Annotated in this window: 49 protein-coding genes and 8 tRNA genes (1 of these 57 running past the window's edge); 17 read left to right on the forward strand and 40 right to left on the reverse strand. The window is 66.1% G+C overall.

Features of this window, described 5'->3' with window-relative positions:
* Positions 1–48 precede the first annotated feature (48 nt).
* Entirely contained in the window at positions 49–462 is a 414-nt protein-coding gene (locus ACV22W_RS28660; RefSeq protein ID WP_448022834.1) for a gamma-glutamylcyclotransferase family protein, read from the reverse strand.
* A 308-nt stretch (positions 463–770) separates the two neighbouring features.
* On the opposite strand from ACV22W_RS28660, the gene ACV22W_RS28665 reads away from it, so the two are divergent.
* On the forward strand, positions 771–1637 hold the full coding sequence (locus ACV22W_RS28665; protein ID WP_448022835.1) for an AraC family transcriptional regulator: 867 nt from the start codon (positions 771–773) through the stop codon (positions 1635–1637).
* Between the two features lie 39 nt (positions 1638–1676).
* Here the strand turns inward: ACV22W_RS28665 and ACV22W_RS28670 are convergent, their stop codons facing one another.
* The 9 genes from ACV22W_RS28670 to gltX all read right to left on the reverse strand — a co-directional run bounded on the left by ACV22W_RS28670 (position 1677) and on the right by gltX (position 5034).
* Positions 1677–2141 (reverse strand): GNAT family N-acetyltransferase, encoded by a 465-nt coding sequence (locus ACV22W_RS28670; RefSeq protein ID WP_059681897.1) that lies wholly within the window; start codon positions 2139–2141, stop codon positions 1677–1679.
* 317 nt (positions 2142–2458) lie between these two features.
* Positions 2459–2535, reverse strand: a tRNA-Asp gene (locus ACV22W_RS28675).
* 73 nt (positions 2536–2608) lie between these two features.
* Positions 2609–2684 (reverse strand) — tRNA-Glu (locus ACV22W_RS28680).
* Positions 2685–2749: 65 nt separating this feature from the next.
* A tRNA-Asp gene (locus tag ACV22W_RS28685) sits at positions 2750–2826 on the reverse strand.
* Between the two features lie 82 nt (positions 2827–2908).
* A tRNA-Glu gene (locus ACV22W_RS28690) sits at positions 2909–2984 on the reverse strand.
* A gap of 63 nt (positions 2985–3047) precedes the next feature.
* Positions 3048–3124: transfer RNA gene (locus tag ACV22W_RS28695), tRNA-Asp, on the reverse strand.
* An 83-nt stretch (positions 3125–3207) separates the two neighbouring features.
* Positions 3208–3283, reverse strand: a tRNA-Glu gene (locus ACV22W_RS28700).
* 140 nt (positions 3284–3423) lie between these two features.
* Positions 3424–3499: transfer RNA gene (locus ACV22W_RS28705), tRNA-Ala, on the reverse strand.
* Between the two features lie 125 nt (positions 3500–3624).
* Positions 3625–5034, reverse strand: coding sequence for a glutamate--tRNA ligase (gene gltX / locus ACV22W_RS28710; protein WP_448022836.1), 1410 nt, complete (start codon positions 5032–5034; stop codon positions 3625–3627).
* A 280-nt stretch (positions 5035–5314) separates the two neighbouring features.
* On the opposite strand from gltX, the gene ACV22W_RS28715 reads away from it, so the two are divergent.
* Positions 5315–6241, forward strand: a complete 927-nt coding sequence (locus tag ACV22W_RS28715) for a patatin-like phospholipase family protein (protein WP_448022837.1) — start codon at positions 5315–5317, stop codon at positions 6239–6241.
* A 129-nt stretch (positions 6242–6370) separates the two neighbouring features.
* Here the strand turns inward: ACV22W_RS28715 and ACV22W_RS28720 are convergent, their stop codons facing one another.
* The 6 genes from ACV22W_RS28720 to ACV22W_RS28745 form a co-directional block, all read right to left on the reverse strand.
* Positions 6371–7045, reverse strand: a complete 675-nt coding sequence (locus ACV22W_RS28720; RefSeq protein WP_448022838.1) for a C40 family peptidase — start codon at positions 7043–7045, stop codon at positions 6371–6373.
* A gap of 128 nt (positions 7046–7173) precedes the next feature.
* On the reverse strand, positions 7174–8796 hold the full coding sequence (locus ACV22W_RS28725) for an ABC transporter ATP-binding protein (RefSeq protein WP_448022839.1): 1623 nt from the start codon (positions 8794–8796) through the stop codon (positions 7174–7176).
* A complete protein-coding gene (locus ACV22W_RS28730; RefSeq protein ID WP_059464142.1) occupies positions 8793–9890 on the reverse strand; it encodes an ABC transporter permease in 1098 nt (365 codons plus the stop codon). The genes ACV22W_RS28725 and ACV22W_RS28730 overlap by 4 nt, the downstream gene beginning before the upstream one ends.
* A gap of 75 nt (positions 9891–9965) precedes the next feature.
* Positions 9966–11009: a microcin C ABC transporter permease YejB gene (locus tag ACV22W_RS28735; protein WP_448013136.1), complete on the reverse strand. Its 1044-nt coding sequence runs from the start codon at positions 11007–11009 to the stop codon at positions 9966–9968.
* 52 nt (positions 11010–11061) lie between these two features.
* Complete coding sequence (locus ACV22W_RS28740; protein WP_448022840.1) at positions 11062–12945, reverse strand: extracellular solute-binding protein; 1884 nt, start codon at positions 12943–12945, stop codon at positions 11062–11064.
* A 200-nt stretch (positions 12946–13145) separates the two neighbouring features.
* Positions 13146–13508: a hypothetical protein gene (locus tag ACV22W_RS28745; RefSeq protein WP_448022872.1), complete on the reverse strand. Its 363-nt coding sequence runs from the start codon at positions 13506–13508 to the stop codon at positions 13146–13148.
* Between the two features lie 345 nt (positions 13509–13853).
* Between ACV22W_RS28745 and ACV22W_RS28750 the strand changes: the two genes are divergently transcribed.
* Genes ACV22W_RS28750 through ACV22W_RS28760 form a run of 3 tightly spaced genes read left to right on the forward strand, consistent with a single transcriptional unit; the run spans position 13854 to position 19642 of the window.
* Positions 13854–17072: an efflux RND transporter permease subunit gene (locus ACV22W_RS28750; protein ID WP_448022841.1), complete on the forward strand. Its 3219-nt coding sequence runs from the start codon at positions 13854–13856 to the stop codon at positions 17070–17072.
* Entirely contained in the window at positions 17062–18237 is a 1176-nt protein-coding gene (locus ACV22W_RS28755) for an efflux RND transporter periplasmic adaptor subunit (RefSeq protein WP_448022842.1), read from the forward strand. Before ACV22W_RS28750 ends, ACV22W_RS28755 begins: the two co-directional genes overlap by 11 nt.
* Positions 18230–19642, forward strand: coding sequence for an efflux transporter outer membrane subunit (locus ACV22W_RS28760; RefSeq protein ID WP_448022843.1), 1413 nt, complete (start codon positions 18230–18232; stop codon positions 19640–19642). The genes ACV22W_RS28755 and ACV22W_RS28760 overlap by 8 nt, the downstream gene beginning before the upstream one ends.
* Before the next feature lie 226 nt (positions 19643–19868).
* On the opposite strand, the gene ACV22W_RS28765 is transcribed toward ACV22W_RS28760, so the two are convergent.
* The 3 genes from ACV22W_RS28765 to ACV22W_RS28775 are packed head-to-tail and all read right to left on the reverse strand — an operon-like array spanning position 19869 to position 22631.
* Positions 19869–20534 (reverse strand): response regulator transcription factor, encoded by a 666-nt coding sequence (locus ACV22W_RS28765; RefSeq protein ID WP_448022844.1) that lies wholly within the window; start codon positions 20532–20534, stop codon positions 19869–19871.
* Positions 20535–20553: 19 nt separating this feature from the next.
* Positions 20554–21945 carry a sensor histidine kinase gene (locus ACV22W_RS28770; protein ID WP_448022845.1) on the reverse strand — a complete coding sequence of 464 codons (1392 nt, stop codon included), beginning with the start codon at positions 21943–21945 and terminating at the stop codon, positions 20554–20556.
* Between the two features lie 11 nt (positions 21946–21956).
* Positions 21957–22631, reverse strand: a complete 675-nt coding sequence (locus tag ACV22W_RS28775) for a response regulator transcription factor (protein WP_448022846.1) — start codon at positions 22629–22631, stop codon at positions 21957–21959.
* Between the two features lie 217 nt (positions 22632–22848).
* Between ACV22W_RS28775 and ACV22W_RS28780 the strand changes: the two genes are divergently transcribed.
* Positions 22849–23151: a DUF4148 domain-containing protein gene (locus ACV22W_RS28780; protein WP_448022847.1), complete on the forward strand. Its 303-nt coding sequence runs from the start codon at positions 22849–22851 to the stop codon at positions 23149–23151.
* A gap of 105 nt (positions 23152–23256) precedes the next feature.
* On the opposite strand, the gene cyoD is transcribed toward ACV22W_RS28780, so the two are convergent.
* The 12 genes from cyoD to cysS all read right to left on the reverse strand — a co-directional run bounded on the left by cyoD (position 23257) and on the right by cysS (position 37541).
* The gene (gene cyoD / locus ACV22W_RS28785; protein WP_006759069.1) at positions 23257–23589 is read right to left on the reverse strand and encodes a cytochrome o ubiquinol oxidase subunit IV; all 333 of its coding nucleotides are present in this window, start codon (positions 23587–23589) and stop codon (positions 23257–23259) included.
* The gene (gene cyoC, locus ACV22W_RS28790) at positions 23590–24198 is read right to left on the reverse strand and encodes a cytochrome o ubiquinol oxidase subunit III (protein WP_006759068.1); all 609 of its coding nucleotides are present in this window, start codon (positions 24196–24198) and stop codon (positions 23590–23592) included.
* The gene (cyoB, locus tag ACV22W_RS28795; RefSeq protein ID WP_448022848.1) at positions 24198–26204 is read right to left on the reverse strand and encodes a cytochrome o ubiquinol oxidase subunit I; all 2007 of its coding nucleotides are present in this window, start codon (positions 26202–26204) and stop codon (positions 24198–24200) included. Before cyoB ends, cyoC begins: the two co-directional genes overlap by 1 nt.
* Positions 26205–26207: 3 nt before the next feature.
* Positions 26208–27095 (reverse strand): ubiquinol oxidase subunit II, encoded by an 888-nt coding sequence (cyoA, locus tag ACV22W_RS28800; protein WP_059450408.1) that lies wholly within the window; start codon positions 27093–27095, stop codon positions 26208–26210.
* Positions 27096–27375: 280 nt separating this feature from the next.
* Positions 27376–28902: an NADH-quinone oxidoreductase subunit M gene (locus tag ACV22W_RS28805; RefSeq protein ID WP_448022849.1), complete on the reverse strand. Its 1527-nt coding sequence runs from the start codon at positions 28900–28902 to the stop codon at positions 27376–27378.
* Between the two features lie 449 nt (positions 28903–29351).
* The gene (locus ACV22W_RS28810; RefSeq protein WP_448022850.1) at positions 29352–30725 is read right to left on the reverse strand and encodes a hypothetical protein; all 1374 of its coding nucleotides are present in this window, start codon (positions 30723–30725) and stop codon (positions 29352–29354) included.
* A 184-nt stretch (positions 30726–30909) separates the two neighbouring features.
* A tRNA-Ser gene (locus tag ACV22W_RS28815) sits at positions 30910–31003 on the reverse strand.
* Between the two features lie 110 nt (positions 31004–31113).
* A complete protein-coding gene (locus ACV22W_RS28820) occupies positions 31114–32367 on the reverse strand; it encodes an aspartate kinase (RefSeq protein WP_040144529.1) in 1254 nt (417 codons plus the stop codon).
* Between the two features lie 342 nt (positions 32368–32709).
* Entirely contained in the window at positions 32710–34116 is a 1407-nt protein-coding gene (gene tilS, locus ACV22W_RS28825; RefSeq protein WP_448022851.1) for a tRNA lysidine(34) synthetase TilS, read from the reverse strand.
* A 43-nt stretch (positions 34117–34159) separates the two neighbouring features.
* The gene (locus ACV22W_RS28830) at positions 34160–35131 is read right to left on the reverse strand and encodes an acetyl-CoA carboxylase carboxyltransferase subunit alpha (protein WP_006478433.1); all 972 of its coding nucleotides are present in this window, start codon (positions 35129–35131) and stop codon (positions 34160–34162) included.
* A gap of 99 nt (positions 35132–35230) precedes the next feature.
* Entirely contained in the window at positions 35231–36100 is an 870-nt protein-coding gene (locus tag ACV22W_RS28835) for a DNA-3-methyladenine glycosylase family protein (RefSeq protein WP_448022852.1), read from the reverse strand.
* Between the two features lie 43 nt (positions 36101–36143).
* Positions 36144–37541 carry a cysteine--tRNA ligase gene (gene cysS, locus ACV22W_RS28840; protein ID WP_448022853.1) on the reverse strand — a complete coding sequence of 466 codons (1398 nt, stop codon included), beginning with the start codon at positions 37539–37541 and terminating at the stop codon, positions 36144–36146.
* 234 nt (positions 37542–37775) lie between these two features.
* Between cysS and ACV22W_RS28845 the strand changes: the two genes are divergently transcribed.
* From ACV22W_RS28845 to ACV22W_RS28860, 4 genes are all read left to right on the forward strand, one after another.
* Complete coding sequence (locus ACV22W_RS28845; protein ID WP_448022854.1) at positions 37776–38498, forward strand: tetratricopeptide repeat protein; 723 nt, start codon at positions 37776–37778, stop codon at positions 38496–38498.
* Positions 38499–38537: 39 nt separating this feature from the next.
* Entirely contained in the window at positions 38538–39113 is a 576-nt protein-coding gene (locus tag ACV22W_RS28850; RefSeq protein WP_012364186.1) for a peptidylprolyl isomerase, read from the forward strand.
* An 88-nt stretch (positions 39114–39201) separates the two neighbouring features.
* A complete protein-coding gene (locus tag ACV22W_RS28855; RefSeq protein ID WP_006483987.1) occupies positions 39202–39693 on the forward strand; it encodes a peptidylprolyl isomerase in 492 nt (163 codons plus the stop codon).
* 27 nt (positions 39694–39720) lie between these two features.
* Positions 39721–40521, forward strand: coding sequence for a UDP-2,3-diacylglucosamine diphosphatase (locus ACV22W_RS28860; RefSeq protein ID WP_448022855.1), 801 nt, complete (start codon positions 39721–39723; stop codon positions 40519–40521).
* A 40-nt stretch (positions 40522–40561) separates the two neighbouring features.
* Here the strand turns inward: ACV22W_RS28860 and cysE are convergent, their stop codons facing one another.
* On the reverse strand, positions 40562–41335 hold the full coding sequence (gene cysE / locus ACV22W_RS28865) for a serine O-acetyltransferase (RefSeq protein ID WP_448022856.1): 774 nt from the start codon (positions 41333–41335) through the stop codon (positions 40562–40564).
* A 311-nt stretch (positions 41336–41646) separates the two neighbouring features.
* A complete protein-coding gene (locus tag ACV22W_RS28870) occupies positions 41647–42471 on the reverse strand; it encodes an RNA methyltransferase (RefSeq protein WP_448022857.1) in 825 nt (274 codons plus the stop codon).
* Between the two features lie 279 nt (positions 42472–42750).
* Here ACV22W_RS28870 and ACV22W_RS28875 point away from each other — a divergent pair, with 279 nt between their 5' ends.
* The 3 genes from ACV22W_RS28875 (at position 42751) to ACV22W_RS28885 (ending at position 46433) form a co-directional block, all read left to right on the forward strand.
* Positions 42751–43554 (forward strand): inositol monophosphatase family protein, encoded by an 804-nt coding sequence (locus ACV22W_RS28875; protein WP_059464161.1) that lies wholly within the window; start codon positions 42751–42753, stop codon positions 43552–43554.
* Positions 43555–43664: 110 nt separating this feature from the next.
* A complete protein-coding gene (locus ACV22W_RS28880; protein ID WP_448022858.1) occupies positions 43665–45287 on the forward strand; it encodes an NAD(P)/FAD-dependent oxidoreductase in 1623 nt (540 codons plus the stop codon).
* Positions 45288–45527: 240 nt separating this feature from the next.
* Positions 45528–46433 carry a helix-turn-helix domain-containing protein gene (locus ACV22W_RS28885; RefSeq protein ID WP_448022859.1) on the forward strand — a complete coding sequence of 302 codons (906 nt, stop codon included), beginning with the start codon at positions 45528–45530 and terminating at the stop codon, positions 46431–46433.
* 116 nt (positions 46434–46549) lie between these two features.
* Here ACV22W_RS28885 and ACV22W_RS28890 read toward each other — a convergent pair whose 3' ends face one another.
* Entirely contained in the window at positions 46550–47440 is an 891-nt protein-coding gene (locus tag ACV22W_RS28890) for an amino acid ABC transporter substrate-binding protein (protein WP_448022860.1), read from the reverse strand.
* Positions 47441–47559: 119 nt separating this feature from the next.
* Positions 47560–47895 carry a hypothetical protein gene (locus tag ACV22W_RS28895; RefSeq protein ID WP_448022861.1) on the reverse strand — a complete coding sequence of 112 codons (336 nt, stop codon included), beginning with the start codon at positions 47893–47895 and terminating at the stop codon, positions 47560–47562.
* Between the two features lie 9 nt (positions 47896–47904).
* Here ACV22W_RS28895 and mutS point away from each other — a divergent pair, with 9 nt between their 5' ends.
* Positions 47905–50562 (forward strand): DNA mismatch repair protein MutS, encoded by a 2658-nt coding sequence (gene mutS, locus ACV22W_RS28900; RefSeq protein ID WP_448022862.1) that lies wholly within the window; start codon positions 47905–47907, stop codon positions 50560–50562.
* On the forward strand, positions 50543–51814 hold the full coding sequence (locus ACV22W_RS28905) for a hypothetical protein (protein ID WP_448022863.1): 1272 nt from the start codon (positions 50543–50545) through the stop codon (positions 51812–51814). The genes mutS and ACV22W_RS28905 overlap by 20 nt, the downstream gene beginning before the upstream one ends.
* On the opposite strand, the gene ACV22W_RS28910 is transcribed toward ACV22W_RS28905, so the two are convergent.
* The gene (locus tag ACV22W_RS28910) at positions 51794–52336 is read right to left on the reverse strand and encodes an FKBP-type peptidyl-prolyl cis-trans isomerase (RefSeq protein ID WP_448022864.1); all 543 of its coding nucleotides are present in this window, start codon (positions 52334–52336) and stop codon (positions 51794–51796) included. The genes ACV22W_RS28905 and ACV22W_RS28910 overlap by 21 nt on opposite strands.
* A 32-nt stretch (positions 52337–52368) precedes the next feature.
* Here ACV22W_RS28910 and ACV22W_RS28915 point away from each other — a divergent pair, with 32 nt between their 5' ends.
* Positions 52369–53589: a JmjC domain-containing protein gene (locus tag ACV22W_RS28915; protein ID WP_448022865.1), complete on the forward strand. Its 1221-nt coding sequence runs from the start codon at positions 52369–52371 to the stop codon at positions 53587–53589.
* Positions 53590–53643: 54 nt separating this feature from the next.
* Positions 53644–53889, forward strand: coding sequence for a hypothetical protein (locus ACV22W_RS28920; protein WP_011657350.1), 246 nt, complete (start codon positions 53644–53646; stop codon positions 53887–53889).
* 20 nt (positions 53890–53909) lie between these two features.
* Here ACV22W_RS28920 and ACV22W_RS28925 read toward each other — a convergent pair whose 3' ends face one another.
* The 4 genes from ACV22W_RS28925 to dapA form a co-directional block, all read right to left on the reverse strand.
* On the reverse strand, positions 53910–54092 hold the full coding sequence (locus tag ACV22W_RS28925) for a hypothetical protein (RefSeq protein WP_162499716.1): 183 nt from the start codon (positions 54090–54092) through the stop codon (positions 53910–53912).
* A 115-nt stretch (positions 54093–54207) separates the two neighbouring features.
* Positions 54208–54984, reverse strand: a complete 777-nt coding sequence (locus ACV22W_RS28930) for an MBL fold metallo-hydrolase (protein ID WP_448022866.1) — start codon at positions 54982–54984, stop codon at positions 54208–54210.
* A 4-nt stretch (positions 54985–54988) separates the two neighbouring features.
* Positions 54989–56134, reverse strand: a complete 1146-nt coding sequence (gene bamC / locus ACV22W_RS28935; RefSeq protein ID WP_448022867.1) for an outer membrane protein assembly factor BamC — start codon at positions 56132–56134, stop codon at positions 54989–54991.
* Positions 56135–56245: 111 nt separating this feature from the next.
* Positions 56246–56993: the 3' portion of a 4-hydroxy-tetrahydrodipicolinate synthase gene (dapA, locus tag ACV22W_RS28940; RefSeq protein ID WP_063549965.1), read on the reverse strand. Its footprint extends 155 nt past the window's final position; 748 of the gene's 903 nt are visible here — the last part of the coding sequence; the start codon falls outside the window, past its right edge; the stop codon is at positions 56246–56248.

Consider the following 56993-nt stretch of genomic DNA (forward strand, 5'->3'; position numbering starts at 1 on the left):
GCGGGGCGCTTTTTCTTTTTGCCGTGCAGCCGTTCGCCGCGCGGACGCTCAGGCGGCTTCCCGCTCGCGCCGGTGCTGAACCCAGTCGCCCGACACAATGCGCGGACGGTCGGCTGCCGCATGCGCCGCGACCGGATAGTAGACGCACGCATACGCCCGGCCGCCGAGCTCTACGGTCACCGGCTCCTGCCGGAACAACGTGTCGACGCCCGGATAGACGCGCTCGATCTCGTCGAGCACGGGCACCAGTTGCTCGTCGATCTCGTAGACGTCGCCCCATACGAGCGACTGGCCGGCCGGCCCGGCGACCATGCCCGGATACGTGCCGAAATCGTACAGTTCGCCCGGCAGCGCGGCCGCACCGAGCAGCGTCGGCGCGGCGATCCCGTGCCGCGCGGCCGCATGGCCGATGTCGTTGGCTTCTCCCGCTCTCAACGTGCCGTAGACGAATACGTAGCGCATTGTGGTTCTCCTCTTCAATTCAGGTGTTGCCATGCCGGGCCGTCGCGGCCGCGCCGCGGGCGCCGGCGTCGCCGGGGCGCCGCTCGCGCGAGGACGCGCCCGCATCGATAGACCGCGCCGGCGGCCCGATGGTTCTTTTCTGCGCGACGCAGCGCGCTGGCCCGGAACCCGGCTTGCGTCGGCCGGAACGCGCGCAGCCCCATACAAAGTTCATTTGAACGGTGCATTATCGGCCGAAAAACCGCCGCATGCGCCCGCGCGGCACCTTCTAAAATGACGGCATCGCCGCCGCGCCGACCGAATCGTCCATGAACCCGCCAGCCCAAGCCGACGCATCGAATCCCTACGACGTCATCGACATCCCGCCCGAGTTCGCGCCGACCCGCGTCCACCCGATGCGCGTCCGGGCGCGGCAGGTAGATGCCGGTCGCCGGATCCCGCTGCACACGCACGCATGGGCGCAACTTGCGTATGCGTCGCGCGGCGTGCTGCGCGTCGCGACGACCGGGACGACCTGGATGGTGCCGCCCTCCCGCGCGATCTGGGTGCCGCCGCACGTCACGCACGAAGTCGTGATCGTCGAGGAAGCGTACTTGCGCACGCTGTATATCGACGAGTCGATCGTGCCGGACGGGCTCGACGCATGCCGAGTCGTCGAGGTGACCGGCTTGCTGCGCGAACTGATCGTCGCACTCGACGCGCGCGACCTGAGCGATGAGCGCGAGCGGCTACTGTGCGGGCTCGTGCTCGACGAACTGAGCCGCGCCGAACCGCTGCCGCTCGCGGTACCGATGCCCGACGAGAAGCGGCTGCGCTTGCTGTGCGAGTCGGTGCTCGCACAACCCGCGCACGCGGAATCGCTCGAACACTGGGCGAGCGAGGTCGGCGCAAGCACGCGCACGATTTCGCGGCTGTTCAAGCAGGAACTGGGTGTGAGTTTTTCGCAGTGGCGGCAACAGGCGCTGCTCGCGCGCGCGATTCCGCTGTTGAACCAAGGGCGTCCACTGTCACATATCGCGCGCGAACTCGGCTACCAGAGCCAGAGCGCGTTTTCGGCGATGTTCCGGCGCGCGTTCGGCGAAAGCCCGCGCGCATTCATGCTGCGCGGCTACGAGCATCGCAGTGCGGAAGACAGCATCGCCACCGACGACGACGCGATCGGCGCTGCACGCTGACCGTCGCGATGTTGCATCCGGCCTTGTGCCGTTACGCGTTCAGACCGCGCGCACCATGTGGCGGATCGATCCGAGCTGCGCGAGCCTCGGCCCGGTGACGCGATACCCCATGCGCTGGTAGAGCTTCGCGGCCGGATTGTCGACGAACACGCGCAGCTGCAGTTCGTGCAGCCCGCGGGCGCGCGCCCAGCGATGCGACATGTCGAGCATGTAAGTGCCTGCACCCTGCCCGCGATGGCCGGCTGCAATCTGCACGTCGCGGATATGCAGCGAATCGCCCTCCTCGGTCACGCGCAGCACGCCGATGCGTTCGCCGTCGGCTTCCAGGATGAAGTTTTCGGATTCGCGCCAGCTTGCATAGAACAGGTCGCTGCGCCAGACGAGCCCATGGCGCTTGTAATAGCCGCCCATGTTGCCGTGCGTGAGCGCCTCGGCAAAGGGAAAATCGCCAGGCTCCGCTGGCCGGAGCTGATACAGCAATCGCAGGTCGGTCGGATCGAGCATCGCGCGGGGGGTCAAGTACGCATCCTGCCACGATAGCGCAGCCGCGGGCGGATGCAATCGCGAATTTCTCGTAGCGACACGTGGATCGGCAGCGCAAATGAAAAAGCCCGCGCAAGGCGGGCTTCTTCATTTTTCTGGCGGAGCGGACGGGACTCGCCTACATCCCGCAGGCCGCGGCTGCGCGTGCACGCGCAGCCCTTCGAGTCCCGCCGGAAGCCGCGCAGGCGGCTTCCTCCGCTCCGCAGTCACACGCCCGCGAGCGGGCGCGATCAACGATGCAAATGAAAAAGCCCGCTCAAGGCGGGCTTCTTCATTTTTGGCGGAGCGGACGGGACTCGAACCCGCGACCCCCGGCGTGACAGGCCGGTATTCTAACCGACTGAACTACCGCTCCAGTCTTGCTTCTTGCCTGGCAGGCGTCGGTTACTTCCTGCCGGCGCATCGTTTGTTCGAACGACGCCGAAATCTGGCGTCCCCTAGGGGATTCGAACCCCTGTACTCACCGTGAAAGGGTGATGTCCTAGGCCTCTAGACGAAGGGGACAACGTACTGCTTACATCTTTAATGCAAAAGCCCGTTCAAAACGTTCATTTGAACGGGCTCTGTTCTGGCGGAGCGGACGGGGCTCGAACCCGCGACCCCCGGCGTGACAGGCCGGTATTCTAACCAACTGAACTACCGCTCCAGCTTTCTTCACTCTCACCCGCAGGACCTCGTTCACGCCCTGCAAGCGTTGCGACACTTTTACTATGAAACGCCGCTGAATCTGGCGTCCCCTAGGGGATTCGAACCCCTGTACTCACCGTGAAAGGGTGATGTCCTAGGCCTCTAGACGAAGGGGACAACGTACTGCTTACATCCTTAATACAAAAGCCCGCTCAAAAACGTCTTGAACGGGCTTCGTTCTGGCGGAGCGGACGGGACTCGAACCCGCGACCCCCGGCGTGACAGGCCGGTATTCTAACCGACTGAACTACCGCTCCAACTTTCTGCACCGTTACCTGCAGGACGTCGGTTACGTTCCTGCAAGCCTCGCGACACTTCTACTACGAAACGCCGCTGAATCTGGCGTCCCCTAGGGGATTCGAACCCCTGTACTCACCGTGAAAGGGTGATGTCCTAGGCCTCTAGACGAAGGGGACATAATCTTTTCAGATCTGTCTGACTTTCGCTATTCACTCATCATCAACAGCGAAGGCCGAAATTCTAACTGCTTTAAATCATTTTGTGAAGCATTTATTACTACCGCCACTGCTTCGCAAATCAATCCATTCTGCTCTGATGGTGGAGGTAAGCGGGATCGAACCGCTGACCTCTTGCATGCCATGCAAGCGCTCTCCCAGCTGAGCTATACCCCCTTGCAGAACAGAAATGAGATTATATGGACCGAATTTGAACTTGTAAATACCCTTTTTGCGATTCGAGTGAATTTTTTTGCGAAGCCGCCGCGACGTCATGCACGGAGCTTCGCCCCGCCCCAACCTCAGGCCAGCGCACCCTCGATACGCGATACCACGACGTCGCGACCGAACAGCACGAGCACCGCATCGATCGACGGCGTATGCGTCGTGCCCGCGACCAGCAGGCGCACCGGCATCGCGAGTTGCGGCATCTTCAGCTTGTGCGCGCCGAGCGTCGCCTTCAACGCGGCGGACACCGCCTCCTTCGTCCAGTCGGCCGCCTTCAGCGCGGCGACGAGATCGGCCAGCGCCGGGCGCACGGCGTCGGTCACGTGCTGCGCGAGCGCGTCGGCGTCGGGCACCGGCACGCGGTAGAACATCGCGGCGCCTTCGGCGATCTCCTTGACCGTCGTCGCGCGATCCTTCATCAGGCCGACCACCGCGTCGAGCGCCGGGCCCGTCGCGATCGCCGCGTCGTCGATACCGAGCGCGTCGAGGAACGGTTTCGCCAGCGCGGCGAGGCGCGCGTTGTCCGCTTCCTTGATGTAATGCGCGTTCAGCCAGCTCAGCTTGCTGTGATCGTATTGCGCGGGCGACTTGCCGAGATGCTCGAGGTCGAACCATTCGACGAACTGCTCGCGCGAGAAGATTTCGGCGTCGCCGTGCGACCAGCCGAGACGCGCGAGGTAGTTGACCACGGCCTCCGGCAGGAAGCCCGCGTCGCGGTACGCCATCACGCTCATCGCGCCATGCCGCTTGCTCATCTTCTCGCCCTGCTCGTTCAGCACGGTCGGCAGGTGCGCATAGACGGGCGGCTCGCCGCCGAGCGCGCGCAGGATGTTGATCTGGCGCGGCGTGTTGTTCACGTGGTCGTCGCCACGGATCACGTGCGTGATGTTCATGTCCATGTCGTCCACGACCACGCAGAAGTTGTAGATCGGCGTGCCGTCCGGACGCGCGATCACGAGGTCGTCGAGCTCCTCGTTCGAGATCTCGACACGCCCCTTCACCGCGTCGTCCCACACGACCGTGCCGGTCAGCGGGTTGCGGAACCGCAGCACGGGCTTCACGCCGGCCGGCGGCTCGGGCAGGACCTTGCCCGGCTCCGGACGCCACGTGCCGTCGTAGCGCGGCTTGAGGCCGGCCTCGCGCTGGCGTTCACGCAACGCGTCGAGTTCCTCGGCCGACATGTAGCACGGATACGCGAGCCCCTGCTCGAGCATCTGCGCGAGCACCGCGCGATAGCGGTCCATCCGCTGCATCTGGTAGATCGGGCCTTCGTCGAAATCCAGGCCGAGCCACTGCATCCCTTCGAGGATCGCGTCGACGGCTTCCTGCGACGAGCGCTCGACGTCGGTATCCTCGATACGCAGCACGAACGTGCCTTTCATCTTGCGCGCGAACGCCCACGGATAGAGCGCGGAGCGGATGTTGCCGAGGTGGATGAAGCCGGTGGGACTCGGCGCGAAGCGGGTACGGACAGGACGGGTCATAAACGGTAACTCGAACGCCTGGGGCGCATGAATGATTCGACGCGGGATCGACGGCGACAGCCCGGACAGCAATGGGGCCGGCCGCGCCCGGAACGGAAAAGAAGCCGGAATTATACTCGCGCCGGTCTTCGCGCCAAGCGCGCCGCTTGCTTTATGATGTGCGCGCCGCGGCCGCCAGCCGGCGCCGCGCCGGCCGCCCGGTTTCCGCCGCACGGCCGCTCGGAACCTATCGCCGCCGCGGGCCTCCCGGCCCGCCGCCAAGCCGCCGGAGAACCACTCGATGTCGTCCCCTCGCCTGTCGCGCCGTCACTTCACGATCGCATGCGCATCCGCCAGCCTCGCCGCCTGCACGTCGTTCGGCGACAAGTCCCACCCCGACAACGCCGCGAATCCCGCGCAGTCGCGCGAGAAGCCGGTGAAGATCGGCATCGCGCTCGGCGGCGGTGCCGCCCGCGGCTTCTCGCACATCGGCGTGCTGAAGGCGCTGGAGGCGCGCGGCATTCCGGTCGAGATCGTCGCCGGCACGAGCGCGGGCTCGGTGGTCGGGGCGCTGTACGCGTCGGGGATGAGCGGGCTGCAGATCAACAAGATCGCGCTGGACATGGATCAGGCGGCGATCAGCGACTGGGCGCTGCCATTCCGCTCGCGCGGGCTGCTGCAGGGCATCGCGTTGCAGAACTTCCTGAACAAGACGCTCAACAATCGGCCGATCGAAAAGATGGCGAAGCCGCTCGGCGTCGTCGCGACCGATCTGCAGAACGGCCAGCCGATCCTGTTCCAGCAGGGCAATACGGGGCTTGCGGTGCGCGCGTCGTGCAGCGTGCCCTCGGTGTTCGAGCCCGTGAAGATCGGCAATCGCGAATACGTCGACGGCGGCCTCGTGAGCCCGGTGCCCGCGTCGTTCGCGCGCAAGATGGGCGCGAACTTCGTGATCGCGGTCGACATCTCGTCGCGGCCGGACGGCGCGGCGACCACCAACCCGATCGAGATGCTGCTGCAGACTTTCACGATCATGGGGCAGACGATCAAGACCTACGAGCTCGACAAATACGCGGACGTCGTGATTCGCCCGAACCTCGCGGCGATGGGCGGCAGCGATTTCAACCAGCGCAACGCAGCCATCCTCGCTGGCGAGGAAGCGGTCGCGCGCATCATGCCCGAGTTGCAGCGCAAGCTTGCCGCAGCCCGTGGGGCAGTAGCGGCATAAGCGGACGCATCGCGGGGCGCGGCGCCGCCAATGGCACCGCATCCCCGCCACTTCCGCGCGCCCCAAAGCAAAAAACCCTGCCGCCTTTCGGTGACAGGGTTTCTTGATCCGGCTGATCGCCGACGAGCGTCAGTTGCTGCCGTTCGCCGCGTCGTCGCCGAGCGTCGCGCGCACGCGCTGACGCAGGTCGTCTGCCTTCATCGGGAACGCCGATTCGATCCGGCGCGCACCGGTGAAACGCTTTTCCCAGTAGCCGTTGTCGAGATCGTCGACGCGAACCGTGCTGCCCGTCGACGGCGAATGCACGAACTTGTTGTCGCCGATGTAGATGCCGACGTGCGAGAACGTACGGCGCATCGTGTTGAAGAACACGAGGTCGCCCGGCTTCAGGTTGCTCATGCTGACCTTCTCGCCGACGCGGCTCATTTCTTCCGCGCGACGCGGCAGCGACATGCCGAGCGTGTCCTGGAACACGTAGCGCACGAAACCGCTGCAGTCGAGGCCGGAATCCGGCGAGTTGCCGCCCCAGCGGTAGCGCACGCCAATCATGTTCAGCGCGCCGACGACCACGTCGCCTGCCTTGCCGGCCATGCCGGCGAGGAACGACTTCGCGCCGCCACTCGACGGCTGCGCGCTGGTCTGCTGGAGGGAGGAATTCGACCCGATTTGCGTCGAATTCGTGACATTCTGGTTAAAACTGCTGACTTCGTCGGCGAACGCGCCGGGAGCTGCTGCGAACAGGGCGCCGATGAACAGCCCGGCGAGGGTGCGCGCGCATGCCTGGGTCAGGGATCGATGCTGCATTGGTCGATGGAATGTGCTTAAAAATCAGCTGATTGGCGGAAAATTTCGGTCGATACTAGCCAGCGCGTAATCGTTTGTCAAAACAAATTAAAAAATACAATCGAGATAGTCAGACCATTGGACGCCTATCACGCTTTCCAGACCGCTTTCAACAGCTTTTGTGTGTAAGGATGTGACGGTTTCGTGAAGATGTCGGCCACGTCGCCGGACTCGACGATCGCCCCGCCCTGCATCACCGCGACCCGGTGCGCCATCGCGCCGATCACTTCCAGATCGTGGCTGATGAATACATACCCGAGGTTGTATTTCTGTTGCAAATTCGCGAGCAGTTTCAGCACCTGCTGTTGGATCGACACGTCGAGCGCGGAAGTCGGCTCGTCGAGGATGAGGATGCGCGGCTCCAGCACGAGCGCGCGCGCGATCGCGATCCGCTGGCGCTGCCCGCCCGAGAATTCGTGCGGATAGCGATGCAGCACCGTGCGGTCGAGGCCGACTTCGCGCAGCACGGCCAGCGACTTCGCGCGACGCGCGTCCGGCGTCAGTTCCGGGCGATGCAGTTCGAGCCCCTCGCCGACGATCCGCTCGATCGTGTGACGCGGCGACAGCGAGCTGAATGGATCCTGAAAGACGACCTGCATGTTCGAGCGCAGCGCGGTCTGTTCGCGGCCGCGGTAGCTCGACAGTGCGCGCCCCTGGAATTCGATCTCGCCGTGCACCGTCCGTTGCAGCCCGAGCAGCGCCATCGCGAGCGTCGACTTCCCTGAACCGGATTCGCCGACGATCCCGAGCGTCTCGCCCTGTCGCACCGACACGGACACATCCGCGACCGCCGTCACGGGCATCGTGCCGAACCAGCCCGCGAAGCCCGGCCGCTTGCGCGCGAACTGCACGCTGACGTGACGCGCATCGAGCACGACGGGCGCGATCGGCAGCACCGGCGCGACCGTGCGCTGCGGCCGGCTGTTCAGCAGCCGCCGGGTATACGGATGCTCCGGCTCCGCGAAGATCCGCTCGACGGGCCCGCTTTCGACCAGCTTGCCGCGCTCCATCACCGCGACCCGCTCGGCGAAGTGCCGCACGAGATTGAGGTCGTGCGTGATCAGCAGGATCGCCATCCCGCGCTTTTCGGCCTCCTCGCGCTGCAACTCGAGCAGCAGATCGACGATCTGCGCGCGGATCGTCACGTCGAGCGCGGTGGTCGGCTCGTCCGCGAGCAAGAGGCGCGGCCGGCATGCGAGCGCCATCGCGATCATCGCGCGCTGTCGCTGGCCGCCCGACAACTGATGCGGGTAACTGTCGACGCGCTTCTCGGGCTCCGCGATGCCGGTGCGCGCGAGCAGCGCGATCGCGCGCTTGCGCGCCTCCCCCGCCGTCACGCCGTCGTGCAGCACGATCGTCTCGCCGATCTGCGCGCCGATCGTGTACAGCGGGTTGAGCGCCGTCATCGGCTCCTGGAAGATCATCGCGATGTCCGAACCGCGCAGCCCGCGCATCTCGCGCTCGCTCTTGCCGGCGAGGTCGTGCCCGGCGAAGCGGATCGTGCCGCTCACGTCGGCGTCGCGCAGCAGCCGCAGGATCGACAGCGCGGTCACGCTCTTGCCCGACCCCGACTCGCCGACGAGCGCGACGCGCTCGCCGCGGCCGATCGCGAGCGTCACGTCGTCGACGGCCACCGTGTCGCCGAAGCGCACGTGCAGATGCTCGAGCGACAGCAGCGGTTCGCCCGCGTTCGATACGACCGTGTCGCTCATCGCTGGCCTCCCGCCGCGCGCACCGAGTCGGCGATCCGCGTGTCGAGCGCGTTGCGCAGCGCATCGCCCATGAAGGTCAGCAACAGCAGCGTCGCGACCAGCACGCCGAACGTCGACAGCGAGATCCACCATGCGTCGAGATTGCCCTTGCCCTGCGCGAGCAGCTCGCCGAGGCTCGGCGTCGGCGGCGGCACGCCGAGCCCGAGGAAGTCGAGGCTCGTGAGCGCGAGGATCGCACCGCTCATCCGGAACGGCAGAAACGTGATCACGGGCGTCATGCTGTTCGGCAGCACGTGGCGCCAGATGATCTGCCAGTTCGTGAGGCCCATCGCCCGGGCCGCGCGCACGTAGTCCTGCGTGCGGTTGCGCAGGAATTCGGCGCGCACGTAGTCGGCCAGGCCGATCCAGCCGAACAGCGACAGCAGCACGATCAGCAGCAGGAAGCTCGGCTCGAAGATCGACGCAAAGATGATCAGCAGGTACAGCTCGGGCAGCGAACTCCAGATCTCGATCAGCCGTTGCCCGACGATGTCGATGCGCCCGCCGAAGAAACCCTGCACCGCGCCTGCGGCGATCCCGAGCAGCGTGCCGATCGCGGTCAGGATCAGCCCGAACTCGACCGACACGCGGAACCCGTACACGAGCCGCGCGAGCAGGTCGCGCCCCTGCGCGTCGGTGCCGAGCCAGTTCGCGCGCGACGGCGGCGCCGGGTTCGGTACGGTCGAAAAGTAATTCAGCGTGTCGTAGTAATAGCGGTTCGGCGGATAGACGACGAAGTTGCCCGGCGCCTCGAGCCGCTTGCGGACGTACGGATCGAGATAGTCGGCCGGCGTCGGGAAGTCGCCGCCGAAGGTCGTCTCCGGATACGCATGGAACATCGGAAAATAGGTCTGGCCGTCGTAGCGCACGACGAGCGGCTTGTCGTTCGACCATAGCGGCGCCGCGAGGCTCGCGGCGAACGCGACGACGAAGATGACGAAGCTCCAGTAGCCTAGACGCTGCTGGCGAAAGCGCTGCCAGACACGGCGCGCGGGCGACGGCGACACGCGCGCGCGCGCCGCGTCGATGCGGGACGACACGACGGCCCGGTTCATCGCGCACCTCGCCCGGCGAGCGCGGGCAGGCGGACGGGCGCGCCGGCGAGCGGCGTGCTGGCGGACGGTTTCATGTCAGCGCTCCAGATTGTCGAATTGAATGCGCGGGTCGACCCACACGTAGCAGAGGTCGGAGATCAGCTTGGTCGCGAGCCCGATCAGCGTGAACAGGTACAGCGTGCCGAGCACGACCGGATAGTCGCGCCGCACGACCGACTCGTACGACAGCAGCCCGAGGCCGTCGAGCGAGAACAGCGTCTCGATCAGCAGGCTGCCCGTGAAGAACGCGCCGATGAACGCGGCCGGAAACCCGACGATCAGCGGCAGCATCGCGTTGCGGAACACGTGCTTCCACAGCACGGTGCGCTCGGCGAGCCCTTTCGCGCGCGCGGTCAGCACGTATTGCTTGCGGATTTCGTCGAGGAACGCGTTCTTCGTGAGCATCGTGACAACCGCGAAACTGCCGACGACCGACGCGGTGATCGGCAGCGCGATGTGCCACAGATAGTCGAGCACCTTGCCGGCGAGCGACAGCTGGGCGAAGTTGTCCGACGTGAGCCCGCGCAGCGGGAACAACTGCCAGAACGAGCCGCCGCCGAACAGCACGAGCAGCAGCACGCCGAGCACGAAACCCGGAATCGCATAGCCGACCAGCACGACGAGGCTCGTCGCGACATCGAACGGCGAGCCATTGCGCACGGCCTTCGCGATGCCGAGCGGCACGGAGATCAGATAGGTGACGAAGAACGTCCACAACCCGATGCTGATCGACACCGGCAGCTTCTGCACGATCAGCGACCACACGCTCTGGTGGCGGAAGTAGCTGTCGCCGAGATCGAAGCGCGCGAAGCGCTTCAGCATCAGCCAGTAACGCTCGAGCGGCGGCTTGTCGAAGCCGTACAGCGCCTTGAGCTGCGCGAGCTGCTGCGCGTCGACGCCGGTATGCGCACGCATCCCGAACGGCGCCGCGCCCTGCTCCGTCGCGCCCTTGCGCAGTTCCTGCACGGCCTGTTCGACCGGGCCGCCCGGCACGAACTGGATCACCGCGAACGTGAGCGTGAGCACGCCGACGAGCGTCGGGATCATCAGCAGCAGGCGTTTGAGGATGTAGCTCCACATAGGGCGTCGACTCGCGATCGATAGGCTGGGTTGAACGAAGGGCCGGCAGGCTTCAGTGATCGGGCTTGGCCCACCAGGTCGACACGACCCAGCCCTCGGCCGAATAGTACAGCGGCAGCGTCTGCGGATAGCCGAGCGTGCGCTTGTATGCGATCCGGTGCGTCGTGCTGTACCACTGCGGGACCGCGTAATAGCCGTGCATCAGCACGCGATCGAGCGCATGCGTCGCGTCGAGCAGGTCGTCGCGCGTCTGTGCGGCGCCGAGCGCATGCAGCAGCGTGTCGACGGCCGGCGACTTCAATCCGATGATGTTGTCGGAGCCCGGCTCGTCGGCGAACTTGCTGGCGTAGCGCGAGAACTGCTCGGCGCCCGGCACCTGCACGCCCGGCAGGCGGACCGTCGTCATGTCGTAGTCGAATGCGTCGAGCCGCTTCTGCAGCAGCGCGTAATCGGCCGTGCGAAAGCGCGCGTCGATGCCGAGCTTCGCGAGGTTGCGCTGATAGGCGGTCACGACGCCTTCCATCGCCGCGCCCGAATCGTCGAGGATCTCGAACGTGAACGGCTCGCCCTGCGCGTTGCGCAACGCGCCGTCGCGGTAGGTCCAGCCGGCCTGCGCGAGCAGCGCGCGCGCCTTCAGCAGATTCGCGCGCAGCGAGCCCGGCGGGTTCGTGTTCGGCTGCGTGACCATCGGCCCGAACACGGCCGGATCGAGCTGCGCGCGCAGCGGCTCAAGCAGTTTCAGCTCGCCCGGGCCCGGCGTGCCGGTCGCCTGCAGGTCGGTATCGGCGAAATAGCTGTCGAGGCGCGTGTACGCGCTATAGAACAGCTGGCGGTTCAGCCATTCGAAGTCGAACGCGAGATCGAGCGCCTGGCGCACGCGCACGTCGCGAAACAGCGGCCGGCGCAGGTTCATGAAGAAACCCTGCATGCCGGCGCCGTTGTGCTGGCGGAATTCGCGCTTGACGAGCTCGCCGCTGTCGAAGCGCTTGCCGACGTCGCGTCGCGTCCAGTTGCGCGCGATGTATTCGACCAGCACGTCGTACTCGCCGGCCTTGAACGCCTCGAGCCGCGCGACGCCGTCGCCGTACAGCTTGTAGACGATCCGCTCGAAGTTGTCGGTGCCGATCCGCACCGGCAGATCGGCGCCCCAGTACGCGGGATTGCGCCGGTACGTAATGGTGCGGCCGTTGTCGTAGCGCTCGATCAGGTACGGGCCGCTGCCGATCGGCTGCTCGAATGCGAGCTGGTCGAACGGAATTCGCGAACCGTCCGCGCGCAGCCCCCACTTGCGCGAGAACACCGGCACGCCGCCGGCGATCAGCGGCAGCTCGCGGTTCGCGCTGCGGAATTCGAAGCGCACGGTCGCAGGGTCGACCACCACGGCCTTCGCGATTTCGGCGAAATACGCGCCGAACTGCGGTGCGGCCAGCTTGCTCTTCAGCGTGTCGAACGAGAACCTGACGTCCTCGGCCGTGACGGGATCGCCGTTCGAGAAGCGCGCGCGCGGGTTCAGGTGAAACGTGACCGAGCGGCGGTCCGGCGCGATCGCGATGTCGTCGGCGAGCAGCCCGTAGGCGGATGACGGTTCGTCCATGCTGCCGGTCGCAAGGCTCTCGAACAGCATGTCGATGCCGGGCGCGGGGTTGCCGCGCATCGTGAACGGATTGAACTTGTCGAACGATGTCAGCCGGTTCGGGTTCGCGAGCACGAGCGTGCCGCCCTTCGGCGCGTCCGGGTTCACGTAGTCGAAATGCTTGAAGCCCGGCGGATATTTCGGCTCGCCGTACTGCGCGATCGCATGGGCCGCATGCGCGGCCGTCGCGGCGAGTACCGCCTGTATTGCCCATGCTGCCGCCGTGCGGCCGGCGGCACGCACTGCACGCGCAGCGCCGAAGCGGGTGCGCGCGGCGGCGGCCCGGGGCGAACCCTTCGTCATAGAGGCCCTGTCGGTCGATTGAGGGATGGAACGTGGGTCGATTCTACCCATTCAATTCGACGTCGAGCCAGCCTGCGGCTTTTGGTGCGTGGCGCCGGCGCATCGCGAGCGCCACGCGTGGCCCGTGCAGGCAAAAGAAAACCGCCACGCGGGCGGTCTTCATCTCATGCGCGCACGCGGCACGCGTGCACGCATGTCGATCAACGCCAGCCGTTGTGGCGGCCGTTGTCCCAATGACCGTGACCGCGATCGCCGCCCCAGCCGCGGCCATGATGGCGATACCACTCGTCGCGGCCCCAGTAGCGGCGGCCGTCCCAGTAACGATCGCCGTGCCAGCCGATCACGATCGCCGGTGCCGGCGCGTAGATGGGCGCCGGTGCATACACGGGCGCCGGCTGGTAGACGACCGGCGGAGGCGGCGGCGCATACACGGGCGCGGGCGCGACGTAGACCGGAGCCGGCACGCCGACGTTGATCCCGACATTGACTCCCGCCATTGCTGCGCCCGACACGAGCAAGGCCGTCAAACCGGTCATGAGCGAGGCAATACGCAAAGTCTTCATGGATTCCTCTTCGAGTTGTTTCATGTGTGATTCGACTATAGCGACAAGCGCCGTCCCGGCATATTTCAAGTTTGTAAGAACTGATGCGCTGCGTCGCAACGGGAAGCGCCCGCTAACGTCTTGTAACAATTGGCGCCCGGCCGCCGCGCCGGCCTCCCCGGCCTCCCCGGTCCGCCTTGCCGCACGGGCCGCGAGCCCGCTCTGCCCTTCCTAAAACATCTTTCATCCTGGCCCGCGCCCGGCGTTAAGCGGCGCCACGCACACTGCGCGAGCCGATGCGCGCTCGCGCCACGCGTCGGCACTTCGCTGACAGGCCGGCGCCCCGCGCCGGCGGAGACCTCGCCGATGCTGAAACTCGTCCGACTCGCGCTCGCGCGCCCCTATACGTTCATCGTCCTTGCCCTGCTGATCCTGATCGCCGGGCCGCTCGCGGCACTGCGCACGCCGACCGACATTTTCCCCGACATCCGGATTCCGGTCATCAGCGTCGTATGGAACTATGCGGGCCTGCAACCGGCCGACATGGCCGGGCGCATCGTCACGTATTACGAGCGCACGCTCGGCACGACGGTCAACGACGTCGCGCACATCGAGTCGCAGTCGTTCCGCAGCTTCGGGATCGTCAAGATCTTCTTCCAGCCGAGCGTCGACATCCGCACCGCGACAGCGCAGGTCACGTCGATTTCGCAAACGGTGCTCAAGCAGATGCCGCCCGGCACCACGCCACCGCAGATCCTCAACTACAACGCGTCGACCGTGCCCGTGCTGCAACTGGCGCTGACGAGCGAAACGCTGAACGAGCAGCAGCTCGGCGACTACGCGACCAACGTGATACGGCCGCAGCTGCTGTCGGTCGCCGGCGTCGCGATTCCGTCGCCGTATGGCGGCAAGGTGCGCCAGGTGCAGATCGACCTCGATCCGCAGGCGCTGCAGGCGAAGGGGCTGTCCGCGCAGGACGTCGCGACCGCGCTCGCGCAGCAGAACCAGATCATCCCGGCCGGCACGCAGAAGATCGGCCGCTTCGAATACAACATCCGGCTCAACGACAGCCCGCTGAGCATCGACCCGCTCAACGCGCTGCCGATCCGGACCGTGAACGGCGCGGTGATCTTCATGCGCGACGTCGCCCACGTGCGCGACGGCTTTCCGCCGCAGGGGAACGTCGTGCGCGTCGACGGCCGCCGCGCGGTGCTGATGAGCGTGCTGAAAAGCGGCTCGGCGTCGACGCTCGACATCATCGCCGGCGTGAAGGCGCAGCTGCCGCGCATCGAGGCAACATTGCCGCCGTCGCTCAGGCTCGTCGTGATGGGCGACCAGTCGGTGTTCGTCAAGGGCGCCGTGAGCGGCGTCGCGCGCGAAGGGCTGATCGCCGCCGCGCTCACGTCCGCGATGATTCTGCTGTTCCTCGGCAGCTGGCGCTCGACGCTGATCATCGCTGCGTCCATTCCACTCGCGGTGCTGGCGGCGATCGCCGCGCTCGCCGCCGCGGGCGAGACGCTCAACGTGATGACGCTCGGCGGGCTCGCGCTCGCGGTCGGCATTCTCGTCGACGATGCGACCGTCACGATCGAGAACGTGAACTGGCATCTCGAACAGGGCAAGGACGTCCGCAGCGCGATCCTCGACGGCGCGTCGCAGATCGTCGCGCCGGCGTTCGTGTCGCTGCTGTGCATCTGCATCGTGTTCGTGCCGATGCTGCTGCTCGACGGCGTGGCGCGCTTCCTGTTCGTGCCGATGGCCGAAGCCGTGATCTTCGCGATGATCGCGTCGTTCGTGCTGTCGCGCACGTTCGTACCGATGATGGCGCGCTACCTGCTGCGCCCGCATGCCGCACACCCGGCGGCCGTGCTCGCGCCGCATGGCGCGCCGTTCCCGGCGCCGCGTCCGCACAATCCGCTCGTCGCGTTCCAGCAGGGCTTCGAGCGCCGCTTCGCCGCATGGCGCGCCGGCTACCGCGCGGTGCTCGGCCTCGCGCTCGCGCACCGCGCGCGCTTCGTCGCGCTGTTCCTCACCGCGGTCGCGCTGTCGTTCGCGCTGGTGCCGTGGCTCGGCCGCAACTTCTTTCCGTCGGTCGACGCTGGCGAAATCGCGCTGCACGTGCGCGCACCGATCGGCACGCGCATCGAGGAAACGGCCGCGCTGTTCGATCGCGTCGAACGCACGGTGCGCGGCGTCGTGCCGCCGCGCGCGCTCGCGAGCATCGTCGACAACATGGGCCTGCCGAACAGCGGGATCAACCTCACTTACGGCAACAGCGGCACGATCGGCCCGCAGGACGGCGACATCCTCGTGTCGCTCACCGGCGACCACGCGCCGACCGCCCGCTACGTGAAGCAATTGCGCACCGTGCTGCCGCACATGTTTCCTGGCGTCACGTTCTCGTTCCTGCCCGCCGACATCGTCAGCCAGATTCTCAACTTCGGCGCGCCCGCACCGATAGACGTGCAGGTGACGGGCCCCGATCTCGCGGCGAACCGCGCGTATGCGACCGAGCTGTTGCGGCGCATCCGCACGGTGCCGGGCGTCGCCGACGCGCGCGTCCAGCAGGCGTCGACCTATCCGCAGTTCACGGTGTCGGTCGACCGCACGCTCGCCGCGCAGCTGGGCATCACCGAGCAGGACGTCACCGACGCCGTCGTGGCGAGCCTGTCCGGCACGAGCCAGGTGTCGCCGACCTACTGGCTCGATCCGCACAACGGTGTGTCGTACCCGATCGTCGCGCAGACGCCGCAATACCGGATGACGTCGCTGTCGGACCTGCGTGCGCTGCCGGTCACCGGCCGCTCGGGCGCGCCGCAATTGCTGGGCGGCCTGGCGACGATCGTGCGCGGCCAGACCGACGCGGTCGTGTCGCACTACGACATCGCGCCGCTATACGACATCTTCGCCACGACGCAGGACCGCGATCTCGGCGCGGTCAGCGCCGACATCGAGCGCGTGCTGCACGCGAGCGCGGCCGACCTGCCGAAGGGTTCGCGCGTGACCGTGCGCGGCCAGGTGCAGACGATGAACAGTGCGTTCGGCGGGTTGCTCGCCGGTCTCGCCGGCGCGGTGTTGCTGATCTATCTGCTGATCGTCGTGAACTTTCATTCGTGGCGCGACGCATTCGTGATCGTGAGCGCGCTGCCCGCGGCGCTCGCCGGCATCGTCTGGATCCTGTTCGTCACGCGCACGCCGCTGTCGGTGCCCGCGCTGACGGGCGCGATCCTGTGCATGGGCGTCGCGACCGCGAACAGCATCCTGGTCGTCACGTTCGCGCGCGAACGGCTCGCGCATACGGCCGATGCGACCGTCGCTGCGCTCGAGGCCGGCTTCACGCGCTTTCGGCCCGTGATGATGACGGCGCTCGCGATGATCATCGGCATGGCGCCGATGGCGCTCGGCCTCGGCGACGGCGGCGAACAGAACGCGCCGCTCGGCCGCGCGGTGATCGGCGGCCTGCTCTGCGCGACCGTCGCAACGCTCGTGTTCGTGCCCGTCGTGTTCAGCCTCGTCCACCGGCGCGATCGCGCGCCCCATTCCGAATCCCTGCCCCTCACTCCGGGAGAACAGCATGTCCACTGAATTCGACGTCCGTCCCCCCGGCACGCCGCGTTACCTGAAGCCGCTCGCGATCGCGGGCGTGATCGCGGCGCTCGCCGCTGCCGCGACCGGCATCGTCGAGCGCGCGCACGATGCGCGTGACGTCGCCGCGTGGACCGCACGTCAGGCGATCCCGACCGTTGCGACGGTCGCGCCGCAACCGGCCGCCGCCGACGCGCTGGTGCTGCCCGGCCGCCTCGACGCATACGTCGACGCGCCGATCTACGCGCGCGTGCCGGGCTATCTGCACGCGTGGTACGTCGACATCGGCGCGCACGTGAAGGCCGGCCAGCTGCTCGCGTCGATCGACACGCCCGATCTCGATCAGCAACTGCAGCAGGCGCGCGCCGACCTGCAGAGCGCGACCGCGAACGAACGACTCGCGGCCGTCACCGCCACACGCTGGGTCGAGATGCTCGCGCAGGATTCGGTATCACGGCAGGAGGCCGACGAGAAGCGCAGCGATCTCGATGCGAAGCGCGCGGCCGTCGCCGCCAGCACCGCGAACGTGCGTCGGCTCGAAGCGCTCGAATCGTTCAAGCGCCTCACCGCGCCGTTCGACGGCGTCGTGACCGCGCGCAAGACCGACGTCGGCGCGCTGATCGACGCGGGCAGCGGCAACGGCGCCGAACTCTTCACCGTGTCGGATGCACGGCGGCTGCGGCTTTACGTCCACGTCCCACAGGACGACGCGGGCACGATTCGGGACGGCATGCATGTCGCGCTAACCGTGCCCGAGCGCCCCGGCACGACGTTCGATGCGACGCTCGCCGATTCCGCGCAGTCGATCGATCCGGCTTCCGGCACGCTGCTCGCGCAGTTCTCGATCGCCAACCCGGCAGGCATGCTGTTCCCGGGCGAATATGCGCAGGTGCGGATCGCGGTGCCCAACGCCACGCATGCGCTGACGGTCCCGGCGAGCACGCTGATCTTCCGCCACGACGGGCTGCAGGTCGCCGTGCTCGACGCGAGCGGGCACGCGCGCTTGCGCCACGTGTCGATCGCGACCGATCTCGGCACGCGTGTCGAGATCGCGTCGGGGCTCGCGGCAGGCGACCGCGTGATCGACAATCCGCCCGACTCGCTCGCGGACGGCGACCCGGTGCACATTGCCGGCGCCGCGACGACGGAGCCCGCGCATGGCTGACCGTACGCTCGCTGCATGGCTGGGCAGCGTCGTGCTGCTCGCCGGCTGTTCGTTCGCGCCGACATATCACCCGCCGGCCGTGCCGGTGCCGGCCGCGTTTCGCGAGATGGGCCCGTGGGTCGATGCCGCGCCGGCCGACCGCCTGCCGCGCGACGGGTGGTGGCGCGTGTACGGCGACGCGACGCTCGATCGGCTCGAACCGCTCGTCGCACGCGCCAATCCGGACCTCGCCGCCGCCGTCGCGCGGCACGATGAAGCCGCCGCATTGTTCGACGAGGCGCATGCCGCCTTGCTGCCGACCGTCGATATCGGCGCAGAAACCGACCGCGACCGGCAATCCGCGCGCCGCCCGTTGCGCGGCAGCGGACAGCCCGACGTCTACGAATCGAACACGCTCGATGCAGGATTGCGCTACGACATCGATCTGTGGGGCAAGGTCCGCAACACGGTCGCCGCCGGCCGCGACAACGCGCAAGCCGCGGCCGACGATCTCGCCTCCGTCCAGCTCAGCCTGCAGGCCCGCGTCGCCAGCACTTACTTCGATCTCGCCGGGCTCGATCGCGAAGCGGATTCGCTCGCGCAAACGATCGATGCGTATCGCCGAGCGTGGCAACTGACGGTCAGCCGTCATCGCGGCGGGCTTGCATCGGGGCTCGACGTGTCGCGCGCACGGACCCAGCTCGCGCTCGCACAGGCACGCGCATCCGACATCGCGGCGCGGCGCGCGCTCGACGAGCATGCGATCGCGGTGCTGGTCGGCGTGTCCGCGTCGACGTTCTCGCTGCCAGCCGTCGCCGCGCTGCCCGCCGTTCCGTCGATTCCGACCGGGCTCGCGTCGACGCTTCTCGAACGTCGCCCGGACGTCGCCGCCGCGGAACGCCGCGTCGCGGCGGCGAATGCGCGAATCGGCGTCGCACGTGCCGCGTACTTCCCGGACCTGTCGCTCGGCCTCGATGCAGGATTTCAGAGCGATACGTTCTCGCCGTGGCTCGCCGCACCGAACGAAATCTGGTCGATCGGGCCGCGGCTCGCGGCGACGCTGTTCGACGGCGGCCTGCGTGCCGCAGGCGTACGCGATGCGCGGGCGCGGTTCGCCGAACAGGGGGCGCGTTACCGGGCCGTCGTGCTGGCGGCGTTCCGCGAAGTCGAGGACGATCTCGCGCTGCTGCACCGGCTCGGCGACGAATCGGCCGAGGATGACGCGGCACTCGTCGCGGCGCGGCAGTCGCTTGCGCTCGCGATGTCGCGCTATCGCGACGGCGCGGTCAGCTATCTGGATGTGGTTACCGCGCAGACGACCGAACTCGATACGCAGATCGCGTCGCTCGATGTCGATGCACGACGCCTGCGGGCGTCGGTCGGGCTCGTGCGTGCGCTCGGCGGCGGCTGGCGCGGCGCGCGTTGATGAACGTTTCTTCATCGGCGTGCCCGGTGTCTGACGCAGTGCGCCCGATAACGTGTCTGGTGCCGGCATCGCGTTCGCGGTGCCGGCCTCTGCCCTTCGCAAAGGATTCCGCCATGAAGACACTGCTGTCCGCCACCCTGCTCTCCGCCCTCTGTGTCGTGCTGCCAGGGCGTGCCACCGCATCGCAATCCGCCGCGCCTCCCGAATCCGGGCCGGCGTCGCACCGTCACCCTCCCGCGTCGAACCTGAACCCGAAGCGCGCAACCGTCTCGATGCGCGCGGAAAACGCGTTCATGGCGAGCTTGCGCCGCAGCCGCACGATCAGCGCATTGACCGTTTCGGGTTCGATATCCGCGTCGCCCCATGCGTAACGCAGCACTGCATCGCGCCCGACCGGTCGCCCCGCTTCGCGCAGCAGGCATTCGACGACGCGGAATTCCCGTGCGCTGAGTGTCACCCGCCGGCCCTGCTCTTCCAGCGCGCGCGTCGCCGCGTCGAGCCGCACCGACTCGCGCCACGCGATGACGCCCGAGCGACGCCACAGCGCCCGCAAGCGTTCGTGTAGTTCCACGAACGAACACGGCTGCACAAGACATACGTCGCAGCCGGCCTGCAGAATCCGCGCGCGCCGTTCGGGCGTCGCGCCGGCGACCAGCGCGACGATGGCCGCGCCGCGGGCCGATGCGGCAAGCCGCGGCAACAGCTCGAGCGGCACCGTGGCCGCAGCCGCATCGGTTTCAACGAGCACGATCGCGTCGAAGCGGTCCTGCGTCGCCGCGAAGCAGCCGTCGCGCCACCCGTCGACACGCTCGACGCCGTGCGTGCTTTCGCGGAACGCCTTGTCGAGTCGCGCCGCTTCCGGCGTCGCGGGTGAAATCAGCAGGATGCGCATCGACCGTGCTCCGGTGCGATCATCCGAGCGAGCGCGGCCAGCATTCGACCGTGATCGCCGCGCCGGCCGGCTGCGCATCGCCGATCCGCAGCGCAAAGCCGTGTACGCGCATCACCGCCGACACGATGCTCAAGCCGAGCCCCGATCCATTGACATGACGCGTGCGCTCGCCGCGATAGAAGCGCTCTAGCACCGCGTCGCGCTCGACGGGCGCGATGCCGGGCCCGGTGTCGTCGAACCGCACGAGCGGGCCGTTCTGCGTCATGTGGAGCACGACGCGCACGCGACCGCCGGGCGGCGTGAACTTGATCGCGTTGTCCGTGAGATTGCTGAACGCCTCGAACAGCAACGCGCGGTCGCCATGAATGCCGTCGACGGGCATCGCGTCGAGTTCGAAGGCCACGCCACCCGCGTCGGCCAGCGGCTCGTACAGCTCGCATACGTCGCGCAGGAGGGCCGCGACGTCCACCGCGGCAAAGCCGCCGCGCCGGCTCAGCGTCCCGATCTCGGAGATGCGCAGCATCGCGCGAAACCGCTCGAGCAGCCGGTCGGTTTCGTCGCGTGCCGACGCCAGCAGCTGCGCCGACGCCGGATCGTGCGCGCAATGCGGCTGCTCGGCGAGCCGCGCCAGCATCGTATGCACGCGCGCGAGCGGCGTGCGCAGATCGTGTGCGATGCCGTCGCAGGTATGACGCACCTCGCCCATCAGCCGCTCGACTTCGTCGAGCATGTGATTCACGAGATGCGCGAGCAGGTCGAGTTCGTCGTAGCGCCCCACCGGCAGCCGCTTGCCGAGATCGCCCTCGGCAATCTGTCGCGTGACGCGCCGGATCGCCGCGACGCGACGCATCTGCCGCATGCCGAGCATGCTGCCGCCCGCGATGCCCGCGATCAGGATCAGCACGCCGCCGATCACGAGCCCGCGGATCGCAACCTCGCGAATCTGGATGAAGTGCGACAGGTCGCGCGCGACCACCAGCGTCATCCCGTTGTCACGGTGCACGGCCATCGCGCGCGTGACCAGCGCGGGCTGTCCGTCGAGCCGCACGAGCGTGCGGTCCAGCGTGCGCCCCTGCCGGTCGGCACGCAGCGCGGGCGGCGTCGCGATGTCGCCGGCCACGCGGCGCCCGGCCGCGTCGAACAGCCCGTAGAAACTCGTATGCAAGTGTTCGTGCTCGAGCCGCCGGTGGATCGCGAGCGGCAGCGCCGCATCGGGAATCGAATCGAAATAGATCAGTTGCCACGCGAGCACTTCGTCGGTGTCGCGCGTCATCGTGTGCGTCGCGGCGACGTTGACCACGCCCGCGAGCAGCAGCAGCGAAACCGAGAAGATCGCCGCATACGCGCACAGCCAGCGAAACGTCGTCGTATGCCAACGGCGCGTGAAGTTCGCCGCGCGGGCCGCATCCATCGCCGCCTCCGTCATCCGAGCATGTAGCCGGATCCGCGCAGGGTCTGGATCATCGGCGTGACGCCTGGCGGGTCGATCTTCTTGCGCAGGCGCCCCATGTGGACATCGATCAGGTTGGTGCCCGGATCGAAGTGATAGCCCCACACGGCCTCGAACAGCATCGTGCGCGTGATGGTCTGCCCCGCGTTGCGCATCATGAACTCGAGCACGCGGAACTCGGTGGGCAGCAACGGAATCTCGTCGACGCCGCGGCGCGCGCAGCGCGAAATGAGATCGAGCTCGAGCGCGCCGACCGTCAACAGCGTCTGCTGCGGCACGCCCGATGCCTGCCGACGGCGCAACAGCACCTCGATGCGTGCACTCAGCTCGCCGGAATCGAATGGCTTGGTCAGGTAGTCGTCGCCGCCCGCGCGCAGCCCGCGGATGCGCTCGTCGACGTCGCCAAGCGCGCTCAGCATCAGCACCGGCGTATCGATGCCGACCGTGCGCATCGCGGTCAGGATCGCGAGACCGTCCGCGCCCGGCAGCATCCGGTCGAGCGTGATCGCGTCGTAGGACGCGCTCATCGCACGTATCATCCCTTCCCGGCCGTTGTCGATCCAGTCGACTTCGAACCCGCGCGCGTTCAGTTCGCCAACGATCTCGTTCGCGGTCACCGCATCGTCTTCGACTGTCAGTACTCGCATGCCTGTCCTCGCAATGGATGTCACGACGCGCACATCCGATGCGCGCGCGACTATCGTAGACGCCCCGATCGCCATCCGGCGTTAGATGAAAATAGCTTCATCCGGCATCGGGCGGACTCGGGTGAAACATGTTTCATCCGTACGTCGCCCGCCCGGCCCCGCGCGCCGCCTACGCTGACGTCATGCGGCATCGGGCCGCGAACTCAGGAGCCACCGGATGAAACTCTCGACCACCGTCGCCTGCATGCTGCTCGCATGCGCCAGCACCGCCGCGTTCGCGGCGCCGCAACTGACGCCTCAGGAATGCAACGCCTACCCGTTCGTCCATACGCGGCACGAAGTCACGCATGCGGATCTCGTGCGCGAGCTGACCGAACTTGAACAGGTCGGCTACGAACCCGCGCATAGCAGTCCATACTACCCCGACGATCTCGACGCCGCGAAGCATCGGCTCGCGGCGGAGTACCGCGTGGACTGCACGCATGCGCTGACGGCGGACGCGGGCACGAACACGCACTGACGACCGGCGCGCACGGCGCGGCCGAAATGAGAAAAAGGCGGCACTTGCGTGCCGCCTTTTTTTGCACGAAGCGCATGGAGATCGTCCGCTGCGCCACGATGGCGTTCAACGCGACATCATGTTCATGCTGACGTTGTGCATCACCCACAGCGTGCCGACGATCAGGATCGCCGCAGTCAGCACGGTGTAGCTGAACGCCATCACGTTCCAGCGCTGGCCGGAGGAACCGTTCATGTGCAGGAAGTACACGAGGTGCACGACGATCTGCACGAATGCGAGCGCGGCCAGCGCGATCAGCGATGCGTGCGGCGACAGCACGCCACCCATCACGAGGCCGAACGACGCGGCGGTGAGCAGGACCGACAGGATGAAGCCGGCGACATAGCCGCCGACGCTGCCGTGCCCTTCTTCGAGTTGAGACGAATGCGAATGAGCCATTTAGATCACGCTCGCGAGATAGACAAAGGAAAACACGCAGATCCACACGATGTCGAGGAAGTGCCAGAAGAGGCTCAGGCACGTCAGGCGCCGCAGATCGCGATCGGTCAAATCGCCGCCACGCAATACGATCTGTCCGGCGAGCACGATCATCCACAACAGGCCGGCCGTCACATGCAACCCGTGCGTGCCGACCAGCGTGAAGAACGCCGACAGGAACGCGCTGCGCTGCGGGCCCGCGCCTTCCGCGATCAGGTGCGAGAACTCGCGCAGTTCCATCGCGAGGAACGCCGCGCCGAGCACGAACGTCACCGCGAGCCATGCGAGCAGCGCGCCGCGCCGCTGCTTGTACGCGGCCAGCATCGCGAAGCCGTAGGTGATGCTCGACAGCAGCAGCGCAGCAGTTTCGACCGCGACGCCCGGAATGTCGAACAGGTCCTTCGCGGTCGGACCACCCGCGTACTGGTTGCCGAGCACCGCGAACGTCGCGAACAGCGCCGCGAAGATCACGCAGTCGGTCATCAGGTACAGCCAGAAGCCGAATACCGAGTGCGACGGCGGATGGTCGTCGTGCTCGAGCAGGGTTGCGCTCAAGGTTTTCTGCAACATCAGTTGGCCTCCAGTTCCACGTCGTCGACATGCGTGGCCACGCGCGCCGCCGGTTGCTTCTCTTCGATCCTGCGCACCTTCGACGCCGGGATGTAGTAGCCGTCGTTGTCACGCGAGCTGTAGACCACGAGCGTCGCGACGATGCCGACCAGGCCGCCGATCGCCATCCACCAGATGTGCCACACGAGCGCGAAGCCCAGCACCAGGCTGAAGATCGCGACCACGAGGCCCGCACACGTGTTCGACGGCATGTGGATGTCGCGGATCGTCGCCGGGTTCGGCCGGCCGTCGCCGCGCGCCTTCATGTCGGCGTACGCGTCGAGCGTGCGCACTTGCGGAATCACCGCGAAGTTGTACTCGGCCGGCGGCGACGAGGTCGCCCATTCCAGCGTGCGGCCGCCCCACGGATCGCCCGTGGTGTCACGGTATGCCGGCAGGTTGCGGTTGCGGATGCTGACGACCAGTTGCAGCAGCTGGCATGCGATGCCGATCGCGATCAGCACGGCGCCGAATGCGGCGACCAGAAGCCACGGATGCCACGCCGGGTTGTCGTAGTGGTTCAGACGCCGCGTCATGCCCATGAAGCCGAGCACGTAGAGCGGTACGAACGCGACGTAGAAGCCGACCTGCCAGAACCAGAACGCGGCCTTGCCGAGCTTCTCGTTCAGCTTGAAGCCGAACGCTTTCGGGAACCAGTAGTTGAAGCCCGCGAGATACCCGAACAGCACGCCGCCGATGATCACGTTGTGGAAGTGCGCGATCAGGAACAGGCTGTTGTGCAGCACGAAGTCCGCGCCCGGGATCGCCATCATCACGCCGGTCATGCCGCCGAGCGTGAACGTGACCATGAAGCCGATCGTCCACAGCACGGGCGTCGTGAATTCGATCCGGCCGCGATACATCGTAAACAGCCAGTTGAACACCTTCACGCCGGTCGGGATCGCGATGATCATCGTCATGATCCCGAAGAACGCGTTGACGTTCGCACCGGAACCCATGGTGAAGAAGTGATGCAGCCACACGAGGAACGACAGCACCATGATCGCGCAGGTCGCGTACACCATCGTCTTGTAGCCGAACAGCGGCTTCTTCGAGAACGTCGCGATGACTTCCGAGAAGATGCCGAACGCCGGCAGGATCAGGATGTACACCTCCGGATGGCCCCACGCCCAGATCAGGTTCAGGTACAGCATCGCATTGCCGCCGGCTTCGTTCGTGAAGAAGTGCATGCCGAGGTAACGGTCGAGACCGAGCAGCGCGAGCGTCGCGGTCAGGATCGGGAAAGACGCCATGATCAGCACGTTCGTGCAGAGGGCCGTCCACGTGAACACCGGCATCTTCATCAGCGTCATGCCGGGCGCGCGCATCTTGATGATCGTCACGAAGAAGTTCACGCCGGTCAACAGGGTGCCGACACCCGAGATCTGCAGCGCCCACAGGTAGTAGTCGACCCCCACCCCCGGACTGAACTGCAGCTCCGACAGCGGCGGATACGCGAGCCAGCCCGTCTGCGCGAACTCGCCGATCACGAGCGACACGTTGATCAGGATCGCGCTGACCGCGGTCATCCAGAACGACAGCGAGTTGATGAACGGAAACGCGACGTCGCGCGCGCCGATCTGCAGCGGCACGACGAGGTTCATCAGGCCGACCATGAACACCATCGCCATGAAGAAGATCATGATCACGCCGTGTGCCGTGAAGATCTGATCATAGTGGTGCGGCGGCAGGTAGCCGGGCGCGTTGTACGCGAGCGCGAGCTGCATGCGCATCATGATCGCGTCGGCGAAGCCGCGCAGCAGCATGATCAGCGCGACGATGATGTACATCACGCCGAGTTTCTTGTGGTCGACCGTCGTCAGCCATTCCGTCCACAGCCACTTCCAGCGGCCGGTGATCGTCAGCGCGGCGAGAATGCCCAGCACGGCCAGCCCCATGAAGGCACCGGCCCCCATGATGATGGGCTGATCGAACGGGATCGCCGATAGTGTGAGTTTGCCGAACATGCGTTACCCCTTCGTGCCGCAGGCGGCGTCCTTCAGGTCGAGGACGTGGCCATCGTTGTATTTCGCGATGATGTTGTGGAAGAGCCGCGGATCGACCGACGAGAAGTAGCGCACGGGCGCCTTCTCGCTCGGTTGCGCGACGGTGCCGTACACGGTCGCGTCGAGCCGGTCCGGCGACGCCTTCACCTTCTGCACCCACGCGTCGAACTGCTCGCGCGGCTCGGCGAGCGTGCGGAACTTCATGTCCGAGAAGCCGCGGCCGCTGAAGTTGGCGGACGTGCCCGCGTAGTCGCCGGCTTCGTCGGCGATCAGGTGCAGGCGCGTCTGCATGCCGGCCATCGCGTACACCTGGCCGCCGAGCTGCGGAATGAAGAACGAGTTCATCACCGAATCCGACGTGATGCGGAAGTTCACCGGCGTGCCGACCGGAATCGCGAGCTGGTTCACCGACGCGATGCCGAGTTCCGGATAGATGAACAGCCACTTCCAGTCGAGCGCGACGACCTCGACGTCGATCGGCTTCACCGACGACTCGAGCGGCTTGTACGGATCGAGCTCGTGCGTGGTTTTCCACGTGAGCACGCCGAGAAACAGGATGATCAGCGTCGGCACCGTCCAGATCACAACTTCGATCGCGGTCGAGTGCGACCAGTTCGGCGCGTAGGCGGCGTTGCGGTTCGATGCGCGGTAGCGCCACGCGAACCACAGCGTGAGCAGGATCACCGGCACGACGACGATCAGCATCGCCCATGTCGACGTCGCGATCAGCGCCTTTTCCGCGGCACCCACACTTCCTTTCGGATTTAGTACATCTAAATTACAGCCTGACAGGCTCAGCGCCGCGCCGATCGATATCAGCGCCGTCCAGCCTCTTGAAGCTTTTCTTTTCATCACACAGCCCGAGGGTCATTGAATCCGTTGCGTATGCCCGATGCGCATTCGATCCACGAAAGTGGCCGAATCATACGTCGCGCGGGTGCGATGAAAAACCGGCGGATGCGGCAAATCATCATTGCGAAATCTGCCGTGAGACAGATTGTCGCGGGGGCAATTTCACGCAGCCGGAAGGCGAGCACGAGCCGGCCGGACGCCGCCCGCGCCTGCCCCGATGAATGTGGGTGCAACGACCGCGTCGTCTTGCGATGCGGTCGTTGCACGCGACGTCACGCCATCAACCGTGCGTCGCTGCCATGTACGCCTGCGCGGGCGCGCCGCCGTCTCCGGCCGGCAGCTTCGAATGGCTGGCGTCGTCGATCAGCCGCGCGACGGTCGGGTCGATCGCGTCGGTGAACGGCTTCGGATCGACGCCGACCATCAGCACGATCAGCGCGAGCGACCCGAACATCACGATCTCGCGGCGGCTGAGGTCGGCGAGCTTCGCGATGCGCGCGCTCGCGATCTTGCCAAACACGACGCGCTTGACCATCCACAGCGTGTACGACGCACTGAGGATCAGCGTGAGCGCCGCGATCGCGCCGATCCAGAAGTTGACGCGGATCGCGCCCATGATGACCATGAACTCGCCGACGAAGCCCGACGTGCCCGGCAGGCCGACGTTGGCCATCGCGAACAGCAGCGCGAACGTCGCGAAGCGCGGCATGACACCCGCCACGCCGCCGTATGCGGCGATCTCGCGCTGCTTCGTGCGATCAACCAGCACGCTCACGCACAGCAGCATCGCGCCCGCGACGAAGCCGTACGACACGAGCTGCACGATCGCGCCTTCGACGCCGATCTGGTTGAACAGGAACAGCCCGAGCGTGACGATCCCCATGTGCGCGACCGTCGAATATGCGAGCAGCTTGCCGAGATCGGTCTGCGCGAGCGCGATCAGGCTCGCGTAGACGATCGCGAACAGCGACAGCGCGATCACGGCCGGCGCGAAGAAGTGGCTCGCGTCCGGCGTGATCGGCAGCGCGAAGCGCAGGAAGCCGTAGCCGCCGAGCTTGAGCATCGCGAGCATCAGCGCCGCGCCCGTCGGGCCGTCCGTGTAGACGTCGCGCAGCCACGTATGCACCGGCCACATCGGCACCTTGACAGCAAACGCGGCGAAGAAACCGAGGAACACCAGCAACTGCGGCGCGAAGCCGAGCTGCAGCGTGCGCCATGCGTTCATGTCGAACGTATGCGACTTCGCGTACAGGTACAGCATCGCCATCAACAGCAGCAGCGAACCCGCGAACGAGATGAAGAAGAACTTCACCGCCGCGTAGACGCGTTGCTCCCTGCCCCACGTGCCGATCAGCAGGTACAGCGGAATCAGCGTCGCCTCGAAGAAGATGAAGAACAGCAGCCCGTCCTGCGCGACGAACACGCCGACCATCAGCCCCGACAGGATCAGGAACGACGCGTAGTACTGCGCGACGCGCACCGTGACCGACTCCCACGACGCGATCACGACGACGAGCGTCGTGAAGGCGGTGAGCACGACGAGCCACAGCGACGCGCCGTCGATCCCGACGCGCCAGCCGGCGTTGAACGCCGCCAGCCAGTTGCGGGTTTCGGCGAACTGCATCGCGGCCGAGTGCGAATCGAAACCGGCGACGAGCGGCACGACTGAGGCCAGCCCTGCGAACGCGCCGACGAGCGCGATCAGTCTCGTGCGCTGCAGGTGACCGTCGGAACCGGCGCGCAGCAGGCACGCGCCAAACAGGATCGGAACCCAGATCGCCAGGCTCAGGAAGGGAAAATCATGCATGTCAACAGGCCTTGAGAAGGTCGCGCACTGCATTGGGAACAGGCGTGACGAAAGGAACGAAATCAAATCGACAGATAGATTTCGTGGATCGCCATTGTTGGCAAAATGTAAAGCGGAATCAGCGCAAGGTTTGACGCCGCTCAAGCGCAATCGGGTTAACCAGCATAAGGCGATTGATTATTTTTTGCATCGCAGCAAAGCTGCGTTTCGCTATGCGCGGACATGCCGTTGATTTTTATATGTAATTTTTTGTATTGTGACGCGGCGTCGATCTCATGACTCGATGCGATGCCACATTATTGTCCGAAGACCGGTTCGTCGGAGCGCTATAGGTGAATGCGGGGAAGGATGAATGAGACCAATTCAATCCTTACACTCACGCTTTCATTTTGTCTTCATTGGCTAACGATCGCCGCGATCCGGAACATCGGAAGTCGCGGCGCATTCCGTTAGCGCTGATGGCTCAGCCTGTCCCACACACGCATCGTCACCGCACGATAGTGGTTGTGCTGCGCCGGGAAATGGACGAAACGGCTGTCTTGCGTCGCATAGACGGGCGACGACGCGAGCGACGTCGCATCGACGATGTAGCGCGCGTCGATCATGCCCGCCTCCAGCAGTTCGACATAAATCGCCTGCTGGTCGCCGCCGCTTGCATAGACTGACGACCGATCGTCGAAGCTCTCGATGCGCGCGCATATGCGCTCGACCAGTTCGCACATCGGTGCGACATTGCGCACGCCGATCATGCACGAGTTGATCGCCCAGGCCGTGTGGTCGGTGCCGATCACGAAATCGCGGCCGTCGATCACGCTGTCGACCGTCTGCCGCTGGTCGATCGCGAGGATGTCGGCGTCGACCCAGAACACGAACGCGTGATCGGGCAGATGTTCGCGAATCAGGTGCAGCTTCGCCCAGTTCGCATCGACGCCGGCCGGCAGAAACGCGGGCGGTTCGCGATACGCGTGGTACGCATAGCCGTGTCGCGTGCAATAGCGAATGAAGTTCTCTTCGTGAAGATCGCCGTAACCGGCGATGTGCGACGTGTGCAGACTCACGAACGCGATGTCTGCATGCGGGTTCAGGTGCCGTACCGGCTCACGCGTTCGTTGCTGCGCGGCGCGCCAGTCGTCCATTGCGCGCGGCTGCTCGCCTCGCTGAACGCGCGCCGCATCGTCGACGAGCGCGAGCACATAGCGAAAGTCGTAGTCGGGCGTCGGCGCCCATACGCCATCGATCACACGCCATTCGGGCGCCTGGTGCGCCACCAGCGGATGCGCGCCGACGACCTCGTCGATCACAAGCCCATCGCCCCACACCGTCTGGGCCGACGCGAAATAGCCGGTCGCGAGCGGCTGATCGAACGGCAGCGGCGGGAAGTGCTCGGCAAGCAGCGTCGCCTCGCACGCATGGTGCCGCTCCGGCAGGCGCATCGCCCACTTGCCCAGCTCGACCACCAGCTTGCGCAAGCGCTCGCGCACGTCGGGCACGTTGCGAAAGATCATGCCGCTTGCGGCGGGCAACGGCGACTTCGACGTCTGCGTCGTGACGATCGCGTCATAACCGTCGGCGACATCCGGCAACGCATGCTGGCCAAACACCACCGAGAACGGATCGAGCACGAGCAGCAACGCGCCCTGCTCCATCGCGACGAGCTGCGCGATGATCGCGTGGTACTTGTGCAGCACCTGCTGGCGCTCGCCATATACGTGCGTACCGTCGACGATCGCGTGCCGGTAGCCGCGGCCCCGCGCGTAGCGTTCGTGATTGTCGACGAGCCCGTCGACGGGTCGATGCGAAAGGATGGTCAGTACGGAATGCATGCGTGCCGGAACTCCGGGTTGAGCCGCGCGAGGCGATACGCCTATTTAGCGCATGAGCGCCGCTCAAGTCGAGCATTGATTGGCTGTCCGGACGAAGCGTGGCGCCGGGCGGCAGGCCCGTCAACGCAGCGGAAAAGAAAAAGCCCCGCAAGTCCGAGAACTTGCGGGGCTTTGTCACCGCTTTTGGCGGAGACGGAGGGATTCGAACCCTCGATCCAGGTTTTGGCCCAGATGCTCCCTTAGCAGGGGAGTGCCTTCGACCTCTCGGCCACGTCTCCCAAACTTTCGCTCGCACCAGGGAGGCAGTGCGACGAGAACAAGATCATATAGGGTTTGGAGCCGTTGGTCAATTTCTATGATGCATTTTCTTCAATGCATCACAAAAAATTCACGCGGCCTGATCGAGCTCGAATGCCTTGTGCAGCGCGCGGACAGCCAGCTCCATGTATTTCTCGTCGATCAGCACCGAAATCTTGATTTCGGACGTCGAGATCATCTGGATGTTGATGCCCTCTTCCGACAGCGTGCGGAACATCTTGCTTGCGACGCCCACGTGCGAACGCATACCGACGCCGACGACCGACACCTTCGACACCTTCGGGTCGCCCTGCACGCGCTCGGCGCTCACATGGCCCTGCACCTGGTTGGTGAGGATGTCCATGGCCTTCTGGTAGTCGCCGCGGCCGACCGTGAACGTAAAGTCCGTCTTCCCTTCGACGCTCTGGTTCTGGATGATCATGTCGACGTCGACGTTCGCGTCGGCGACCGGGCCGAGGATCTGATACGCGATGCCCGGCTTGTCGGGCACGCCCATCACCGCAATGCGGGCTTCGTCGCGCTGGAACGCGATGCCGGAAATGACTGCCTTTTCCATGGTCTCGTCTTCTTCAAAAGTAATCAGGGTGCCCGAGCGCATTTCTTCGTCGAGCGCAATCAGCGGATCGGTCAGGCTCGACAGCACGCGCGTCTTCACCTGGTATTTGCCGGCGAATTCGACCGAGCGGATCTGCAGGACCTTCGAGCCGAGGCTGGCCATTTCCAGCATCTCCTCGAACGTCACGCGATCGAGGCGCCGCGCCTCTTCGACCACGCGCGGATCGGTCGTGTAGACGCCGTCGACGTCCGTGTAGATCAGGCACTCTTCGGCATCCAGCGCGGCCGCGACCGCCACCGCCGACGTGTCCGAGCCGCCACGGCCCAGCGTCGTGATGTGGCCATCCGGATCGACGCCCTGGAAGCCCGTGATGATCACGACCTTGCCGGCGTTCAGATCGGCCTTCACGCGCTCGTCGTCGATCGAGTGGATACGCGCCTTCGTGAACGCGCTGTCGGTCTTGATCGGCACTTGCCAGCCGGCATAGCTCACGGCTTCGACGCCGATTTCCTGCAGCGCGATCGACAGCAGGCCGACGCTGACCTGCTCGCCGGTCGACGCGATCATGTCGAGCTCACGCGGGCTCGGCTGGCTCGAAATCTCTTTCGCGAGACCGAGCAGACGGTTGGTTTCGCCGGACATCGCGGACGGCACGACCACCATCTGGTGCCCGGCCTGATGCCATTTTGCGACGCGTTTCGCGACGTTCTTGATGCGCTCGACCGAGCCCATCGAAGTGCCGCCGTATTTGTGTACGATGAGTGCCATTGTCGTTCTGAACTGAAGGAGAAGCCGCACGGGCGCGCAGGGCAGGCCGAGTTGCCGTTCGGTCACGCGGCTTGTGGCTGTGGACGGACGACGAGGGGGACGGCTGGGACGCAACACGCAAGCGTGACGGATTTTGCCCGGAAGGCCGATCAGGCCGCGCAAACCGGGTACGTCACGCGGAAAACCTGCACAAATCGCTCAAAAATCGAGCCGAGCAAACGTCCGAGCGTACCCGATAGAGGCCCGCTTGACAAGCCGCCCGCCGGTTTGGCAAGCGTTCCGGCGCTGTTTACCAAATGATGAAAACCGGCGCGCGATCGCGCGGCCGGAAGCGTGCCGCCGCTACGCGATCAGCAGGTCGGGACGCCACTCGATCCGGCGCCACCCGCCGTCGCCGGACAGCCCGTCGCCATGATTCACGCCGAGCCGCGGCACGTAGACGAGCCGGTCGCCCGCGAACAACAGCGGCACGTCGCGCTGCCAGGCCGGCACGCCGCGCTCCTGGAACAGATTCTTCAGCGTGCGGCCCGGGCCGCCAGGTGACGTACGCAGCCGCTCGCCGCCCGCGCGGGCGCGCGCGGCAAGCGCGGCGCTTCGCAGCAGCGCCTCCGGCACCGCACCGTCGCTGCCGGCTTCGGCCGGCGCGAACACGAACGTGCCGCGCCATGCCGGTACGTGCCAGACTTCCTGGCCGTCCCACGCAAGCGAGGATTCGGGATGCGGCGTTCCGGTACCGTCGTCGGCCGGTTCGGCGCTGTCGCCCGCCTCCCAGTACACGGTGTCGCGATAGAGCCGCAGACACTGCCCGGCGTGATCGACCCGCAGCGCATGCGCGTCGTGCGCGGCGCGCAGTTGCCGCATCATGTTCGCGAGCCGCCCTGCCGATGCGCCGGGCAAGCCGAGCCGGCGCATCCAGAAACGCAGCAGGTTCGCGCCGCGCGTGTCGTCGAACGCGATCAGCGCATCGCGCGACAGCGCGCGGCCGTCGTCACGCGCGGCGCCGGCGAAATCCAGTTCGGCGAGATCGTCGAGCAGCCGCTGCGCGGCGGCCGCATGCTGGGCCGCGCGGCCCAGCGCATCGCGAAAGCCCGGGAAATGCGCGGCGAGCGACGGCAGCACGTCAACGCGCAGCGCATTGCGCGCATAGCGCGTATCGGCGTTGGATTCGTCGTCGATCCACGTCAGCCCGCGCTGCGCCGCATAGCGCTCCAGTTGCGCGCGCAACAATCGCAGCAGCGGTCGCACGCGCTCGACGCCCGCACCGTCAGGGCGATAACGCGGCGCCATCGCGGCCAGGCCGGCGATCCCCGCACCGCGCAGCAACTGCAGCAGCACGGTCTCCGCCTGGTCGTCGGCATGCTGCGCGACCCAGAGCGCGGCCACGCCATGACGTTCGCACATCGCGTCGAGCGCCGCATAGCGGCGCTCGCGCGCGGTCGCCTCGACGCCGAGGCCGCTGTCGCGCGGCACGTCGACACGCTCCGATTCGAACGCGACGCCGAGTCGCTCGGCCACCTCCTGCGCATGCGCGACCCATGCGTCGGCGTTCGCGCTCAGGCCGTGATGCACGTGCAGCGCGACGCAGCGCGATGCACCCGCCACGCGCACGGCCGCGTCGAGCAGCACGGTCGAGTCGAGACCGCCGCTGTACGCGATCGCGATGCGCGCATCAGCCGGCACATCGGCAAGCGCAACGCCGACCGCGTCGAGAACGATGCGGTCGGCGGGGAATTCGGTCGAGGGGATCACGAGACAGACGCACGCCCGACGGCGCGCGATGCGAACACGCCGGTCATGCGCCGGGCGTCGTTTCCTTGAACTTGCCGTAGGCCATCAGGCGCTCGAAGCGGCGCTCGCGCAACGCATCGATGCTCATGCCCTGGAACTGGCGCAGCGAATCGGCGAGCGCACGGCGCAGCAGCGCGGCCATGCCCTTCGGATCGCGGTGCGCGCCGCCGAGCGGCTCGTTGATGATCTTGTCGATCAGGCCGAGCGCCTTCAGGCGATGCGCGGTCAGGCCCAGGGCTTCCGCTGCCTCGGGCGCCTTCGCGGCACTCTTCCACAGGATCGACGCGCAGCCTTCCGGCGAGATGACCGAATAGGTCGAGAACTGCAGCATCATCACGGTGTCGGCCACGGCGATCGCGAGCGCGCCGCCCGAACCGCCCTCGCCGATCACGGTCGTGATGATCGGCGTCTTCAGTTCGGCCATCACGTACAGGTTGCGGCCGATCGCCTCCGACTGGCCGCGCTCTTCCGCGCCGATGCCCGGGTACGCGCCCGGCGTGTCGACGAACGTGAAGATCGGCAGCCCGAACTTCTCGGCGAGACGCATCAGGCGTTCGGCCTTGCGATAGCCTTCCGGACGCGGCATCCCGAAGTTGCGCGCCGCGCGTTCCTTCGTGTCGCGCCCCTTCTGATGGCCGATCACCATGCACGGATGGCCGCCGAAGCGCGCGAGACCGCCGACGATCGAAAGATCGTCCGCGAATGCGCGGTCGCCATGCAGTTCGTGAAAATCGGTAAACAGTTCCGCAACGTAATCGAGCGTGTACGGACGCTGCGGATGCCGCGCGATCTGCGAGACCTGCCACGGCGACAGATTCGCGTAGAGGTCCTTCGTCAGTTGCTGGCTCTTCTTCGACAGACGCTCGATTTCTTCCGAAATATCGACAGCCGAGTCGTCCTGCACGAATCGCAGCTCTTCGATCTTGGCCTCGAGTTCGGCGATCGGCTGTTCGAAATCCAGAAACGTGGTCTTCATGTGTTCGAATCCTTGGGTCTTGCGGCAGCGCGTATTCTACCCGCGCGGGCGACGTGCAAGACCGGCTCTCAACTATTGATGTTCAAAACCCGATAGCCGTCAATCGGCGTCGACGTCCGGCGTGTCGAGGCTGCGCCACATGTACCAGGTCGCGACGGTACGCCACGGCTCCCAATTGGCGGCCACTTCGCGCGCCTCGCTGCGCGTGACGGGCTCCCCGCTGAAGTAATTGACGCTGATCGCGCGGATCAGGCCCGGATCGTCGAGCGGCAGCACGTCCGGCCGCGACAGGTTGAAGATCAGGAACATCTCGGCCGTCCAGCGACTGATGCCGCGGATCTGCGTGAGTTCGGCGATCACGTCCTCGTCGTCCATCGACGTCCATTTGTCGACGTGCAGCGCGCCGGACACGAAGTGTTGCGCGAGGTCGAGAATATATTCCGTCTTGCGCTTCGACAGTCCGCACGCGATCAGCTTGTCCGCCCCGAGCCGGATGACCGGCTGCGGTGCGAGCTTCGGACACGCATCCTCGATGCGCGCCCACAGCGCCTGCGCGGACGGCACCGAGATCTGCTGGCCGACGACCGAACGCGCGAGCGTGACGAACGGGTCGCCGCGCTTCACGAGATGCGCGGGGCCGAACTTCGGGATCAGTTTCTTCAGGATGCGGTCGCGCTTGACGAGATCGGCGCACGCCTTGTCCCAGTATGCGGGGCGCACGACACCATCGGCGCCGTCGACTGCCGCATCGGCTGCACGCACCTTGCGGGCCGCGTCGGCGGCCGCCATCGCGACCTCCGGCTGCACCGCGTCCGCGCCCTTCCCGCGTGCGGGCTTCGCATGACCGTTGAGCGCACCGTTCGGCACGGCGCGCGTCACGTCCGCCTTCGCCGCTGGCGCGCGCTTGGCCGCCGGACGCGCGGCGAGCGGAGTCGCGCGCCTGACCGGCGCTTTTCTGGCCGTTGCCATCTTGCCTCCTACCTGACGGATCGGTCAGTGGAACGCACCGCGCTCATACGCGACGCCATTCGGTCGATCCGCCCGGTTTGTCTTCAAGTGCGATGCCGGCGTCGAGCAGTTCCGCCCGAATCCGGTCCGCTTCGGCATAGTCCTTCGCTTGCTTCGCCGCGACACGTGCGGCGATCTTCGCTTCGATTTCGTCGGCTGCGAGCCCGCCCGCCTGCGCGGCACCCGTACCCTGCTGCAGGAACGCGCGCGGTTCGCGGCCAAGCAGGCCCAGCAGGCCCGCCAGCTGTTTCAGTTGCCGCGCGAGCGATGCATCGCGCGTGCGGTTGACTTCGCCCGCCAGCTCGAACAGCGTCGCCACCGCGACCGGCGTGTTGATGTCGTCGTTCATTGCGGCCGCGAAACGCTGCGCATGCGGCTCGTTCCAGTCGAGCGCGAGCGCGTCGGGCTCGACATCCTTCAGCGCCGTATACAGGCGCGTGAGCGACGCGCGCGCATCGTCGAGATGCACGTCGCTGTAGTTGAGCGGCGACCGGTAGTGCGTGCGCACGATGAAGAAGCGCATGACCTCGGCATCGTAGCGCTCGAGCACTTCGCGGATCGTGAAGAAGTTGCCGAGCGATTTCGACATCTTCTCGTTGTCGACCTGCACGAAGCCGTTGTGCATCCAGTAGTTGACGAACGTTTGGCCGGTCGCGCCTTCGCTCTGCGCGATCTCGTTCTCGTGGTGCGGGAATTGCAGGTCCTGGCCGCCGCCGTGGATGTCGAAATGCTCGCCGAGCAGCGTGCAGCCCATCGCGGAGCACTCGATGTGCCAGCCCGGCCGGCCCATCCCGTACTTCGATGCCCACGATGCGCCTTCCGGGTCGTCCGCCTTCGCGCGCTTCCACAGCACGAAATCGAGCGGGTCTTCCTTCGCGTCGTTCGCGGCGACGCGTTCGCCCGCGCGCAGGTCGTCGAGCGACTTGCCCGACAGCTTCCCGTAGTTCGCGAACTTGCGCACCGAATAATTGACGTCGCCGTCGGTCGCCTGGTACGCGTAGCCGTTCGTCTCGAGCTGCTCGATCATCCCGAGCATCTGCGGAATGAACTGCGTCGCGCGAGGCTCGATGTCCGGCCGCTGGATGCCGAGCGCCGCTTCATCCTCGTGCATCGCGCCGATGAAGCGGTCGGTCAACGACTTGATCGTCTCGCCGTTCTCGACTGCTCGGCGGATGATCTTGTCGTCGATGTCGGTGATGTTGCGCACGTACGTGACCCGATAGCCGATCGCACGCAGCCAGCGCTGGACGAGGTCGAACACGACCAGCATGCGCGCGTGGCCCACGTGACAATAGTCGTAGACGGTGATCCCGCATACGTACATCCGCACTTCGCCTGACTGGCGCGGCACGAAAACTTGCTTGTCACGCGCGAGCGTGTTGTAGATGCGCAGTGATTCCATAGAGATGAACCGTGAGCCGAAGGAAACCGCCCTGGCGAAGCTCGCCCAGCATGCGAAACGGACGGACCACCTGCCGCGGCACGACGCCGCGCGTCCTCGGTATCACATGGGGCGGTCAGGCTGCAAGCACAGCGGTGACGGCCACGAGAGGCAAAGAAAGACTATCTGCGGCTCGCCGGAACGCGCAGACGTTTTGTTAGAATGGCTCGGAGTATAACATTCCGATTTACGCCTATGAAACCTCATCGCGGCCGCGCGCCGAGCGCTGCGACCCTCGTTGCGACCGCCGTCATGGGCGTCGCACTGACGCTTTTCGCGGCCCCCGCGGCATACGCGCAAAAGGCCCCGGCCACCGCCGACGGCACGCCCGAGATCGACGGATCGATCGCCGGCAAGCAGTGGAAACAGGCGCTCGCGCAACTCGACGCACGCATTGCGTCGAATCCGCACGACGTTCAGGCGCAGTTCAAGCGCGGCACCGTGCTCGCCCGCCTGAACCGCGACGACGACGCGATCCAGCAGTTCGTCGCGATCACGCAGGCCTACCCCGAACTGCCGGAACCGTACAACAACCTCGCGGCGCTCTACGCGAAGCACGGCCGCTACGACGAAGCGCGCAGCGCGCTCGTCACCGCGACGCAATCGAACCCGAGCTACTCGCTCGCGTACGAGAACCTCGGCGACCTTTATCTGCGCCTCGCGGCCGAATCGTACAAGCGCGCGCAATCGCTCGGCCGCACGAGCGGCGCGACCGCGCAGCGCCTCGCCGACCTGCAGAAGATCGTGTCGCCGCCGAAGGCGGCGGCGAACGCGCGCGCCGTCACGCCGGCCACGCGCGCGTATACCGATCGCGCCGCCGCGAACGTGGGCACCACCACGCTGCCGATGTCGCCGACGTTCCAGTTCAACGGTCCGTCCGGTGCGCTGACGGCGCCGTACGTCGCGCCGTCGCAGTAAGCGGCGCAACTTTCCTTCCCTCCCATTCTGAGGATCGCAATGAAACGTCTGTTGCTGGCGCTTGGCGGCGCCGCCCTTCTCGCGACCGCGCCCGCGTTCGCGCAATCGGCCACCGCGCACCCCGTCGTGCAGCTGAAGACCTCGCAGGGCGACATCCGCGTCGAGCTCTATCCGGAGAAGGCGCCGAAGACGGTCGCCAACTTCCTCGATTACGTGAAGGCCGGCCAATACAACGGCACGATCTTCCATCGCGTGATCAAGGGCTTCATGATCCAGGGCGGCGGCTACAAGACCAACTTCGAGGAGAAGCCGACCCGCGCGCCGATCCCGCTGGAAAGCCGCAATGGTCTGAAGAACCTGACAGGCACGATCGCGATGGCGCGTACCAGCGATCCGAATTCGGCCACCGCGCAGTTCTTCATCAACACGGTCGACAACAGCGGCCTCGACTACCCGAACCCGGACGGCAACGGCTATGCCGTGTTCGGCAAGGTCGTGTCGGGCCTCGACGTCGTGAAGAAGATCGAAGGCGTGGCGACGACCTCGCGCGGCCCGATGCAGGACGTGCCGGCCCAACCGGTCCTGATCGAATCGGCCAGCATCGTCTCGAAATAAGCACCTGCCGGCTCGTCCGGCGCCACACGCGGCCGCGTCGCACGACCGGCCGCGTGCCATTTAAACCGCCTTACCGAAGGAATTCATCATGGTTGAACTGCACACGAACCACGGCGTGATCAAGCTCGAGCTGGACGCCGCCAAGGCACCGAAGACGGTCGAGAACTTCCTCAACTACGTGAAGAAGGGTCACTATGACGGCACGGTGTTCCACCGCGTGATCAACGGCTTCATGATTCAAGGCGGCGGCTTCGAGCCGGGCCTGAAGCAAAAGCCGACCGACGCGCCGATCGACAACGAAGCGAACAACGGCCTGAAGAACGACAACTACACGATCGCGATGGCGCGCACGAACGATCCGCACTCGGCGACCGCCCAGTTCTTCATCAACGTGAACGACAACGACTTCCTGAACCACTCGTCGCCGACGCCGCAGGGTTGGGGTTACGCCGTATTCGGCAAGGTCGTCGAAGGCCAGGACGTGGTCGACAAGATCAAGGGCGTCAAGACGGGCAACGCGGGCTTCCACCAGGACGTCCCGACCGACGACGTCGTGATCGAAAAGGCCGTGGTGGTCTGACGCATAGTCCGATACGGAGGCACTTCGATGTTGCAGGAGAGTCCGCCGCGAAGCGTCTCCGCGGGCGTGCCGGGCGAGCGCGAATACGCGCAAGCCGCACGCCCGTTCCTGTTTCTCTCCGATCTGCACCTGAGCGAGGCGATTCCGAAGACGGTCGCCGCGTTCGAGCATTTCGTGAAATACACGGCAGACAGCGCCGACTCGGTGTTCATCCTCGGCGACCTGTTCGAATACTGGATCGGCGACGACGTGCTCGACCACGATCCGTTCGCGGCGCGCATGGCCGCGCTGATGCATACGTTCTCGGAACGCGGGATTGCGCTCTACGTGATGCACGGCAATCGCGATTTCCTGCTCGGCCGGCGATTCATGAAGGCTGCTGGCGCGATGCTGCTGCCCGATCCGGCGCTGATCACGTCGTTCGGCCAGCGCATCGTGCTCGCCCACGGCGACGCGCAATGCACGGCCGATCGCGGCTACCAGATATTTCGGCGGTTTGCCCGCAATGGCGTCGCGCAGGCGCTGTTTCTCGCGTGGCCGTTCCGCTGGCGCCGCGCGCTCGCGCAACGAATGCGCTCGAACAGCGAAGCGGGCCGGATGCGCCCTGCCTCGGCGCTCTACGACGTCACGCGTGAAGGCATCGCCGCGCTGTTCCGCAAGAGCCGCGCGAGCGTGATCATTCACGGTCACACGCATCGCCCCGCAAGCCATGCCGAACCGGGTGGGATTCGCTGGGTACTGCCCGACTGGGATCTCGATCACGGCATGCCGCGCGGCGGCTATCTGCGCGTCGACGCCGAAGGCATCCACGCGATGCCGCTCGACTGACGCGATCGGCGCATGCCGGCGGCCGCCGGCATGCGCCACGTTACGACTGGCGCTCGAGCGCCTTGCCTTCCAGCACCGCCGACAGCCTGCGGAGGTCGAGACGCGCCGCGTCCGTGCCCTGCAGCGTTTCCAGATGCGTGCCGAGTTGCTCGAGCGCCGCGACGATCTCGTCCACGCGCCGGCTTTCCTTCGCCGCGTGGTCGATCAGACCGTGAATCGCAAGCGACATCGGGTCGTCCGCGTTCGGCGTGATCCCGTACGCGCAGAACGCGGCGCGCTCGGGCTGCGGCTTCGCTTGTGCCGGCATCACGATGCGCGCCGGATTACCGACCGCGGTGCCGCCTGCCGGCACCGGCTTCACGACGACCGCGTTGGAACCGATCTTCGCACCCGCGCCGACCGTGAAACCGCCGAGCACCTTCGCGCCCGCGCCGACGATCACGCCGGCCTCGAGCGTCGGATGGCGCTTCGCGCCGCGCGTGAGCGACGTGCCACCGAGCGTCACGCCCTGATAGATCGTGCAGTCGTCGCCGACGATCGCGGTTTCACCGATCACGACACCCATCCCGTGATCGATGAAAACGCGCCGGCCGATCGTCGCGCCCGGGTGAATCTCGATACCCGTCAGGAAGCGCCCGGCCTGCGACGCGAAGCGTGCGAGCCAGTAGCGCTTCGCGCGCCAGCACGCATGCGCGAAGCGATGCAGCACGAGCGCGTGCAGCCCCGGATAACAGGTCAGCACTTCCCAGGCACTGCGAGCGGCGGGATCCCGCTCGCGAATCGTCGCAACGTCTTCGCGCAGTCTAGTGAACATGATCTGATCTGGGCTGGGGAAAAGGCCGGCGCGCCCCGCCGGCAATGGCCGGCCGTTATCGCACCGGGTAATTTGCTTATGACGTCCGGCGATTGTAGGGCCACTCGCGCGCGGCCGCACGGCGTCGGGTGTTCACCCCGCCGGCGGCACGGGTATTCGTGCGGAACGCCCGTCGCGGCGGATTGACACGGCCTTCCGTTGGATCGGCGCGCATCAAGTCACCGACATCGAGCGGTCGATGCAACGCGGCGTTCGCGGGCGGGGGCAGCCGTGCAGCGCGCGAGCGCCCGGCAGCCGGCGCGCCGGGCCGCTTACGCGTCGCCGTCCGACGTGCCGGACTTCAGCAGGATGTGCTTCGCGATGCCGCGCAGGATGTTGACCTCCTCGCGCTCGAGACCGGTGCGTGCGAACAGGCGCCGCAGCCGCGGCATCAGCTTCTTCGGGTTGCGCGGATCGAGAAAATCGAGCGCGATCAGCGCGTTCTCGAGGTGTGCGTACATCCGCTCGATCTCGTCGCTCTGCGCGAGCGTGCCGGCTTCTGCCGGCGCCGAATGCGCTGGCTCGCTCCCCTGCTCCAGCAGCGAGACGCGCAGTTCGTATGCGAGCACCTGGACCGCCTGCGCGAGGTTCAGCGAGCTGTAAGCCGGATTCGCCGGGATGTGCGCGAGCGCGCTGCACTGGTCGACGTGCTCGTTCGCGAGGCCGGTGCGCTCGTTGCCGAATACGAGCGCGATGTCGCCGGTGCCGACCTGCGTGCGCGCCTGTTCGGCAGCCGCGCGCGGCGCAAGGCGCGGCGGCCCGTATTCGCGCGCGCGGGCAGTCATCGCGATCGACCACTGGACGCCGGACAACGCTTCGCCGAGCGTGGGCACGACATGCGCGGACGCGAGGACGTCGTCCGCGCCGCTCGCCATCGCGATCGCCTCGGGGTCGCTCTGCACGTGCGGCGCGCGCGGCGCGACGAGTACGAGCCTGGAGAAACCCATCGTCTTCAGCGCACGGGCGGCCGCCCCGACATTGCCGGGATGGCTCGGCTCGACGAGCACGAAGCGGGTGGACGTGAAGCCGCCGGACGGCGGCGGGGACGAGGCCGCGCCCGATTCGGACGGCGCGGCAAGGTTCTGCGGGGTTTCCACTACATACGACTCGGTTCATCAGAATGGCAGTATGGTATCGCCATCGCCCCGGCAAACCCACTCGTCCGGACGGCCAGTGGGGTTTCCCCGCATTCCGGCCACCTGAAACTCTCGAAAATCGGGTAAAATCATGCGTTTACGTGTCGCATCCCATGCGACACGGGTCGTACCCTGCTCTTTGTCAATTCGCGTCTCATCTCGCCCGGCACGTTTGCGCCGTTCCGGGCGGTGTGTTCCACTTCGTGGCGGCCCGTGCCGCCGGCTACAGGATCCAGGCTCATGCATCCCATGCTCAACATCGCTGTCAAGGCTGCGCGCCGCGCCGGACAGATCATCAACCGTGCCTCGCTCGACCTCGACCTGATCGAGATCCGCAAGAAGCAGCAGAACGACTTCGTCACCGAAGTGGACAAAGCCGCCGAAGAGGCGATCATCGAGACGCTGAAGACCGCCTACCCCGACCACGCGATCCTCGCGGAAGAATCGGGCGAATCCGAGAACGAATCCGAATTCAAGTGGATCATCGATCCGCTCGACGGCACGACCAACTTCATCCACGGCTTCCCGTACTACTGCGTGTCGATCGCGCTCGAGCACAAGGGCGTCGTCACGCAGGCCGTCGTCTACGATCCGAACAAGAACGACCTGTTCACGGCCACCCGCGGCCGCGGCGCGTACCTGAACGACCGCCGCATCCGCGTCGGCCGTCGCGACCGCCTGGCGGACGCGCTGGTCGGCACCGGCTTCCCGTTCCGCGAGAAGGACGGCCTCGATGCATATGCGCGCCTGTTCACCGAAATGACGCAGGCCTGCACGGGGCTGCGCCGTCCGGGCGCGGCCGCGCTCGATCTCGCGAACGTCGCGGCCGGCCGTCTCGACGCGTTCTTCGAGCAGGGCATCAACGTGTGGGACATGGCGGCGGGCAGCCTGCTGATCACCGAAGCCGGCGGCCTCGTCGGCAACTACACGGGCGACGCCGACTTCCTGCATCGTCATGAGATCGTCGCGGCGAACCCGAAGATCTACGCGCAGATGATTCCGATCCTGAACCGCTACAGCCGCATGCATCCGGCAGCGGAGTAAATCCGGGCCGCGCCCGCGCGGCGCGGCTGGACGCAGATCCCTGCCGCCAGCACGCCGCCCCGCCTGTCTCAACACCGCCACGACATCATGGCGACCGTATCCGAATACTCATGTTACGGCTAAGCGAACTTAAACTCCCGCTCGACCACCCCGACAGCGCCCTCGAAGCCGCGATCCGCGCGCGCCTCGCGGAGCTTGGCGTGCCGGCAGACGGGCTCCTCCGTTACACGGTGTTCCGCCGTGCGCACGATGCGCGCAAGCGCGCCGACATCAAGCTCACGTATATCGTCGACGTCGAAGTCAAGGACGAAGCGGCCGTGCTTCCGCGACTCGCCGGCACGCCGCATTGCGGCGTGACGCCCGACATGGCGTACCACTTCGTCACGAAGGCGCCCGAGCACGCCGACTTCCTGCGCCCGGTCGTCATCGGCATGGGGCCGTGCGGCGTGTTTGCCGGCCTTATCCTCGCGCAGATGGGTTTCCGCCCCATCATCCTCGAGCGCGGCAAGGCCGTGCGCGAGCGCACCAAGGACACCTTCGGCCTGTGGCGCAAGAGCGTCCTCAATCCCGAGTCCAACGTGCAGTTCGGCGAAGGCGGCGCGGGGACGTTTTCCGACGGCAAGCTTTACAGCCAGATCAAGGATCCCCACCACTACGGCCGCAAGGTGCTCGACGAATTCGTCAAGGCCGGTGCACCGGAGGACATCCTCTATCTGAGCCGCCCGCACATCGGTACGTTCCGCCTCGTCAGCATGGTGGAAAAGATGCGCGCGACCATCCACGAACTGGGCGGTGAAGTACGCTTCGAAACCCGGGTCGAGGACATCGAAATCGACCAGGGCAAGGTGCGCTCGCTGACGCTGTCGAACGGCGAAACGCTCCGGTGCGATCACGTGGTACTGGCCGTGGGCCACAGCGCGCGCGACACGTTCCAGATGCTGCACGACCGCGGCGTGTATGTCGAAGCGAAGCCGTTCTCGCTCGGTTTCCGGATCGAACACCCGCAGGGGCTGATCGACCGCAGCCGCTTCGGCAAGTTCGCGGGTCACAAGCAACTGGGCGCGGCCGACTACAAGGTGGTTCACCACTGCAGCAACGGACGCGCCGTCTACAGCTTCTGCATGTGCCCCGGCGGCACGGTGGTCGCAGCGACCTCCGAGCCGGGCCGCGTGGTCACCAACGGCATGAGCCAGTATTCCCGCGCCGAGCGCAACGCGAATGCGGGCATCGTCGTCGGCATCACGCCGGAAGACTATCCGGGCGGCCCGCTGGCGGGCATTGCGTTCCAGCGCAAATGGGAAGAACGCGCGTTCGAGCTCGGCGGCGGCGATTACAGCGCGCCCGGGCAACTGGTCGGCGATTTCATCGCGGGCCGGCCGTCGACTTCGCTCGGCTCCGTGGTGCCGTCGTACAAACCGGGCGTGCGCCCGACCGATCTCAGCACCGCGCTGCCCGACTACGTGATCGAAGCCATTCGTGAAGCGCTGCCGCAGATCGACAAGAAGATCGCCGGCTTCGCGATGCACGATGCGGTGCTCACTGGCGTGGAGACGCGCACGTCGTCACCGATCCGGATCCGGCGCAAGGACAACTACCAGAGCGTGAACGTCGAAGGGCTGTATCCGGCCGGCGAAGGCGCCGGATATGCGGGCGGCATCTATTCGGCAGCGATCGACGGCATCGAAGTCGCGCAGGCGGTGGCGCTCGATCTGATGTCGGCGCACACGCCCTGATATTGCAGGGCGAACTCGGCGCACGCACGCCCGTGCGCCGGGTGAAGCCGGCATGTTCAATGCGTGCCCGGGGCGCGCTCGAATCGCCACATCGGGCCGACGGTCTCTGATCGCGATCCCCGGCCGGGTTTCGCTGCGCCCCAGCCATTCAAAGGTCGATGTGCCGGACACGACCGACGCCGGGCCAAATTTCGCTTTGGTATACTTCGCGCCCCAAGTTCTCTACGTTTCCGTGCATCCATGGCCGCCGCACAGTCGGACAACGCGTCATCTGATTTCATGCCGGCTGACCTCAGGCAAAGCGTGGTCACACAGACGTTGCCGCATTCCCAGGTCGGCATCAGCCGATTGAAAACATCACGTAGAAATATTGGCCGAACTGCGCCATATGAACTTGAAGACGCCGATCTGATCGTGTTGCAACTGCGCGCGTTCGGCGAACAGGAGTTGTGGCTTGACGGACGTGTCGCCCGTTTCGTCCCCTACGACGCGGGGACCGTCACGATTCATGACCTCGATCGCAGATGGGTTTCCGACCTGAAGGGAGCATTCGACTGTATCCATTTTCACCTCCCTCGCCGAACGCTGGAGGAGACAGTCGATGAAATCGGAGGCAGGCAGCGACCACAGCTTTACTTGCCGCCGCATTTGAGCGCGACGGATCCGATCATCCATCGCCTGGGCCAGGCTCTGCTCCCCGCTTTAGCGCGGCCCGAACACGCGTCGCAGCTTTTTATCGACCACGTCGCGCTCGCCTTCCAGGCGCATGTCGCGCGCCTGTATGGCGGCGTCGGCGAGCGCCGGGAGAAGTCGACCTGCAAACTCACGGCATGGCAGGAGCGAATGGCGAAAGGATTGCTTCTCGAACACCTTACCGGGAACATCTCGATCGCCGATGTGGCGAAAGCATGCGGCCTGTCTCGCGGCCATTTCGTCAAAGCCTTTCATCAGACCACCGGGTTACCGCCCCATCGCTGGCTGATCAATCAGCGCATCGAGCGAGCGATCATGTACATGCGCACGTCGTCCATGCCCCTGCATATGATCTCGGACGCATGCGGCTTCGCCGACCAGAGCCACTTCACGAGAACATTTACGCGCGCCACCGGAGTGACGCCGCGTCGCTGGCGCATGGACAACGTTTGAGGGCCGCAGGAGCGACGCTCGGCTTTCGCAAGCGCGTATCTGTTTGTTGTCCCGCATGATTCGACAAGTCCTGTCGTACAACGCCGCGCCAGGACTTGCGCCCGCCCGATCGATCGTCACTGTGCAGGTCGATCGCTGCGCGTGAGCAGATTTCCCTTTAGTGCCGCACTCATCGGCATGTCGAGATTCGCGCCGCGTGGCGGAATCGGCGATTCGAACCACTTTGCGTACAGGCGCGTGAATTCGCCGCTCTTCATGAGCCGAGTGAGCGTGCCGTCGACGAGTCGCTTGAACGCCGGATCGTCTTTGCGCACCATACATGCGTACGGCTCCACCTGCAGCGCGTCTCCTGTCACGGCCCACGTACTCGGGTCGTCCGCGTTGGCCCTGAGCCCGTAGAGCAGCACGTCATCCAGGGCGAGCGCTGCCGCTTTGTCGTCCGCGACGATTTTCAATGCGTCGGCGTAGTCCTTTGTCAGCACGACTTCGGCATCGATGTGCTGCGCTTCGAGTTGGCGTCGCAGTGTCTTTTCGTTCGTGCTCCCGCCGACTGTCGCGACGGTCTTGTGCGCGAGGTCGGCATAGCCGCCAATGCCCGACGCCCGTTTTGCCATCAGTCGCGTGCCGGCATAAAAGTAATTGATCGAAAACGCGACGTCCTTGCCACGTGCCGACGTGTTTGTCGTCGACCCGCACTCCAGATCGTAGGTGCCATTGACGAGCAGCGGAATTCGATTTTGACCGGTGACCGGCACGTAAGCTACCTTCAGATCCGGTCTGCGAAGTGCCTTGCGAACGTCGTCGACGATCGCTTCCGTTACGTCCATCGAAAAGCCGACGGCTTTATGCGGCGTCAGCAGATAGCTGAACGGTACGGCGGCTTCCCTGTACGAAACAACGATTTGATTGGACCGGGAGATTTTGTCTAACGTCTGCGCATTGGCAGTCATCGACACGGCATATCCCGCGAATAATGCGGCGAGCATGGCAAAGGATGGGGATCTCATGATGCCTCTTTCACGACGTATTCTCTGCAGAAGCTCGATTTGCCGAGCCGTCACCGTCGGTAGCGGACCGCACGTCTTATCCCTTGCCGCGCGCTCATCGATTTCGACGTGAATTCACTTTAATCGGAGCCGATCGCCCCCGATTGATTCAGGTCAACGGCGCAGTTGTCTCGGAACGAGCGCCGGGACTGGGTTTCAGCACGATGCCGCAAACCGCATTGAAATCCGGTTGGTCGACAGGCCGCCTGCCCGCCTTGGCTGATCTCCATAAGCGTCATGCCTGCAAGACAAACACCGGCGCCATCTCTTGGGACCACCCGAGAGACCCGGTCGCACGAGCCAGAATTGTTGCCGGACACGGAGTCGTATCGCGCGATCTGCTGGCCGAGCGGCCAACTTCGACCGTATTCGTCGAAGCCACTGGTAAACTCGGGCAACTCAAGCAACAACTTCATGCCGGATCTATGACCACGCTGTCGCCCGAGGCCTTTGCAGGCCACACTCCGATGATGCAGCAGTACTTGCGCATCAAGGCCGATCACCCCGACACGCTCGTCTTCTACCGGATGGGCGACTTCTACGAGCTGTTCTTCGAAGATGCGGAGAAAGCGGCGCGCCTGCTCGATCTGACCCTCACGCAACGCGGCGCATCGGCCGGCACGCCGATCAAGATGGCCGGCGTCCCGCATCACGCGGTCGAACAGTATCTGGCGAAGCTCGTGAAGATGGGCGAATCGGTCGCGATCTGCGAGCAGATCGGCGACCCTGCGACGTCGAAAGGGCCGGTCGAACGCAAGGTCGTGCGCGTCGTCACGCCCGGCACGCTGACCGACGCGGCGCTGCTGTCCGACAAGAACGACGTCTACCTGCTCGCGATGTGCACGGGCCACAACAAGCGTGGCGTGGCGGTCAACATCGGCCTCGCGTGGCTGAACCTCGCAAGCGGCGCGCTGCGGCTCGCCGAAATCGAACCCGAGCAGCTCGGTGCCGCGCTCGAACGCATCCGGCCGGCCGAGATCCTCACGGCGGACGGCGCGACCGACGCCGTGCCCGCCGGCGCCGGCGCGATCAAGCGCGTGCCGGCATGGCACTTCGATATCGCGTCGGGCACGCAGCGCCTGTGCGACCAGCTCGACGTGGCGGGCCTCGACGGCTTCGGCGCGCATTCGCTGACGAGTGCATGCGGCGCTGCCGGCGCACTGCTGCTGTACGCGGCCGCTACACAGGGTCAGCAACTGCGTCACGTGCGCAGCCTGAAGGTCGAGAACGAAACCGAATACATCGGGCTCGATCCGGCAACGCGCCGCAACCTCGAACTGACCGAAACGCTACGCGGCACCGAATCGCCGACGCTGTACTCGCTGCTCGACACCTGCTGCACGACGATGGGCAGCCGCCTGTTGCGTCACTGGCTGCATCACCCGCCGCGCGCGTCCGTCGCCGCGCAGTCACGCCAGCAAGCGATCGGCGCACTGCTCGAGGCGCCCGTGAACGCGAGCCTCGACGCACTGCGAACCGCCCTGCGCCAGATCGCCGACGTAGAGCGGATCACCGGGCGTCTCGCGCTGCTGTCCGCGCGCCCGCGCGATCTGTCGAGCCTGCGCGATACGTTCGCCGCGCTCCCCGCGCTGCGCGAGCGCATCAGCGCGATCGTCGCGAACGCGGACGCGCTCATGCGCGTCGACGCGGCGCTCGCGCCGCCCGCCGAATGTCTCGACCTGCTGACCAGCGCGATCGCCCCCGAGCCAGCCGCGATGGTGCGCGACGGCGGTGTGATCGCGCGCGGCTACGATGCGGAGCTCGACGAGCTGCGCGACATCTCCGAGAACTGCGGGCAGTTCCTGATCGATCTCGAGGCGCGCGAGCGTATCCGCACGGGCATCGCGAACCTGCGCGTCGAATACAACAAGGTGCACGGCTTCTACATCGAGGTCACGCGCGGCCAGACCGACAAGGTGCCCGACGACTATCGCCGCCGCCAGACGCTGAAGAACGCCGAGCGCTACATCACGCCCGAACTGAAGACTTTCGAGGACAAGGCGCTGTCCGCGCAGGAACGCGCGCTGGCCCGCGAGCGCGCGCTGTACGACAGCGTGCTGCAGGCACTGCTGCCGTTCATTGCCGAGTGTCAGCGCGTCGCGTCGGCGCTCGCGGAGCTCGATGTGCTAGCCGCGTTCGCCGAGCGCGCCCGCACGCTCGACTGGGTTGCACCCACCTTCACCGACGAAATCGGCATCGAGATCGAACAGGGGCGTCACCCCGTCGTCGAAGCGCAGGTCGAGCAGTTCATCGCGAACGACTGCCGGTTCGGCGCCGAGCGCAAACTGCTGCTGATCACCGGCCCGAACATGGGCGGTAAGTCGACCTTCATGCGGCAGACGGCGCTGATCGCGATGATGGCGTACGTCGGCAGCTACGTGCCGGCGAAGTCGGCCTGCTTCGGTCCGATCGACCGGATCTTCACGCGGATCGGCGCGGCCGACGACCTCGCCGGCGGCCGCTCGACCTTCATGGTCGAGATGACCGAAGCGGCTGCGATCCTGAACGACTCGACACCGCAGAGCCTCGTGCTGATGGACGAAATCGGCCGCGGCACGTCGACGTTCGACGGCCTCGCGCTCGCATGGGCCATCGCGCGCCATCTGCTGGCGCAAAACGGCTGCTACACGCTGTTCGCGACGCATTACTTCGAGCTGACGCAATTGCCCGCAGAATTCCCGCAAGCGGCCAACGTCCATCTGTCGGCCGTCGAGCACGGTCACGGCATCGTGTTCCTGCACGCGGTCAACGAAGGCCCGGCGAACCAGAGCTACGGGCTGCAGGTTGCGCAACTCGCGGGCGTGCCGGCACCGGTGATCCGCGCCGCACGCAAGCATCTCGCGTATCTCGAACAGCAGTCGGCCACGCAGCATACGCCGCAGCTCGACCTGTTCAGCGCGCCGCCCGCCGCGACTGACGAACTCGAATGCGCGGATGCGCCCACGCCGTCGGAGATCCCGCATCCGGCACTCGAAAGGCTGCGCGACATCGATCCCGACGACCTCAAGCCGCGCGACGCGCTCGACCTGTTGTACGAACTGCGCACGCTCGTCCGCTCGCACGATGCCGACGGGCACGCATAAACGCACCCCGTCGGGCTGGCCGGCCAGGGCCATCGCTGCGCTGGTCGCGGCGATGCTCGCGCTGGCGCAGGCCGGCGCGCTGGCCGCGCCGCCCAAACGTGCCGCCGCCCCCTATTCGTTCGCGGTCGTGTCGGGCGTCATCGACGCGCCGGCCGACGAACCTGCCGCACAGCGGCTGTTCGAATCGATCGCGCGCGAGCGCAATCTGGCCTTCGTCGTCTATGCAGGCAACATCAAGGGTGCGAAGGAAGCGTGCCGCGATTCACTCTATACGCAGCGCAGCGCGATCCTGGATGCATCGCGCGTGCCGCTCGTGTTCATTCCCGGTCACGACGACTGGGTGACATGCAACACGGCGGCAGGCGGCAGCTACGACCCGGTCGAACGCCTGGACTTCCTGCGTCAGACGCTACTGGCCGACGCAGCGCTGCCCGACCCCGGCGCGCTGCAGATCACGCGCGAAAGCGAGGTCGCCCGCTTCCGGCCCTATCGTGAAAACGCGCGCTGGCTGCATGACGACGTCGTCTACGTCGCGCTGAACGCACCGGCACCGAACAACCACTATCTGACGGCCGGCGGGCGCAACGGCGAATTCGAGGACCGCATCATTGCGAACGGCTTCTGGATCGACCATGCGGCCGAATACGCGAAGCGACGCGAGGCGCGCGCGATGGTGGTGATTTTCGAGGGTGATCCGCAGTTCGATCGCTATGAGCGCGCCGAACGTTTTGCGTGGTTGCGTTTCAACCGACCGCGCATCCGCGACGGGTTTCGTGAACTGAAACGAACGCTGGTGAAGGCGGCGGCGACGTTCCGCGGCCCGATCCTGGTGATGCACGCGAGCAGCGAGCCACTTGCGAACGGCTTCCTGATCGATCGCCCGCTGCATGCAGACGACGGCGTGCTGGTGGGAAATGTGACGTGTGTCGCGATCGGACCGCGCCATCCGGCGAATCAGTGGGTGAAGGTCAACGTGTCGCCGGCACGGCAGACGATTTTCAACGTGAGCGTGCAGGACGTCCCGAAGAATCTGCCGATCCCGCCCGCGCTGCCGGCCGTGCCGCGCGATGAGGTCCCGCTGCCGCAGATGCCGGAGATCCCGGCTCTGCCGGCATTGCCCGACTCGTCGTCGGTCGCGCCGCCGCTGCAGGGCGACGGCACGACACCGGGCGGCGCTTCGTGGCCCGCGCCGCCCCCTGCTTCGGGGCCGGCGCCGGGCCTGCCCGCCAGCTCAGTGCAGGGTACGCCCTGACGGCGCGTCACCGTCCTCGTCTTCGTCCTCGTCGACGATTTCGAGACCTTCCGCGCCGTGCGCGTGCTCATGCTCGATCTCGTCCTCGGTCGCTTCGCGAACGTCCTTGACCGTCAGCGCGAAACGCAGCGCCATGCCCGCGAGCGGGTGGTTGCCGTCGAGCACGACCTTGTCCTCGGCGATGTCGGTGACCGTGTAGATCAGCGAATCCACTTCCTCGTCGCCGTCTTCCGGCGTGCCTTCGAACTGCATGCCCACTTCGATCGGCTCGGGAAAACGATCGCGCGGCTCGATCTTCACGAGTTCGGGATCGTAGTCGCCGAACGCGTCCTGCGGCTCGAGCTGAATCTGCGCCTGGTAACCGGGCTCCTGGCCGTCGAGCTGTTCCTCGATCTTGGGGAACGTGCCATCATAGCCGCCGTGCAGATAAACCATCGGCTCGTCGCTTTCCTCGATCAGATTGCCTTGCGCATCCGACAGCTTGTAAGCGACCGACACGACGGTGTTTTTTGCGATTTTCATCCAATTCTCCCAAATACAAGTCTCATTATACGATGCGCAACCGGTCTCAAGCCGAACCGCGGGATACCGCTGCCGCCCCGCTCGGCGCGCCGCCTTCCGATCTTCCCACGCCGCTGCTCGGCGGCCTCTCGCCGGCGCAATTCATGCGCCGCTACTGGCAGAAGAAGCCGCTGCTGATCCGCCAGGCAATCCCGGGCGTGAAGCCGCCGGTCAACCGCGACGCCCTGTTCCAGCTGGCAGCCGACTATGACGCCGAATCGCGACTGATCACCCATTTTCGTAACAAGTGGCAACTGGCCCACGGTCCGTTCGAGCCGGGCGCGCTGCCTGCCGTTTCGCGCAAGTCCTGGTCCTTGCTCGTGCAGGGGCTCGACCTGCACGTCGACGCGGCACGCGCGCTGCTCGATCGCTTCCGCTTCATCCCGGACGCGCGCCTCGACGACCTGATGATTTCGTACGCGACGGACGGCGGTGGCGTCGGCCCGCACTTCGACTCGTACGACGTATTCCTGCTGCAGGTCGAGGGCCGGCGCCGCTGGCGCATCGGTGCGCAGAAGGACCTGTCGCTGCAGCCGGACGTCCCGCTCAAGATCCTCGAGCATTTCGAGCCGAGCGACGAGTGGGTGCTGGAGCCGGGCGACATGTTGTACCTGCCGCCGCACATCGCGCACGACGGCGTGGCCGAAGGCGAATGCATGACCTGCTCGATCGGCTTCCGGGCGCCGTCCGCCGGGGAGCTGGGCGCGCAATTCCTGTACTACCTCGCGGAACGCGGCGGCCTGCGCGACGAGCGTGGCAACGCGCTTTACCGCGACCCGAAGCAGCCGGCGGTCGACACCCCTGCGCAACTCCCGCCGGCAATGGTCGAGCGCGTCGCCGAGATCGTCGATGCGATCCGCTGGCGCAAGCGCGACATCGCCGAATTCCTCGGTTGCTACCTGAGCGAACCCAAATCAAACGTCGTATTCGAGCCGCCGGCGCGCCCGCTGTCCGAGGCCGCGTTCGTCGCGCAGGCGTCGCGCCGCGGCGTGTATCTCGACAGACGAGCCGCATTGATGTATAACGCGCGCTCGTACTTCATTAATGGCGAGGAAGAACCACTCGAGCACGCCGGCGAATGGCTGCCCGAACTGGCCAATCTGCGCCACATGGAGGCGAAACGGTTTGTAACACTATCCCGGGTTCCCTCAATGACAGCCTTGCTGCACGAATGGTATTGTGCGGGCTGGTTACGGGTCGGAAACCGGATTTAGTGAGCCGCCCCGTATGCCCGTGCAGATCAAATTCTGTATGGGAAAGACAACGTATTGACCCCGCATTTGTCGACGGTCGATAGGAAAGTGCATATAATTTCCGCCCAAGCCGTAGGGAAGATTCACGCTCTAGAAGTGCGTCTCCACCAGCGGCCCAGGTCGGTGTTGGAGCACATTACCGGTATTGTTTCGCGCTGTTGCTTACCTTTAACCATAAAAGGACGTGATCATGAAGAAATCCCTCCTCGTAGCTTCCCTGTTGGCTGCTGTTGCACTGGCTGCTTGCAACAAGAGCGCTGATCAAGCTGCTTCGTCGGCTGCTAGCGACGCATCGGCTGCTGCTTCGTCGGCTGCTTCGGCAGTTGCTGGTGCTGCGAGCGACGCTTCGGCTGCTGCTTCGTCGGCGACGGCTGCTGCGAGCGACGCAGCTGCTGCTGTGGCGTCGGCTGCTTCGGCAGCGACGGCTGCTCCGGCTTCGGGCGCAAGCCAGTAAGCCTCAGCATCAGCTGAAAAAAAACCGGCCCTTCGGGCCGGTTTTTTTACGTCTGCCGGTTACGCGCATCATTTCCGGCAGCCGGGCCGGCCAAGAATCGTCCTGTCGCCCTATCCTGCGCCCGCTCAGCCGAGCGTCAGCCAGTCGAAGCCCGCGTCCTGCGTGGCCACGACCACTTCCTCCCCGTCCGTTCCCAGCACGCCGGCCAATGCCTGACGGGCCAGCTCGGGCCGGTTGTTCTGCTGGCTCAGGTGCGCCGCGACCAGGTGCCGGAGGCGGCTGCGCTCGAGCGATGCAAGGATGCCCGCTGCGGCGTCGTTGCTCAGGTGGCCGTGATTGCCGCCGATCCGCGCCTTCAGCGACTGCGGATAGCGGCTCCCGGCGAGCATTTCGGTATCGTGGTTGGATTCGAGCACCAGCGCGTCACAACCGCTCAGAACGGCCGTGATATGCGGCGTGGCCATTCCGACGTCGGTCAGCACGCCGAGCCGGCTGCAACCGTCCATGAAGACGAACTGAAGCGGTTCCCGCGCGTCATGGGGCACCGTATAGGGCATCACGGCCAGATCGCGAATCGCGGCCGTCTCGTCGCCCCACAACACGTGGAGATCGACATCGGCTTCGTCCGCGCCCACCGCGCGTGCCGTGCCCCAGCTCATGTAGAGCGGCAGCGACCCGCGCCGCGCGAGCGTCAGCGCGCTACCGACATGGTCGCTGTGTTCGTGGGTGATGAGGATCGCATCGAGATCGTCGATGGCGAGATTCAGGCGGCCGAGGCGGCGCTCGACCTCCTTCGCTGAAAAACCGCAGTCGAGCAGCACGCGGGTGGTCGTCGTGCCGCTCGAGACCTCGACGACCAGCGCGTTGCCTTCGCTGCCGCTACCGAGGCTGGCGAAGCGCACGCGATCAGTTCAACTGGGCGTGCAGCAGCGAAATGATCCGCTGCGCGTCCGACGAGTTGTCGACCTTGCCGTTCGCGTCGACCACCGCGACCTGCGTGCCGCCACTGCCCTGCGCTCGCACGTTGACCATGTATTCCTTGCCCGGCTTGGCCGCCGACGGGCCGCCGTAGAACAGCTTGCCGAACAGCCCGTCGCGCTTGAGCTCTTCCATCGTGTTCGCATAACGGACCGTGTACACGCCCTTCTCGCGGTCGCGATTGTCGACCGCGAAGTTGGTACGGTCGAGCGCAAGACCGACGCGCAGCCATGCACGGTCGAACGATTCCGCCAGTTGCAGCGTCGCGGCACCGCTGCTCGTATCGCTGACCTGCGCCGGCGCCGTCGCGGGACGCGCATCGGTCAGCAGTTGCTTCGCCTGCGCGTCGCTCAGGCCGAACTTCTGCATGAGCTTCGACAGGAACACGGCCTCGAGCACCGGATTGCGCGGACGCTCTTCCCAGCGCGACGACGTGCCGCCCTGCGGGCCGACCATCATTTCCTCCATCGCGCTGTGCGTGATCGAGATGTCGGTGTTGCCGTCGGACGTGCGGTTCACGAGCGTGCGGAAACGGTCGCGCGTGCCCGACGAGTACGCGAAGTCGATGACCTTGCCGATCGTGCGGCGGAACCAGTCATCGGGAATGTTCGCACGGTTCTCGGCCCAGTCGGTGGCCATGATGCCGGTCGACGGTGCGTCGGTCTTCAGCGAGAAGCCGTTCTCCTGCCAGAATTCCTTCAGGATCGGCCACAGCTGCTCGGGCGTGCGCCCATCCACGACGAGCCAGCGGCGGTCGCCGTCGCGCTCGATGTGCATGCCGAGCGGATCCTGCGCGCTCGGGACACCGTCGGTCGCGTTGCCGGCAGCCGTCGTCGCCCGCGGCGGCAACGTGCCGAGACCGGCGTTGCTCGGCGGCGCGACGAACTGCTGGGTCGTCGGCACCGGCTTCAGGTCGCTCGGCACCGCGAGCGGCGGCGCCGAACCCGTGTTCTTGTAGTTGACCCGGTCAGGAGCCAGATAATCGTTCAGCGTATCGCAGCCAGCGAGCGCGCCCAGCGCCAGCGCCATCACCGAAACCTGGATGGCGCGAGAGGAAAAGGCGAAACGTTTCATGAAATCCTTCGTCTTGCTAGAACGCTCGTCAGGAGCGGCGCCGGACGGAGCCGGCCGGTGCGGGTTGATGAGGGGTCGAGCCGGCGGCCGCAGAACGCGGCCGCCTGAGCATCAGAGGACGCCGGCCTCGACGAGGGCCGAACGCACGACATCGTGACAGCGCTCGTCGAGCGGCGTGAGCGGCAGGCGGATGCCGCCCTGCATCTTGCCCATCGCCTGCAGCGCCCACTTCACCGGAATCGGGTTTGCTTCGACGAACAGGTTCTTGTGCAGCGACAGCAGCTTCATGTGCAGTTCGCGCGCCGTTGCGACGTCGCCGGCCAGTGCCGCGCGGCACAGGTCGCTCATCGCGCGCGGCGCGACGTTCGCCGTCACCGAAATGTTACCGTGGCCGCCGAGCAGCATCAGCGCGATCGCGGTCGGATCGTCGCCGCTGTAGATCGCGAAATGCTTCGGCGCGGCCTTGATCAGGTGCGCGGCGCGATCGATATTGCCGGTCGCCTCCTTCACACCGATGATGCCCGGCACCTGCGCGAGGCGCAGCGTCGTCTCGTGCGCCATGTCCGCGACCGTGCGGCCGGGCACGTTGTACAGGATCACCGGCAGGTCGACCGCTTCGGCGATCGTCTTGAAGTGCCGGTACATCCCTTCCTGCGTGGGCTTGTTGTAGTACGGCACGACCTGCAGCGTCGCGTCGGCGCCGACGGCCTTCGCATGCTTCGTCAGTTCGATCGCCTCGGCAGTCGAATTGCCGCCCGCGCCCGCGATGATCGGGATGCGCTTCGCCGCATGCTCGACCGCCGTGCGGATCATCAGGATGTGCTCTTCGACGTTGAGCGTTGCCGACTCGCCGCTCGTG

Source organism: Burkholderia sp. AW49-1, from assembly GCF_053427845.1.

Bases quoted from the DNA above. Each gene is read 5' to 3' on its own strand.
- ACV22W_RS28660 (WP_448022834.1), bottom strand. From the start codon at position 462: ATGCGCTACGTATTCGTCTACGGCACGTTGAGAGCGGGAGAAGCCAAC.
- ACV22W_RS28665 (WP_448022835.1), top strand. From the start codon at position 771: ATGAACCCGCCAGCCCAAGCCGACGCATCGAATCCCTACGACGTCATC.
- ACV22W_RS28670 (WP_059681897.1), bottom strand. From the start codon at position 2,141: ATGCTCGATCCGACCGACCTGCGATTGCTGTATCAGCTCCGGCCAGCG.
- gltX (WP_448022836.1), bottom strand. From the start codon at position 5,034: ATGACCCGTCCTGTCCGTACCCGCTTCGCGCCGAGTCCCACCGGCTTC.
- ACV22W_RS28715 (WP_448022837.1), top strand. From the start codon at position 5,315: ATGTCGTCCCCTCGCCTGTCGCGCCGTCACTTCACGATCGCATGCGCA.
- ACV22W_RS28720 (WP_448022838.1), bottom strand. From the start codon at position 7,045: ATGCAGCATCGATCCCTGACCCAGGCATGCGCGCGCACCCTCGCCGGG.
- ACV22W_RS28725 (WP_448022839.1), bottom strand. From the start codon at position 8,796: ATGAGCGACACGGTCGTATCGAACGCGGGCGAACCGCTGCTGTCGCTC.
- ACV22W_RS28730 (WP_059464142.1), bottom strand. From the start codon at position 9,890: ATGAACCGGGCCGTCGTGTCGTCCCGCATCGACGCGGCGCGCGCGCGC.
- ACV22W_RS28735 (WP_448013136.1), bottom strand. From the start codon at position 11,009: ATGTGGAGCTACATCCTCAAACGCCTGCTGCTGATGATCCCGACGCTC.
- ACV22W_RS28740 (WP_448022840.1), bottom strand. From the start codon at position 12,945: ATGACGAAGGGTTCGCCCCGGGCCGCCGCCGCGCGCACCCGCTTCGGC.
- ACV22W_RS28745 (WP_448022872.1), bottom strand. From the start codon at position 13,508: ATGAAGACTTTGCGTATTGCCTCGCTCATGACCGGTTTGACGGCCTTG.
- ACV22W_RS28750 (WP_448022841.1), top strand. From the start codon at position 13,854: ATGCTGAAACTCGTCCGACTCGCGCTCGCGCGCCCCTATACGTTCATC.
- ACV22W_RS28755 (WP_448022842.1), top strand. From the start codon at position 17,062: ATGTCCACTGAATTCGACGTCCGTCCCCCCGGCACGCCGCGTTACCTG.
- ACV22W_RS28760 (WP_448022843.1), top strand. From the start codon at position 18,230: ATGGCTGACCGTACGCTCGCTGCATGGCTGGGCAGCGTCGTGCTGCTC.
- ACV22W_RS28765 (WP_448022844.1), bottom strand. From the start codon at position 20,534: ATGCGCATCCTGCTGATTTCACCCGCGACGCCGGAAGCGGCGCGACTC.
- ACV22W_RS28770 (WP_448022845.1), bottom strand. From the start codon at position 21,945: ATGGATGCGGCCCGCGCGGCGAACTTCACGCGCCGTTGGCATACGACG.
- ACV22W_RS28775 (WP_448022846.1), bottom strand. From the start codon at position 22,631: ATGCGAGTACTGACAGTCGAAGACGATGCGGTGACCGCGAACGAGATC.
- ACV22W_RS28780 (WP_448022847.1), top strand. From the start codon at position 22,849: ATGAAACTCTCGACCACCGTCGCCTGCATGCTGCTCGCATGCGCCAGC.
- cyoD (WP_006759069.1), bottom strand. From the start codon at position 23,589: ATGGCTCATTCGCATTCGTCTCAACTCGAAGAAGGGCACGGCAGCGTC.
- cyoC (WP_006759068.1), bottom strand. From the start codon at position 24,198: ATGTTGCAGAAAACCTTGAGCGCAACCCTGCTCGAGCACGACGACCAT.
- cyoB (WP_448022848.1), bottom strand. From the start codon at position 26,204: ATGTTCGGCAAACTCACACTATCGGCGATCCCGTTCGATCAGCCCATC.
- cyoA (WP_059450408.1), bottom strand. From the start codon at position 27,095: ATGAAAAGAAAAGCTTCAAGAGGCTGGACGGCGCTGATATCGATCGGC.
- ACV22W_RS28805 (WP_448022849.1), bottom strand. From the start codon at position 28,902: ATGCATGATTTTCCCTTCCTGAGCCTGGCGATCTGGGTTCCGATCCTG.
- ACV22W_RS28810 (WP_448022850.1), bottom strand. From the start codon at position 30,725: ATGCATTCCGTACTGACCATCCTTTCGCATCGACCCGTCGACGGGCTC.
- ACV22W_RS28820 (WP_040144529.1), bottom strand. From the start codon at position 32,367: ATGGCACTCATCGTACACAAATACGGCGGCACTTCGATGGGCTCGGTC.
- ACV22W_RS28830 (WP_006478433.1), bottom strand. From the start codon at position 35,131: ATGAAGACCACGTTTCTGGATTTCGAACAGCCGATCGCCGAACTCGAG.
- ACV22W_RS28835 (WP_448022852.1), bottom strand. From the start codon at position 36,100: ATGGCAACGGCCAGAAAAGCGCCGGTCAGGCGCGCGACTCCGCTCGCC.
- cysS (WP_448022853.1), bottom strand. From the start codon at position 37,541: ATGGAATCACTGCGCATCTACAACACGCTCGCGCGTGACAAGCAAGTT.
- ACV22W_RS28845 (WP_448022854.1), top strand. From the start codon at position 37,776: ATGAAACCTCATCGCGGCCGCGCGCCGAGCGCTGCGACCCTCGTTGCG.
- ACV22W_RS28850 (WP_012364186.1), top strand. From the start codon at position 38,538: ATGAAACGTCTGTTGCTGGCGCTTGGCGGCGCCGCCCTTCTCGCGACC.
- ACV22W_RS28855 (WP_006483987.1), top strand. From the start codon at position 39,202: ATGGTTGAACTGCACACGAACCACGGCGTGATCAAGCTCGAGCTGGAC.
- ACV22W_RS28860 (WP_448022855.1), top strand. From the start codon at position 39,721: ATGTTGCAGGAGAGTCCGCCGCGAAGCGTCTCCGCGGGCGTGCCGGGC.
- cysE (WP_448022856.1), bottom strand. From the start codon at position 41,335: ATGTTCACTAGACTGCGCGAAGACGTTGCGACGATTCGCGAGCGGGAT.
- ACV22W_RS28875 (WP_059464161.1), top strand. From the start codon at position 42,751: ATGCATCCCATGCTCAACATCGCTGTCAAGGCTGCGCGCCGCGCCGGA.
- ACV22W_RS28880 (WP_448022858.1), top strand. From the start codon at position 43,665: ATGTTACGGCTAAGCGAACTTAAACTCCCGCTCGACCACCCCGACAGC.
- ACV22W_RS28885 (WP_448022859.1), top strand. From the start codon at position 45,528: ATGGCCGCCGCACAGTCGGACAACGCGTCATCTGATTTCATGCCGGCT.
- ACV22W_RS28890 (WP_448022860.1), bottom strand. From the start codon at position 47,440: ATGAGATCCCCATCCTTTGCCATGCTCGCCGCATTATTCGCGGGATAT.
- ACV22W_RS28895 (WP_448022861.1), bottom strand. From the start codon at position 47,895: ATGAAGTTGTTGCTTGAGTTGCCCGAGTTTACCAGTGGCTTCGACGAA.
- mutS (WP_448022862.1), top strand. From the start codon at position 47,905: ATGACCACGCTGTCGCCCGAGGCCTTTGCAGGCCACACTCCGATGATG.
- ACV22W_RS28905 (WP_448022863.1), top strand. From the start codon at position 50,543: ATGCCGACGGGCACGCATAAACGCACCCCGTCGGGCTGGCCGGCCAGG.
- ACV22W_RS28910 (WP_448022864.1), bottom strand. From the start codon at position 52,336: ATGAAAATCGCAAAAAACACCGTCGTGTCGGTCGCTTACAAGCTGTCG.
- ACV22W_RS28915 (WP_448022865.1), top strand. From the start codon at position 52,369: ATGCGCAACCGGTCTCAAGCCGAACCGCGGGATACCGCTGCCGCCCCG.
- ACV22W_RS28925 (WP_162499716.1), bottom strand. From the start codon at position 54,092: ATGCTGAGGCTTACTGGCTTGCGCCCGAAGCCGGAGCAGCCGTCGCTG.
- bamC (WP_448022867.1), bottom strand. From the start codon at position 56,134: ATGAAACGTTTCGCCTTTTCCTCTCGCGCCATCCAGGTTTCGGTGATG.